General features: G+C 62.5%; 56 protein-coding genes, 1 tRNA gene and 2 pseudogenes (1 of these 59 cut by a window edge). 33 read left to right on the top strand and 26 right to left on the bottom strand.

What is annotated here, in order from left to right:
* On the bottom strand, positions 1–340 hold the beginning of the coding sequence (locus tag Q0O05_RS00635) for a hemolysin family protein (RefSeq protein ID WP_293659836.1). 962 nt of this gene lie to the left of the window's left edge; 340 of the gene's 1,302 nt are visible here — the first part of the coding sequence; the start codon lies at positions 338–340; its stop codon lies beyond the left edge, outside the window.
* A 23-nt stretch (positions 341–363) separates the two neighbouring features.
* Here Q0O05_RS00635 and Q0O05_RS00630 point away from each other — a divergent pair, with 23 nt between their 5' ends.
* Positions 364–1,218 (top strand): symmetrical bis(5'-nucleosyl)-tetraphosphatase, encoded by an 855-nt coding sequence (locus Q0O05_RS00630; protein WP_293659835.1) that lies wholly within the window; start codon positions 364–366, stop codon positions 1,216–1,218.
* Positions 1,219–1,233: 15 nt separating this feature from the next.
* Here Q0O05_RS00630 and Q0O05_RS00625 read toward each other — a convergent pair whose 3' ends face one another.
* Positions 1,234–2,655 carry a DEAD/DEAH box helicase gene (locus tag Q0O05_RS00625; RefSeq protein ID WP_293659834.1) on the bottom strand — a complete coding sequence of 474 codons (1,422 nt, stop codon included), beginning with the start codon at positions 2,653–2,655 and terminating at the stop codon, positions 1,234–1,236.
* Between the two features lie 166 nt (positions 2,656–2,821).
* Positions 2,822–3,394, bottom strand: coding sequence for a dCTP deaminase (gene dcd / locus Q0O05_RS00620; protein WP_293659833.1), 573 nt, complete (start codon positions 3,392–3,394; stop codon positions 2,822–2,824).
* A 175-nt stretch (positions 3,395–3,569) separates the two neighbouring features.
* Here dcd and Q0O05_RS00615 point away from each other — a divergent pair, with 175 nt between their 5' ends.
* Entirely contained in the window at positions 3,570–4,919 is a 1,350-nt protein-coding gene (locus Q0O05_RS00615) for an SBBP repeat-containing protein (protein WP_293659832.1), read from the top strand.
* Between the two features lie 16 nt (positions 4,920–4,935).
* Here the strand turns inward: Q0O05_RS00615 and guaD are convergent, their stop codons facing one another.
* From guaD to Q0O05_RS00575, 8 genes are all read right to left on the bottom strand, one after another.
* Complete coding sequence (guaD, locus tag Q0O05_RS00610) at positions 4,936–6,267, bottom strand: guanine deaminase (RefSeq protein WP_293659831.1); 1,332 nt, start codon at positions 6,265–6,267, stop codon at positions 4,936–4,938.
* A gap of 3 nt (positions 6,268–6,270) precedes the next feature.
* Complete coding sequence (locus Q0O05_RS00605) at positions 6,271–6,678, bottom strand: 6-carboxytetrahydropterin synthase (RefSeq protein WP_293659830.1); 408 nt, start codon at positions 6,676–6,678, stop codon at positions 6,271–6,273.
* Positions 6,675–7,310 carry a 7-carboxy-7-deazaguanine synthase gene (gene queE, locus Q0O05_RS00600; RefSeq protein ID WP_293659829.1) on the bottom strand — a complete coding sequence of 212 codons (636 nt, stop codon included), beginning with the start codon at positions 7,308–7,310 and terminating at the stop codon, positions 6,675–6,677. Before queE ends, Q0O05_RS00605 begins: the two co-directional genes overlap by 4 nt.
* A 135-nt stretch (positions 7,311–7,445) precedes the next feature.
* Positions 7,446–8,495, bottom strand: coding sequence for an adenosine deaminase (locus Q0O05_RS00595; protein ID WP_293659828.1), 1,050 nt, complete (start codon positions 8,493–8,495; stop codon positions 7,446–7,448).
* Positions 8,496–8,666: 171 nt separating this feature from the next.
* Positions 8,667–9,818: a BMP family ABC transporter substrate-binding protein gene (locus tag Q0O05_RS00590; RefSeq protein ID WP_293659827.1), complete on the bottom strand. Its 1,152-nt coding sequence runs from the start codon at positions 9,816–9,818 to the stop codon at positions 8,667–8,669.
* 48 nt (positions 9,819–9,866) lie between these two features.
* Positions 9,867–10,787 (bottom strand): ABC transporter permease, encoded by a 921-nt coding sequence (locus Q0O05_RS00585; RefSeq protein ID WP_293659826.1) that lies wholly within the window; start codon positions 10,785–10,787, stop codon positions 9,867–9,869.
* Positions 10,787–11,872: an ABC transporter permease gene (locus tag Q0O05_RS00580; RefSeq protein WP_293659825.1), complete on the bottom strand. Its 1,086-nt coding sequence runs from the start codon at positions 11,870–11,872 to the stop codon at positions 10,787–10,789. The genes Q0O05_RS00585 and Q0O05_RS00580 overlap by 1 nt, the downstream gene beginning before the upstream one ends.
* The gene (locus Q0O05_RS00575) at positions 11,865–13,436 is read right to left on the bottom strand and encodes an ABC transporter ATP-binding protein (protein WP_293659823.1); all 1,572 of its coding nucleotides are present in this window, start codon (positions 13,434–13,436) and stop codon (positions 11,865–11,867) included. The genes Q0O05_RS00580 and Q0O05_RS00575 overlap by 8 nt, the downstream gene beginning before the upstream one ends.
* 91 nt (positions 13,437–13,527) lie before the next feature.
* Between Q0O05_RS00575 and Q0O05_RS00570 the strand changes: the two genes are divergently transcribed.
* Together Q0O05_RS00570 and xdhB are read left to right on the top strand one after the other, a co-directional pair.
* Positions 13,528–15,105: an FAD binding domain-containing protein gene (locus Q0O05_RS00570; protein WP_293659821.1), complete on the top strand. Its 1,578-nt coding sequence runs from the start codon at positions 13,528–13,530 to the stop codon at positions 15,103–15,105.
* On the top strand, positions 15,102–17,396 hold the full coding sequence (gene xdhB, locus Q0O05_RS00565; RefSeq protein WP_293659820.1) for a xanthine dehydrogenase molybdopterin binding subunit: 2,295 nt from the start codon (positions 15,102–15,104) through the stop codon (positions 17,394–17,396). The genes Q0O05_RS00570 and xdhB overlap by 4 nt, the downstream gene beginning before the upstream one ends.
* 47 nt (positions 17,397–17,443) lie before the next feature.
* On the opposite strand, the gene Q0O05_RS00560 is transcribed toward xdhB, so the two are convergent.
* Together Q0O05_RS00560 and Q0O05_RS00555 are read right to left on the bottom strand one after the other, a co-directional pair.
* Positions 17,444–18,097, bottom strand: a complete 654-nt coding sequence (locus Q0O05_RS00560; RefSeq protein ID WP_293659818.1) for a Crp/Fnr family transcriptional regulator — start codon at positions 18,095–18,097, stop codon at positions 17,444–17,446.
* A gap of 57 nt (positions 18,098–18,154) precedes the next feature.
* Positions 18,155–19,543, bottom strand: coding sequence for a glycerate kinase (locus Q0O05_RS00555; protein WP_293659816.1), 1,389 nt, complete (start codon positions 19,541–19,543; stop codon positions 18,155–18,157).
* 70 nt (positions 19,544–19,613) lie between these two features.
* Here Q0O05_RS00555 and Q0O05_RS00550 point away from each other — a divergent pair, with 70 nt between their 5' ends.
* The gene (locus tag Q0O05_RS00550) at positions 19,614–21,077 is read left to right on the top strand and encodes an 8-oxoguanine deaminase (RefSeq protein ID WP_293659814.1); all 1,464 of its coding nucleotides are present in this window, start codon (positions 19,614–19,616) and stop codon (positions 21,075–21,077) included.
* Positions 21,078–21,175: 98 nt separating this feature from the next.
* Here the strand turns inward: Q0O05_RS00550 and gudD are convergent, their stop codons facing one another.
* Positions 21,176–22,528 (bottom strand): glucarate dehydratase, encoded by a 1,353-nt coding sequence (gudD, locus tag Q0O05_RS00545; protein ID WP_293659813.1) that lies wholly within the window; start codon positions 22,526–22,528, stop codon positions 21,176–21,178.
* 71 nt (positions 22,529–22,599) lie between these two features.
* Entirely contained in the window at positions 22,600–23,379 is a 780-nt protein-coding gene (locus Q0O05_RS00540) for a FadR/GntR family transcriptional regulator (protein WP_293659812.1), read from the bottom strand.
* Positions 23,380–23,464: 85 nt separating this feature from the next.
* On the opposite strand from Q0O05_RS00540, the gene Q0O05_RS00535 reads away from it, so the two are divergent.
* From Q0O05_RS00535 to Q0O05_RS11895, 15 genes and pseudogenes are all read left to right on the top strand, one after another.
* Positions 23,465–24,298, top strand: coding sequence for an NAD(P)-dependent oxidoreductase (locus tag Q0O05_RS00535; RefSeq protein ID WP_293659811.1), 834 nt, complete (start codon positions 23,465–23,467; stop codon positions 24,296–24,298).
* 14 nt (positions 24,299–24,312) lie between these two features.
* The gene (locus Q0O05_RS00530) at positions 24,313–25,227 is read left to right on the top strand and encodes an SMP-30/gluconolactonase/LRE family protein (RefSeq protein ID WP_293659810.1); all 915 of its coding nucleotides are present in this window, start codon (positions 24,313–24,315) and stop codon (positions 25,225–25,227) included.
* A gap of 29 nt (positions 25,228–25,256) precedes the next feature.
* Positions 25,257–26,225, top strand: coding sequence for a TRAP transporter substrate-binding protein (locus Q0O05_RS00525; RefSeq protein WP_293659809.1), 969 nt, complete (start codon positions 25,257–25,259; stop codon positions 26,223–26,225).
* A gap of 64 nt (positions 26,226–26,289) precedes the next feature.
* On the top strand, positions 26,290–26,778 hold the full coding sequence (locus Q0O05_RS00520; protein WP_293659808.1) for a TRAP transporter small permease: 489 nt from the start codon (positions 26,290–26,292) through the stop codon (positions 26,776–26,778).
* The gene (locus Q0O05_RS00515) at positions 26,769–28,064 is read left to right on the top strand and encodes a TRAP transporter large permease (RefSeq protein WP_293659807.1); all 1,296 of its coding nucleotides are present in this window, start codon (positions 26,769–26,771) and stop codon (positions 28,062–28,064) included. The genes Q0O05_RS00520 and Q0O05_RS00515 overlap by 10 nt, the downstream gene beginning before the upstream one ends.
* A 21-nt stretch (positions 28,065–28,085) precedes the next feature.
* Positions 28,086–29,060, top strand: coding sequence for a tripartite tricarboxylate transporter substrate binding protein (locus Q0O05_RS00510; protein WP_293659806.1), 975 nt, complete (start codon positions 28,086–28,088; stop codon positions 29,058–29,060).
* 7 nt (positions 29,061–29,067) lie between these two features.
* Entirely contained in the window at positions 29,068–30,633 is a 1,566-nt protein-coding gene (gene garD, locus Q0O05_RS00505) for a galactarate dehydratase (protein WP_293659805.1), read from the top strand.
* Between the two features lie 24 nt (positions 30,634–30,657).
* Positions 30,658–31,440: a 2-dehydro-3-deoxyglucarate aldolase gene (gene garL / locus Q0O05_RS00500; RefSeq protein WP_293659803.1), complete on the top strand. Its 783-nt coding sequence runs from the start codon at positions 30,658–30,660 to the stop codon at positions 31,438–31,440.
* A gap of 142 nt (positions 31,441–31,582) precedes the next feature.
* Positions 31,583–32,470: a 2-hydroxy-3-oxopropionate reductase gene (locus Q0O05_RS00495; protein ID WP_293659801.1), complete on the top strand. Its 888-nt coding sequence runs from the start codon at positions 31,583–31,585 to the stop codon at positions 32,468–32,470.
* Between the two features lie 4 nt (positions 32,471–32,474).
* Entirely contained in the window at positions 32,475–32,642 is a 168-nt protein-coding gene (locus Q0O05_RS00490) for a hypothetical protein (protein WP_293659800.1), read from the top strand.
* Between the two features lie 37 nt (positions 32,643–32,679).
* Positions 32,680–33,453: a TRAP transporter substrate-binding protein DctP gene (gene dctP, locus Q0O05_RS00485; protein ID WP_293659799.1), complete on the top strand. Its 774-nt coding sequence runs from the start codon at positions 32,680–32,682 to the stop codon at positions 33,451–33,453.
* Between the two features lie 134 nt (positions 33,454–33,587).
* A pseudogene (locus Q0O05_RS00480) lies at positions 33,588–33,764 on the top strand (8-oxoguanine deaminase); the annotation flags it as partial.
* A 139-nt stretch (positions 33,765–33,903) separates the two neighbouring features.
* The gene (locus Q0O05_RS00475) at positions 33,904–34,263 is read left to right on the top strand and encodes a nucleotidyltransferase domain-containing protein (protein ID WP_293659798.1); all 360 of its coding nucleotides are present in this window, start codon (positions 33,904–33,906) and stop codon (positions 34,261–34,263) included.
* Positions 34,260–34,409, top strand: coding sequence for a HEPN domain-containing protein (locus Q0O05_RS11900; protein WP_366519031.1), 150 nt, complete (start codon positions 34,260–34,262; stop codon positions 34,407–34,409). The genes Q0O05_RS00475 and Q0O05_RS11900 overlap by 4 nt, the downstream gene beginning before the upstream one ends.
* Positions 34,410–34,481: 72 nt before the next feature.
* Positions 34,482–34,652 (top strand): hypothetical protein, encoded by a 171-nt coding sequence (locus Q0O05_RS11895; RefSeq protein WP_366519030.1) that lies wholly within the window; start codon positions 34,482–34,484, stop codon positions 34,650–34,652.
* 71 nt (positions 34,653–34,723) lie between these two features.
* Here the strand turns inward: Q0O05_RS11895 and Q0O05_RS00465 are convergent, their stop codons facing one another.
* Both Q0O05_RS00465 and xdhC read right to left on the bottom strand, forming a co-directional pair.
* Positions 34,724–35,962: a urate hydroxylase PuuD gene (locus Q0O05_RS00465; protein ID WP_293659797.1), complete on the bottom strand. Its 1,239-nt coding sequence runs from the start codon at positions 35,960–35,962 to the stop codon at positions 34,724–34,726.
* A complete protein-coding gene (gene xdhC, locus Q0O05_RS00460) occupies positions 35,962–36,819 on the bottom strand; it encodes a xanthine dehydrogenase accessory protein XdhC (RefSeq protein ID WP_293659796.1) in 858 nt (285 codons plus the stop codon). The genes Q0O05_RS00465 and xdhC overlap by 1 nt, the downstream gene beginning before the upstream one ends.
* Before the next feature lie 104 nt (positions 36,820–36,923).
* Between xdhC and Q0O05_RS00455 the strand changes: the two genes are divergently transcribed.
* Positions 36,924–37,487 (top strand): hypothetical protein, encoded by a 564-nt coding sequence (locus Q0O05_RS00455; RefSeq protein WP_293659795.1) that lies wholly within the window; start codon positions 36,924–36,926, stop codon positions 37,485–37,487.
* Positions 37,488–37,512: 25 nt separating this feature from the next.
* Here the strand turns inward: Q0O05_RS00455 and uraH are convergent, their stop codons facing one another.
* Positions 37,513–37,878, bottom strand: coding sequence for a hydroxyisourate hydrolase (gene uraH / locus Q0O05_RS00450; RefSeq protein WP_293659794.1), 366 nt, complete (start codon positions 37,876–37,878; stop codon positions 37,513–37,515).
* A gap of 120 nt (positions 37,879–37,998) precedes the next feature.
* On the opposite strand from uraH, the gene puuE reads away from it, so the two are divergent.
* The 4 genes from puuE to Q0O05_RS00430 all read left to right on the top strand — a co-directional run bounded on the left by puuE (position 37,999) and on the right by Q0O05_RS00430 (position 43,885).
* The gene (puuE, locus tag Q0O05_RS00445; RefSeq protein ID WP_293659793.1) at positions 37,999–38,976 is read left to right on the top strand and encodes an allantoinase PuuE; all 978 of its coding nucleotides are present in this window, start codon (positions 37,999–38,001) and stop codon (positions 38,974–38,976) included.
* 3 nt (positions 38,977–38,979) lie between these two features.
* Positions 38,980–40,809: a 2-oxo-4-hydroxy-4-carboxy-5-ureidoimidazoline decarboxylase gene (gene uraD / locus Q0O05_RS00440; protein ID WP_293659791.1), complete on the top strand. Its 1,830-nt coding sequence runs from the start codon at positions 38,980–38,982 to the stop codon at positions 40,807–40,809.
* A gap of 25 nt (positions 40,810–40,834) precedes the next feature.
* The gene (locus Q0O05_RS00435; RefSeq protein WP_293659790.1) at positions 40,835–42,103 is read left to right on the top strand and encodes a M20/M25/M40 family metallo-hydrolase; all 1,269 of its coding nucleotides are present in this window, start codon (positions 40,835–40,837) and stop codon (positions 42,101–42,103) included.
* A gap of 81 nt (positions 42,104–42,184) precedes the next feature.
* A complete protein-coding gene (locus Q0O05_RS00430) occupies positions 42,185–43,885 on the top strand; it encodes a response regulator (protein ID WP_293659789.1) in 1,701 nt (566 codons plus the stop codon).
* Positions 43,886–43,887: 2 nt separating this feature from the next.
* On the opposite strand, the gene Q0O05_RS00425 is transcribed toward Q0O05_RS00430, so the two are convergent.
* Genes Q0O05_RS00425 through Q0O05_RS00415 form a run of 3 tightly spaced genes read right to left on the bottom strand, consistent with a single transcriptional unit; the run spans position 43,888 to position 45,717 of the window.
* Positions 43,888–44,460: a YceI family protein gene (locus tag Q0O05_RS00425; protein WP_293659788.1), complete on the bottom strand. Its 573-nt coding sequence runs from the start codon at positions 44,458–44,460 to the stop codon at positions 43,888–43,890.
* Positions 44,461–44,495: 35 nt separating this feature from the next.
* Complete coding sequence (locus Q0O05_RS00420; protein ID WP_293659787.1) at positions 44,496–45,080, bottom strand: YceI family protein; 585 nt, start codon at positions 45,078–45,080, stop codon at positions 44,496–44,498.
* 46 nt (positions 45,081–45,126) lie between these two features.
* Positions 45,127–45,717 (bottom strand): cytochrome b, encoded by a 591-nt coding sequence (locus tag Q0O05_RS00415; RefSeq protein WP_293659786.1) that lies wholly within the window; start codon positions 45,715–45,717, stop codon positions 45,127–45,129.
* A 236-nt stretch (positions 45,718–45,953) separates the two neighbouring features.
* Between Q0O05_RS00415 and Q0O05_RS00410 the strand changes: the two genes are divergently transcribed.
* The 4 genes from Q0O05_RS00410 (at position 45,954) to Q0O05_RS00395 (ending at position 47,999) form a co-directional block, all read left to right on the top strand.
* Positions 45,954–46,043, top strand: a tRNA-Ser gene (locus Q0O05_RS00410).
* A 217-nt stretch (positions 46,044–46,260) separates the two neighbouring features.
* Positions 46,261–46,548 carry a hypothetical protein gene (locus Q0O05_RS00405; protein ID WP_293659785.1) on the top strand — a complete coding sequence of 96 codons (288 nt, stop codon included), beginning with the start codon at positions 46,261–46,263 and terminating at the stop codon, positions 46,546–46,548.
* 46 nt (positions 46,549–46,594) lie between these two features.
* Complete coding sequence (locus Q0O05_RS00400; RefSeq protein WP_293659784.1) at positions 46,595–46,729, top strand: hypothetical protein; 135 nt, start codon at positions 46,595–46,597, stop codon at positions 46,727–46,729.
* Positions 46,730–46,763: 34 nt separating this feature from the next.
* Entirely contained in the window at positions 46,764–47,999 is a 1,236-nt protein-coding gene (locus Q0O05_RS00395; protein WP_293659783.1) for an MFS transporter, read from the top strand.
* A 12-nt stretch (positions 48,000–48,011) separates the two neighbouring features.
* Here Q0O05_RS00395 and hemW read toward each other — a convergent pair whose 3' ends face one another.
* The 5 genes and pseudogenes from hemW to Q0O05_RS00370 form a co-directional block, all read right to left on the bottom strand.
* Positions 48,012–49,247, bottom strand: coding sequence for a radical SAM family heme chaperone HemW (gene hemW / locus Q0O05_RS00390; RefSeq protein WP_293659782.1), 1,236 nt, complete (start codon positions 49,245–49,247; stop codon positions 48,012–48,014).
* On the bottom strand, positions 49,244–49,858 hold the full coding sequence (locus Q0O05_RS00385; protein ID WP_293659781.1) for a non-canonical purine NTP pyrophosphatase: 615 nt from the start codon (positions 49,856–49,858) through the stop codon (positions 49,244–49,246). Before Q0O05_RS00385 ends, hemW begins: the two co-directional genes overlap by 4 nt.
* A gap of 42 nt (positions 49,859–49,900) precedes the next feature.
* Positions 49,901–50,632, bottom strand: coding sequence for a ribonuclease PH (gene rph / locus Q0O05_RS00380; RefSeq protein ID WP_293659780.1), 732 nt, complete (start codon positions 50,630–50,632; stop codon positions 49,901–49,903).
* Between the two features lie 19 nt (positions 50,633–50,651).
* A pseudogene (locus tag Q0O05_RS00375) lies at positions 50,652–51,383 on the bottom strand (PP2C family serine/threonine-protein phosphatase); the annotation flags it as partial.
* Entirely contained in the window at positions 51,380–52,393 is a 1,014-nt protein-coding gene (locus tag Q0O05_RS00370; RefSeq protein ID WP_293659779.1) for a serine/threonine-protein kinase, read from the bottom strand. The gene Q0O05_RS00370 and the pseudogene Q0O05_RS00375, both read right to left, overlap by 4 nt.
* 78 nt (positions 52,394–52,471) lie before the next feature.
* On the opposite strand from Q0O05_RS00370, the gene Q0O05_RS00365 reads away from it, so the two are divergent.
* From Q0O05_RS00365 to Q0O05_RS00350, 4 genes are all read left to right on the top strand, one after another.
* Positions 52,472–53,401: a YicC/YloC family endoribonuclease gene (locus Q0O05_RS00365; RefSeq protein ID WP_293659778.1), complete on the top strand. Its 930-nt coding sequence runs from the start codon at positions 52,472–52,474 to the stop codon at positions 53,399–53,401.
* A 36-nt stretch (positions 53,402–53,437) separates the two neighbouring features.
* Positions 53,438–54,058: a guanylate kinase gene (gene gmk / locus Q0O05_RS00360; protein ID WP_293659851.1), complete on the top strand. Its 621-nt coding sequence runs from the start codon at positions 53,438–53,440 to the stop codon at positions 54,056–54,058.
* Positions 54,059–54,074: 16 nt separating this feature from the next.
* A complete protein-coding gene (rpoZ, locus tag Q0O05_RS00355) occupies positions 54,075–54,278 on the top strand; it encodes a DNA-directed RNA polymerase subunit omega (RefSeq protein ID WP_293659777.1) in 204 nt (67 codons plus the stop codon).
* An 87-nt stretch (positions 54,279–54,365) separates the two neighbouring features.
* A partial coding sequence (locus tag Q0O05_RS00350) for an HD domain-containing protein (protein WP_293659776.1) occupies positions 54,366–55,456 on the top strand: 1,091 nt, incomplete at its 3' end.

Genomic DNA, 55,456 nt, shown 5'->3' with positions numbered 1-55,456 from the left:
TCGTGATGAAGGTGATGGTGGTCACCACCAGCGCAGTGGCCGACAGCTCGGCTGCGCGGTGCGACAGGGTGAACTGAGACTCCAGCCAGCGGGCCACGTCCTGGCTAAAAGCCGCCTCGCCCACGATACCGTTGAGCATGCCGATGGAGGTAATACCCACCTGCACCACCGACAAAAACTGGGTCGGATTCTCCAGCAAGGCCAGCGCAGACTTGGCTCCCTTGTCACCCGCCTCGGCCATGGTTTGCAGCCGCACCTTGCGGCTGGCGGTGAGCGCCAGCTCCGACATGGCAAACACACCGTTCAATAAGGTCAAGACAAAGATGAGCAAAAAATCCATACAGCCAAGCGAAAATCAGGACCATGGCAATGTACCTTATCGGTGATGTGCAGGGCTGCGACAGCGCCCTCGAACGACTCACCCGAACCATCGACTTTTCCCCCAGCCGCGACACGATTTACCTTTTGGGCGATCTGGTCAACCGCGGCCCCGAATCAGCCGCCGTGCTGCGCCGCCTGATGGCCTACGGCGCGTCTGCCCGGTGCGTGCTGGGCAACCACGACCTGCACCTGCTGGCGCTTAGCTACGGCGTGCGCAAGCCCGGCCGCAAGGACACGGTGAACGAGCTGCTGCGCGGCAACGATGCCCCTGCCCTGCTCCACTGGCTGCGCCAGCAGCCCCTGGCACTCATGGAGACCATCGGAGAAAAGAAGCTCTTAATGGTTCACGCCGGCGTATTACCTGCGTGGACAGCTATCAAAACCATAGCGCTAGCCGGCGAGGTCGAGGCGGCCTTGCAAGCGCCGGAGGCGCGCAGCTTCTTTACCCAGATGTACGGAAACGGCCCCAACCGGTGGAGCGAAAGCCTGCAGGGTTCCGAGCGGCTGCGGGTCATCGTCAATGCCTTGACGCGCATGCGCTTCGTGTCGGCAGACGGCGAGATGGAGTTTGAGCATTCCGGCGGCCTGAGCAAGGCGCCGCAGGGCTACCTGCCCTGGTTTGCAGCACCAGATCGACAAACGGCGGAAGAGGTGGTGGCCTTCGGGCACTGGTCATCGCTGGGTTGGCTGGACCGCCCCGACGTGCTGTCACTCGACACCGGCTGCGTGTGGGGCGGCTGCCTGAGCGCCCTGCGCGTGACCGCCGCCATCGGGGGCGGCATGGACACCGAGTTGATTCAGGTGAAGTGCGAGGCCTCGCAGCAGATCGGGGAATGAGTTCCCCGGGCCCGTTCAGGCCGACTTGAAGAGGGCCGCCACCTTGCGCTTAGGCTTGATGTTGGCGGACATGCGGCCCGAGGCCGGCTTGCCAGAGGCTTCCCACGAGGGCACTGCGGTTGGGGCCACTGAATCGGTGGCTTCGTAGGGCTTGTCAAAGAAGGGGTCGCGTGCGGGGGCTGCGGGGCGACCGTAATCGCGGGGCGGGCGGTTGCTGCGGGGCGCCTCGTCGCCATCAGCGGCATACATACGCCGGCCGTCGTTGATGCGGCCCTGGCGGCGGATGTCGGGCTGGTCTTCATCGAACTCAATGGCTTCGAGCTCGATCTTGGTCTTGATCAGCTTTTCAATATCCGCGACCAGGCGCGCGTCGTTGTTACCGCCCACAAAACTCACCGCCAGACCGGAAGCGCCGGCGCGGCCGGTGCGGCCGATGCGGTGCACGTAGTCTTCCGCGTTGAAAGGGATGTCCATGTTGAACACGGCGGGCACATCTTTAATGTCCAAGCCGCGGGCCGCCACGTCGGTACACACCAGCAGGTCGACCTCGCCCTTTTTAAAGGCGTCCAGGGCCTTCAGGCGCTCGTCCTGGCTCTTGTCGCCATGCAGCGCCGTGGCACGGATGCCGTCGCGCTCGAGCATGCGGGTCAGCCGGGCACAGCCGAGCTTGCTATTCACAAACACAAAGGCCTGTTTGATTTCTTTGCGGCGCACGATTTGCAGCAGCGCGTGGCGCTTGTCGTCGTCGTTGACGCAGTAAAAGTGCTGCTCGACGGTGGAAGCGGTGGCGTTGGACCGCGCCACTTCAATGGTGACCGGATTTTGCAGGTAGCTATTGGCCAGGCGTTTGATTTCGGGGGAGAAGGTGGCGCTGAACAGCAGGGTGGTGCGGGTCTTGGGCAGGTAGCTCAGGATGCGCTGCAAATCGGGCAAAAAGCCGATGTCGAGCATGCGGTCGGCTTCGTCGAGCACCACATATTCCACCTGATTGAGCACCGCGTTTTTGGCTTCAATGTGGTCGAGCAAACGGCCGGGGGTCGCCACCAGCACTTCCACGCCGGCTTTGAGCTCCAGCGTCTGGGGCTTCATGTCCATGCCGCCGAACACCACCGCACTGCGCAGATTGGTGTATTTGGCGTACAGCTTGACCTGCTGGGCCACCTGGTCAGCCAGCTCGCGGGTGGGCAAGAGCACCAGCGCGCGCACGGGATGCCGGGCGGGCGAGGTGGAGGCGTTTTCGTGCTTCATCATGCGCTGCAGCAGGGGCAGCGCGAAGGCGGCAGTCTTGCCGGTGCCGGTCTGGGCGGCGCCCATCACGTCTTTGCCGCTCAGCACCACGGGAATGGCCTGTGCCTGAATCGGCGTCATCTTCTCGTAGCCCATTTCGGCCACCGCGCGGGCGATGGGGGCAGCCAGCTGCAGCTGGGCAAATGCCATGGGAGGGGTGTCCGCGGTGAGCTCGTTGGGGCTTGCGGGGGCGGGCGCTGAGGTTTGGGGGGTCGCGTCAGTATTCAAATCGGGTCTGGCATAGCCGGAAAAATTGCTATCCATCCGATAGCGGGGCGCCCAAGGGAAACAAGGACCAGCACGGATTATCGCCCACTCAGGCTTTGGGCAGCGTCACCCCGTGCTGGCCCTGGTATTTGCCGCCGCGGTCTTTGTAGCTGACTTCGCATACGTCGTCCTCGTCGCTCTCAAAGAAAAGCACCTGCGCGCAACCTTCGCCGGCGTAAATCCGGGCGGGCAGCGGGGTGGTGTTGCTGAACTCGAGCGTTACATAGCCTTCCCACTCGGGTTCAAAGGGTGTGACGTTGACGATGATGCCGCAGCGGGCATAGGTGCTCTTGCCCAAACAGATGGTCAAGACGTTGCGGGGAATGCGGAAGTACTCGACGGTGCGGGCCAGCGCAAAACTGTTGGGCGGGATGATGCAGCTGTCGCCATGGAAGTCGACAAAGCTCTTCTCATCGAAATTCTTGGGATCGACCACCGTGCTGTGGATGTTGGTGAACACCTTGAACTCGGGCGCGCAGCGGATGTCATAGCCGTAGCTGCTGGTACCGTACGAGATGACCTTCCTGCCATCGACCTGGCGCACCTGCGCGGGCTCGAAGGGTTCAATCATGCCGTGCTCTTGGGCCATGCGGCGGATCCAGCGGTCGCTCTTTATGCTCATGGGGTGTCAGCTCCTAGTGTGGCGGGCATTGTAGGTTGCGGCGTGTCGGGGAGTTTTGCGGCATGGGGCCAAAAGACTCAAACAAAACCGCAAAGGGAAGTCTTCTCGGGGGGCACAATTCATCGGCCCACTATAAACTTCTCAGAGTTGTCGAATGGCTAGGAAAGGCTCACCCATGCAAGCTCTATCAAAACTACGCTTCGCCTCACGGCGAGCAGCGTTGATCGCGATTGCCGCTCTCGCTCTGGCCGCTTGCGGGGGCGGTGATAGCGGTGGCGGAACCGCTGTCCGACCCTGGACGAAGCAGGTCGGTCTTACCGGAAAAGCCGTCGACGTGATGGCCATGGTCACAGACACAGGCGGAAACTTTTACATTGCTGGCAGCACAACGGGCGGACTGGACGGCAACGCGCAAAACGGTACAAAAGACGCGTTTATCAGCAAGTACAGCAGTGCCGGAATCCTGCAATTCACCAAGCATGTGGGTGTAAACAATGCCGTCACTACAGGAACCAGCATTGCGATTGATACGGGTGGAAACATTTACCTAGCCGGCAGCACAAAGGGCGTTCTAGACACCGCGCTTATCGGAACGCAAGATTATTTTTTGTCTAAGTTCAACAATATCGGGCAACTGCAATTCACCAAGCAGTTTGGCGCTGCGACGAAAGACACGGAAGGCAACTCGGTCGCCATCGACACCGGTGGCAATATCTACGTCGCTGGCACTACATACGGGAATCTGGGCGTCAACACCTTGGCCGGAAATCGCGACCTGTACTTTTCAAAGCACGATGTCAACGGAGCAAGGCTTTACACAACCCAGCTTGGTGTCGGGGGCGCAGCAGCCACCGAGGGGAACGGCATTGCCGTGGATTCAATTGGAAATGTTGTCTATCTGGTCGGTAATACATCGGGCAATTTGGGTGGTGTTACACGAACAGGAACATTCGATCTTTTCCTAACCAAGTTCAACAGCACCAATGGTCTACTGGTAGACACCAAACTAGCGGGGTCGGCGGGCAGTTTGTCGAATGCGATTGCTGTCACGATTGACCCCAGCAGAAATGTCTTCGTCACCGGATGGACCCAAGGGGCCATCGGTACCAACACGCAAACCGGTAGCCGAGATGTGGTGCTCTTGAAATACAACAGCACTGGTGTTTCGCAATACGTCAAGCAACTGGGCACAGCTGGCGCAGGGAGCGAGGGCTATTACATAGCCCTGGATGCCGCAGCAAACGTCTACGTTGCCGGCAAAACAGGGGGTGGATTGGGCGGGAACACTGTCACCGGCTCCGCCGACTACTTTTTCACCAAATTCCAGGCAAGTGACGGCACTGCACTGTACACACGCCAACTCGGCGCAACCGGTGTGGACACGATTGGCAGGGCGGTGGCGATTGACCCTTCGGGTAACACCTACGTGGCTGGCTATACCCTTGGGAACCTGGACAGCAACACGCTCACAGGTACCACTGACTACTTCATTGCCAAGTACAACAACGCAGGCGTGAAGCAATAAGGACTGCCCGCAAGCCCTACAGGGCCTGCGAAATCACCGTCTGCTCTACCGCGCGGTCATCGCCCAACACAATCAAGCTGAACAGCAATTCATCCAGGCTGTTGGCACGCGCGGTTTTGCGGGCCAGCAAGGGGGTAGCTTGGGGGTTGAGGACGATGAAATCCGCCTCGCAGCCGGGCAGGAGATTGCCCACCGAGGGGGCGCCGTTTTCGCCGGCCAAACCGAGGGCAGCGGCAGCACCTGCGGTGTGTTGCCACCAGAGGTGCTGCGGCGACAGGGAGAGGCCGGGCTTGGTCTGGCCTTCGCGGCCTACGTAATAGGTGGCAAGCATGGTGTGAAAGGGACTGAAGCTCGTTCCCCCGCCCACATCGCTCGCCAGCCCATACCGGTAGCCCACGCGGTCGGCGCCCTCATAGTCGAAGAATCCGCTTCCCAAAAACAAATTGCTGGTCGGGCTGACGGCAGCGGCCGCCCCCGTGTCGCGCATCAGGGCGCGGTCGTCGTCGTCAAAGTGGATGCAGTGGGCGTAGATGGCGCGCTGCCGCATGAGGCCAAAGTCGTCATAGGTGGCCAGGTACGAACGGGAACCCGGAAACAAATCGCGGGCCCAAGCGATTTCGTCCTTGTTTTCAGCCACATGGCTCTGAATCCACACGTCGGGGTAGCGCGCGGCCAGCTCGCCTGCTCCGCCCAGCTGCGCGTCGGTGCTGGTGGGGGCAAAGCGCGGGGTAATGGCGTATCCCAGGCGGTCTACGCCATGCCACCGCTGGATGAGCGATTCGGTGTCGCGCAGGCTTTGCTCGGTGCCGCTCAGGCTGCCCTGCCCTTGGTTGAGCAGGTATGTCGGTGCATGGCGGTCCATCAGAACAAGCCCGGTGATCATGCGCATGTGGCGCGCTTGCGCCTCGGCCAACAAGGCATTCACCGATTCGGTGTGCGAGGTGGCGAAGGTCAGCGCGGTGGTGACGCCGTTGCGCAAAAGCTCTGCTATAAAAAAAGTAGCTGCTTGCGCACTGTGGGTGGGCTCGGAGAAGCGATTTTCTTCCGGAAAAGTGTAATTCTCCAGCCACGGCAGCAATCCGCTGGCGGGCGAGCCGATTACATCGATCTGGGGGTAGTGGATGTGCATGTCCACAAACCCCGGCGCGATGATGCGGCCGGGAAAATGCTGCACCGGGACCTGCGGATACTGTGCCGCAACAGCACCAAAGGCGCCGATGGCCTGCACCACCTGCCGCCCCTGCGCGTCGGGCCCCACCACCAGCAGGCCGTCTTCTTCAAAGAGCGCGCGGGGCGCGCCCCCGTCGGGAGGCGCAAACCACAATAACGACGCGCGATAGCCTTGCATGGCTCAGGCGGCGCGCAGGGTGCAGCTGTCGCCGATGCCATCGCGCCAGACCCGCACCTGCGACAGGCCCGGAAACTCGGCGGCTACCGCCTGCCAGATAAACGCCGCGAGGTTCTCGAGCGTGGCCGGGCCCAGGCCCTCAACCTCGTCGAGCAAGTGGTGGTCCAGGCGGGGCCGCAGCACCTGAATCGCGTTGCGCAGGTGCCCGAGGTCGACCACCATGCCGGTATCGGCGTCGGCATTGCCGGCCACCGTGACTTCTGCGTGGTAGGTGTGGCCATGGATGCGGCGGCTGCCTGCAATCTCCTGCGCGTCGTCCACCGTGCGCTTGAGCGTATGCGCGGCATCAAAGAAAAACCGCTGGCTGACTTCGCAGCGGCGGGGAATCGGTTTAGCAGGGGCTTGGGTCATCGGACGCCTGTGATCTTGTGCGTTTGCAGGGAAAGGCGCCAGCCCGGGCGCTGCAGGCACTGGGTGATGCAAGCCTCGGTGTTGGCCGCGCGCGCTGCGTTGTCCATGGGCTGCAGGTAGCGGTGCGTGAAGGTGGCAGTCTCGCACTCATCGAGCGTGATACCCGCCTGCGGCCAGACCAGCTTGAGCTCGTGGCCGGTGCGCTGAATCCACTCCGAACCGGCTTTGGGGCTGACGCAAACCCAGTCAATGCCCTCGGGCGCCATCACCGTGCCATTGGTCTCCACCGCAATCACAAAGCCCTGCGCGTGCAGCGCGTCAATCAGGACGGCGTCAACCTGGAGCAGCGGCTCGCCGCCGGTCAGCACCACAAACCGGTGCGCCGAATCCGCGGCGGGCCACTGCGCGGCGATGTGCTGCGCCAGCAGCTGCGCAGTGCTGAACTTGCCACCCAGCGTGCCGTTGGTGCCGACAAAGTCGGTATCGCAAAACTTGCAGATGGCGGTGGCGCGGTCTTCCTCGCGGCCGGACCACAGGTTGCAACCCGCAAAACGGCAAAACACCGCGGGGCGCCCTGCGTGCGAACCTTCGCCCTGCAGGGTGTAAAAAATTTCTTTGACTTGGTAGGCCATGGCGGTCAATCAGCCAGGGCCAAAGCGATGGCGCGGGTGGCGAGGTTTTTGTACATGGTAGTCCTCTACATGGCTCCGGTATTGCGACAGACGGGCCCGCCGGAGCAGCGGGCTGCGAGCATTTTACTGTGCGCCCTACTGGAAGGTCTCAAACACCTCATCGAGCTGATCCACATACCGGGCACGCACGGATGCGTCGATGAAGCTGGCGTCAAAGCTGTTACGCGCCAGGGTGTAAGCGTGGCGGGCACTCAGGCCCAGCGCGTCAAAGGTCTGGGTGAAGTTCTGGTTGAGGTAACCACCAAAGTAGGCGGGGTCGTCGGAGTTCACCGTGGCCATGATGCCGGCGTCCAGCATGCGGCCCAGGTTGTGCTGCGCCAGCGTGGGGAATACGCACAGCTTGAGGTTGGAGAGCGGGCACACGGTGAGCGGCGTTCTGTCGTGTATGAGGCGCTGCATGAGCGCGGTGTCGTGAATGGCCTGCACGCCGTGGTCGATGCGCTCGACCCGCAGCACGTCGAGCGCGCTCCAGATATAGGCCGGCGGAGCCTCTTCGCCCGCATGGGCTACCAGCCGGAAACCGAGCTGGCGGGCGCGGGCATAGACCTTGGCAAACTTCTCAGGCGGGTGGCCGACTTCACTTGAGGCCAGGCCAATGCCCACGATCTTGTCGCGCAGCGGCAGGGCCTGCTCGAGGCACTCAAACGCTTCGTCTTCGCTGAGGTGGCGCAGGAAACAAAGAATGAGCGAGGCCGTCATGCCGAATTTTTCGGGCGCTTCGGCGCAGGCGCGGTGCAGCCCGTTGATGACTGTCTCGGCACTCAGCCCGTGGCCGGTGTGGGTTTGGGTGTCGAAGAAAATTTCGGCATGCAACACCCGGTCGGCCTGCGCCCGGGCGAGGTACGCGCAGGCCATGTCGTAGAAGTCCTGCTCGGTCTTGAGCACCATGGTGCCCTCGTGATAGATGTCCAGAAACTCCTGCAGGTTGTTGAACACATAGGCGTCGCGCAGCGCCTGTTCGTTGGCAAATCGCAGCGGCACCTGATTGCGCTGGGCCAGCGCGAACATCAGCTCGGGCTCCAAGGAACCTTCGATATGCATGTGCAGCTCGGCCTTAGGCATGGCGCGCAGCAGGTCGGGCAATCGATCAGCGGCAATGGGTTTGATAGCAGGGCGGGCGGTCATCAGCAGACTCCGGAAGTAATGTTTTCTTGCACCAGGAAGCGGAACCACACCCTACTCCGCACGGGTGACACAGGATCAATGCGCAGGGCGTTTTCTCATGCGGCGCTGCATAGGGGGCAGCGGCAAAAAAAAGGGCCGCACGCGGCGGCCCTTGATCTCACCAGCAGACCATTACTTGGCGCCGGGGACCTTGCCTTCCACGCCCTTGACGTAGAAGTTCACACCGGAGAGGAACTTGTCGTCTGCAACCTCACCGTCTTTCAGAACATCCTTGCCGGCGCTGTCCTTCAGAGGACCTTTCCAGATGGCAAAGGTGCCGTCGGCCAGACCCTTTTTGATTTCCTCAACGCGGGCCTTGGTGTCGGCAGGCACGTCTTCTGCAATAGAGACGATATCGATCGCGCCTTCCTTCACACCCCACCAGACTGCGCCATTACCGGCCCAGGTGCCGTCCAGAGCTTCTTTGGTGGCCTTGATGTAGTAGGGGCTCCAGTTGATGATGGCGGAAGCCAGGTGAGCCTTGGGGCCGTAGGCGGTCATGTCAGAGTCCCAGCCGAAGGCGCGCTTGCCCTTGGCTTCTGCAGTCTTCAGAACCGCGGGGGAGTCGGTGTTCTGGAACAGAACGTCGGCACCGCCATTGATCAGGGAGGTAGCGGCTTCGGTTTCCTTGGGTGGGTCGAACCAGCCGTTCACCCACACCACCTTGGTCTTGACCTTGGGGTTCACGCTTTGCGCGCCCAGGGTGAAGCTGTTGATGTTGCGGATGACTTCAGGAATTGGAATGGAAGCGACCACGCCCAATGTGTTGGACTTGGTCATCTTGCCGGCAATCACGCCGGCCATGTAGGCGCCTTCGTAGGTGCGGCTGTCGTAGGTGCGCATGTTGTCGGCTTGCTTGTAGCCGGTGGCGTGCTCGAACTTCACGTCCTTGAAGTCGGGAGCAACCTTCAACATGGGTTCCATGTAACCGAAGGTGGTACCGAAAATCAGCTTGTTGCCGCTGGTCGCCATGTCGCGGATCACGCGCTCGGCATCGGCAGACTCAGGCACGTTTTCCACGAAGGAGGTGACGATCTTGTCGCCGAATTCTTTCTCCAAGGCCTTGCGGGCGTTGTCGTGCGCAAATGTCCAACCACCGTCGCCCACCGGGCCGACATAGGCGAACGCGATCTTCAGGGGCTCGGGCTTGGGTGCGGGTGCCGCAGCGGCCGGGGCGGGGGCGGGAGCGGGCTCTTCCTTTTTGCCGCAGCCGACAAGCGCTGCTCCGGCAACGGCCGCAAGGGCCGCAACCTTCAGCAGGGAGCGTTTTTGAAAATCTGTCATGTCACTTCCTTTTGTGAGTTGGATGGATAGAAACGAAACATTCACGCATCATGAGCCTGGGTAAAACGGCTTTCCGATGGCAGCAGGCATATTAATCCGAATCCAGCGCGGATTCCGGGAAATCAGCGCCAGCACCACGATGGTGGCAAGGTAGGGCAGCATGGTCAGGAACTGGCTGGGCAGGTCCACCCCGGCGCCCTGCAAGTGAAACTGCAACATGGTCACACCACCAAACAGATAAGCACCAAGCAACACCCGTGCCGGGCGCCAGGTGGCAAAGGTGGTCAGGGCCAGCGCAATCCAGCCCTTGCCGGCCACCATGCCCTCGACCCACAGCGGGGTGTAGACGACCGAGATATAGGCCCCCGCCAGGCCGCACATGGCACCACCTGCCACCACCGCCATCAGGCGGATTCCGCGCACCGGGTAGCCTAGCGCATGGGCCGACTCGGGGCTCTCGCCCACGCTGCGCAAAATCAGGCCGGCACGTGTGCGGTAAAGAAACCAGATCAGGGCCAGCGCGAACGCAATCGCGAGGTACACCATCGGATGGTGCTGAAACAGTGCGGGCCCAAGCAGCGGAATATCGGCCAGGCCGGGAATCGCAAAGTGAGGCCGCTCGGGGATTTTTTCCTGCACGTAAGAGATGCCCGCAAAGGCCGAGAAGCCCGCGCCGAACAGGCTGAGGGCCAGTCCGGTGGCGTATTGGTTGGTGTTGAGCCAGATCACCAGCAGGCCGAACACCGCGGCCATCACAGCACCCGCCGCCACACCCGCCAGCAGGCCGGCGATGTCGCTGCCGGTATGCACCACCGCCGCAAAACCGGCAATGGCGGCGCACAGCATCATGCCCTCGGCGCCCAGGTTGACAATGCCGGCCTTCTCGTTAATTAAAAGGCCCAGCGAGGCTATCGCCAGCACGGTACCGGCATTGAGCGTGGCTGCAATCAGCAGGGCGTAAGCGTCCATTACTTTGTACCTCCGGCGGCAGAAACCCATTTCAGGCGATAGTTCACCAGCGTGTCGCAGGCCAGCAGGCTGAACAGCAGCAGGCCCTGAAACACGCCGGTAAGCGACTTGGGCAGGCCCAGGCGCGACTGCGCCAACTCACCACCGATATAGAACATGCTCATCAACAGCGCGGAAAACACCATGCCCACCGGATGCAGGCGCCCCACATAGGCCACGATGATGGCGGCAAATCCGTAGCCCGCGGGCACATACGGCGTGAGCTGCCCGATGGGCCCCGCCACCTCGAGCGCGCCGGCCAGGCCCGCCATACCGCCCGACACCAGCAGCGCCGTCCACAAGGCTTTGCGTGAAGAAAAACCCGCATAGCGCGCCGCAGCCGGGGCCAGCCCGCCCACCTGCTGGGCAAAGCCTGCGCGGGTGCGGAACAAAAACACCCACACCGCAGCCACACCGGCCAAGGCCAGCAGCACGCCGATGCTCATGCGCGAGCCCTCAAAAAGGCGCGGAATCCGTGTGGCGGCTTCAAAGGTTTTGGTTTGGGGAAAGTTGTAGCCCAGCGGGTCTTTCCAGGGGCCGTAGACCAGATAGCCCAGCACCTGCACCGCCACGTACACCAGCATCAGGCTCACCAGAATTTCGTTGGCATTGAACTTGTCGCGCAAAAAGGCGGTGAGCCCGCTCCACAGCATTCCGCCGGCAATACCCGCCAGCACCACCGGCACCACGATCCAGCCGCCGGTGGTTTTTTCGGCCAGGAGCGCGACACCGCTGGCGGCAATGGCACCGATGATGTATTGCCCTTCGGCGCCGATGTTCCACACGTTAGAGCGAAAGCACACCGCCAGCCCCAGCGCAATCACCAAAAGCGGCGTCGCCTTGACCACCAGCTCGCCCAATGCGTAGCCGCTCTTGATCGGCTCCCAGAAAAACACCAGCAGCCCGCGGACCGGGTCTTTGCCCAGCGCCATGAAAAGCGCAATACCGATCAGCACCGTCAGCACCAAAGCCAGCAAGGGCGAGCCGTAGCCCCAGGCCTTGGAGGGCTGGGGCCGCACCTCAAGTTTGAGAGACAGATTAGCCATGGGCCACCTCCGCATCCGAGTCGGCATCTGAATCGGCACCCTCAGGAGCCGCCTTCCAAAGTCCGCTCATCCACTCGCCGATCTTTTCCACCGTCGCCTGCGCCACGTCGATAGAGGGTGAGAGCCTGCCGCTGGCAATGACATGCAGCCGGTCGCTCAGCGCGAACAATTCATCCAACTCTTCGCTCACCACTAGCACGGCACAACCGGCATCGCGCAGGGCCAGAATGGCACCGCGAATCTGGGCCGCGGCGCCCACGTCCACCCCCCAGGTGGGCTGCGAGACGATGAACAGTGCGGGCGCCGCATCGATTTCGCGGCCCACAATGAACTTTTGCAAATTACCGCCGGAGAGCGAGCGCGCCGCCGCACCGGGGCCATTGGCTTTCACGTTAAAGGCCTGAATCACACGGGCCGCGTGCTGCGCGAGCTGCGGCACCTGAATCCAACCGCCCGCAAGACCGGGCCACGAAATCGCCTCGGTGCGGGTGAGCAGCATGTTCTGGGCCAGGCTCAGGGTGGGCACCGCGCCGCGGCCCAGGCGCTCTTCGGGCACAAAGTGCAAGCCCAGCGTGCGCCGCTCGCCGGGGTGCAAGCCCGACACATCGGCCTGTCCCATCACGATGCTGCCCTTGGGGGCCCGCACGTCTTCGCCCGAGAGGGCATACAGCAGCTCCTTTTGCCCGTTGCCCGAGACGCCGGCAATTCCCAGCACCTCGCCGGCATGCACGGTGAGCGACAGGCCGTGCAAGTCCACACCAAACTGGTCTTCCCGCGCCAGGCTTAAGTCGCGCACCCGCAAGACCGGCGCGCCGGCCTGCTGGGGGCGATGCTCCAGCTGCGGTGGCTCAGCGCCAATCATCAGCCGCGAGAGCGAGGCGTTGGACTCCTCGGCCGGATTGCAAACACCGGTCACCCGGCCGGCGCGCAGCACGGTGCAGGCGCTGCACAGCTCGCGGATTTCGTGCAACTTGTGCGAGATATACAAAATGCTGCAGCCCTCGGAGGCCAGCTTTTTGAGTACCACGAACAGCTTCTCCACCGCCTGCGGCGTGAGCACCGAGGTGGGCTCGTCCAGGATAAGCAGCTGCGGGTTGGTCAGCAGGGCGCGAATGATTTCGACCCGCTGCATCTCGCCCACGCTCAGGGTGTGCACCGGGCGCTCGGGGTCGATGTCCAGGCCATATTCGCCGGCCTTGGCGGTGATGCGCTGGCTGACCTGATCAAGGCTCAGCCCCTTGTCCAGCCCCAGCCACACGTTTTCGGCCACGGTGATGGTGTCGAACAAATTGAAATGCTGGAACACCATGCTGATACCCAGCGCCCGCGCCTCCTTGGGGTTGCGGATGTTGACCGGCTGGCCGTTAAAGAGCACCTGCCCCGCATCGGGCTTGACCGAGCCGTAAATGATCTTCATCAGGGTGGACTTGCCAGCGCCGTTTTCGCCCAGCACTGCGTGGGTCTGGCCGGGCAGCACGGTCAGCGACACATCGCTGTTGGCCACCACCCCGGGATAGGCCTTGGTAATGCCGCTCAGTTGCAGGCGGTTTGAAACAGATTGCATGCGGATGGCGTCTCCTTGCGATGCCCCTATGCTAATGCGTATGGACACGACATCGCATACCGGATTACCCTCCCGCAAGAGGACACACGCCATGCATAACCCACCCCCCAACCGCCCGCTGCAATTTGTGCGGCGCGGCGAGATCGTCACCCTGCACGACATCCCCCCCACCCGCACCTTGCTGGAAGTGCTGCGCGAAGACCTGCACTGCAACGGCACCAAAGAAGGCTGCAACGAGGGCGACTGCGGCGCCTGCACCGTAGTCATCGGAGAGGCGGTGGACGGAGCCTTGCGCACCAAGGCTGTGAACAGTTGCATCAAGATGGCCCACAGCCTGCAAGGGCGCGCACTCTGGACGGTGGAAGACATTGCCGCCGAGGACGGCCGGCTGCACCCCGCGCAAGAGGCCATGGTGCAGTGCCACGGCTCGCAATGCGGCTTTTGCACGCCGGGTTTTGTGATGAGCCTGTTTGCGCTCTACCGGCAGCACGCCCAAGACGGCACGCCGGTGCGCCGCGATGACGCGCTGCACGCCCTGAGCGGAAATTTATGCCGCTGCACCGGCTACCGCCCGATTCTGGACGCCGCGCAAACCATGCTCGGCTACCCCGCTGTGCTGCTGGACGAGGCAAAAACGCTATCAAAAATAGAGCAGCTGGCGCATATAGAGCGGGCGCTAGAGGCCGATTTGGCTCAGTTTTCGGATGTTGCGTATCTGCGCCCGACCACCCTGCCCGCACTGCTGCAGGCGCGCGCGCGCCACCCCGAGGCGCAGATCGTGGCCGGATGCACCGATGTGGGGCTCTGGGTCAACAAGATGCACCGCGAATTCCCCCGCGTGCTCGACGTCACCCGCGTGACCGAGTTGCGAAGGGTGGAGGACTACCCGCACCACATCGCCATCGGCGCGGCCGTGAGTCTGGCTGAGGCATTTGACGCGCTGACCGCCGACAGGCCGCAACTGACCGGTTTTGCCAGGCGCTTTGCCGGCCTGACGGTGCGCAACGCCGGCACGCTGGGCGGCAATGTGGCCAATGGCTCACCGATTGGCGACTCCATGCCGCTGCTGATTGCGCTGGGCGCCAGCGTGGTGCTCATGGCCTGGCGCGGGGCGGAAAAAGGCGCAGGAAATGGCGCAGGAAATGGCGATAAAAAAGGGACTGAAAAGCGCGAAGGCGAAGGCCACGCCGTGCACCGCGAATTGCGGTTGGAAGATATTTACACCGGCTACCGCCAGAACGTGTTGGCGCTGGACGAGGTACTGGCGTGGATCAAGGTGCCCAAGGCCAGCTCGGAGGAGTTTTCTCGGGTCTACAAAATCTCCAAGCGCTGGGAAGACGACATCTCCGCCGTCTGCCTGGCTATCAGCCTGCGCCTGGTGGATGGCCGGGTGGCGCGAGCCGGCATCGGGGTGGGCGGCGTGGCTGCGACACCGGTGCGCGCGGTGCGTACCGAGGCCGCGCTGCAAGGCCAGCCCTGGACCGAGGCCACCGTGCGGGCCGCACAGGCCGCGCTGCAAACCGAGTTCAGCCCGATTTCCGACATGCGCGCCAGCAGCGCCTACCGCACCGAGGTGCTGGGCGGCCTGTTAGAGCGTTATTGGCTGGAAAGCCAGGGGCACACCGACACCAGCCTGGACGGCTTCGCACTGGCAGGAGACGCCACATGAGCGCCGCAGGAAGCTCCCCGTTTCACGAAAGCGCGGCCGCCCAGGTGGCCGGCGCGGTGCATTACATCGACGACCTGCCCGAGCTGCGCGGCACGCTGCATGCCGCGCCCATCCTCTCAGGCCACGCACACGGCAAGCTGCTGGGCGTGGACTGTGCCGCTGCGCTTGCCATGCCCGGCGTGGTGGATGTGGTGCTGGCGCAGGACATTCCGGGCGACCCGATGCTGGCCGCTTTTGCCGGCGATGAGCCGGTGTTTGCCTTGGACACGGTGCAGTTTGTGGGCCAGGTGGTGGGCCTGGTGCTGGCGACCACCGTGATGCAAGCCCGCCGCGCCGCGCGCAAGGTGCAGCTGCAGATTGAGCCGCTGCCGGCTGTGCTGTCGGTGCACGACGCGCTGCGGGCGCAAAGCTTTGTGCTGCCGCCGGTGCAGGTGCGCCGGGGTGACGCCGATGCAGCACTCGCAGCCGCGCAGCACACCCTGCGCGGGCGACTCGAGGTGGGCGGGCAGGAACACTTTTATTTAGAGGGCCAGATTGCCTACGCGCTGCCGCAGGAGCAAAACCAGTGGGTGATCTACAGCAGCACGCAGCACCCCGGCGAGGTCCAGCACTGGGTGAGCCATGCGCTGGGCATTGACAACCACGCGGTGCGGGTGGAATGCCGGCGCATGGGCGGCGGCTTTGGCGGCAAAGAAACCCAGGCCGGCCACCTGGCGGTGTGGGCTGCGGTGGCGGCTGCAAAAATCCGCCGCCCCGTCAAGCTGCGGCTGGACCGCGACGACGACTTCATGGTCACCGGAAAGCGCCACCCCTTTGCCTATGACTACCGCGCCGGCTTTGACGACACCGGCCGCCTGACCGCGCTAAAGCTGCAGATGGCGGTGAACTGCGGGTTTAGCGCCGACCTGTCCGGCCCGGTGGCCGACCGCGCGATCTTCCACACCGACAACGCCTACTTCCTGCAGGATGTGGACATCGTCTCCTACCGCTGCAAAACCAACACCCAGAGCCACACCGCGTTTCGTGGCTTCGGCGGGCCGCAGGGTGTGGTGCTGATTGAGGCGCTCATGGGCGAAATAGCCCGCCGCCTCGCGCTGGACCCGCTGGATGTGCGCCTACGCAACCTCTACAGCGACGAGCCCATCGCCGGCACGGCGCTCAAGCGCGACACCACCCATTACCAGATGAAGGTGGAGGACAACATCCTCCTTCCTCTGCTATCTAAACTAGAGCAGTCTTCGCAATACCGGCGGCGGGTGGAGGCGATTTCGGCATGGAATGCGGGCAGCCCCGTGCTCAAGCGAGGCATCGCCATCACGCCGGTCAAGTTCGGCATCAGCTTCACCGCCACCTTGTTCAACCAGGCCGGCGCGCTGGTGCACGTTTACACCGACGGCAGCGTCCAGGTGAACCATGGTGGCACCGAAATGGGCCAGGGCCTGCACACCAAAATCGCGCAGATTGTGGCCGACGAGCTGGGCGTGCCGTTTGAGCGGGTGCTTTGCACCGCCAGCGATACGAGTAAGGTGCCCAACGCCTCGGCCACCGCCGCCAGCGCCGGCACCGACCTCAACGGCCGCGCCGCCCAATTCGCCGCCCGCAACATCCGCGACAACCTCGCCGCCTTCGTGGCGGGGCTGGACGGCTGCGGCGCCGGCGCGGTGCGGTTTGCCAGCGGCGCAGTGACTTCGCCCACCAGCACCCGGGCGTTTGATGATGTGGTGAAGCTCGCCTATGCCAACCGCATCCAGCTCTGGAGCGACGGCTTTTACCGCACACCCAAGATCCACTACGACAAAGCCACCCTCAGCGGGCGCCCGTTTTATTACTTTGCGTATGGCGCCGCCTGCTCCGAGGTGCTGATTGACACGCTGACGGGCGAGAACAAGGTGCTGAAAGTGGACATCCTCCACGACGTGGGCCGCAGCATCAACCCCGCCATCGATCTGGGGCAGATTGAAGGCGGTTTTGTGCAAGGCATGGGCTGGCTCACCACCGAGCAACTGGTCTGGAATGCGCAAGGCAAGCTCACTACCCACGCGCCCAGCACCTACAAAATCCCCACCGCCGCCGATGTGCCCGAGCATTTCAAGATCGAGCTCTGGCCCGAGCCTAACCGCGAGGACAACGTCTTCGGCAGCAAAGCCGTCGGCGAGCCGCCCTTCATGCTGGGCATCAGCGTGTTTGAAGCCCTGCGCGACGCTGTGGCCCAAGCCCGCGGGGCGGACGCTGCCGCGCAGCTGGAAGCTCCGGCTACGCCGGAGAACGTGTTGAGGGCTTTGCAGGGCTGAAGGGGCGGGGCCTCTCAACTGACCACTGACCACTGGCTCGGCGACCGCTACACCCCGGCCAATGCGCGCAGCGCGCCCGGGTCCACCAGATTTACCGTGCGGCCCGAGCCGCTGATGAGGCTGCGCTCGCGCAAGTGACTCAGAACGCGGGAGAGGGTTTCGGGCGCCATGCCAAGTTGCGCGGCAAGCAGGCGCTTGCGCTGATGAAGCTGCACAGAGTAGGCGCCTTTGTCGTTGGATTCGGAGTGCTCGAGCAGCCACTGGGCGCAGCGCGCCTCTGCGCCCTTGGAGAGCCGGCTTACCGCCAGCTCGGTTTGTTCGCGGTGGGCCTGCGCCACGCCGCTAAGCATGCTTCTGCTGAGGTGGCGGTTGGCGTCCAGTGCGGCCTGAAAGTCGACCATGGGTACCTGGCGCAGCAGCACATCGGTTTGGGCCACCGCGTCCATCGCAGAGGGCAGCTCCAGCACGGCGGCGGTGGGGTCTACCCAGCCGGGCCCCTGCATCTGGCCCAGCTGATGCTCCAGTCCCTCGTCTTTGCCCCCTGCTGCGCCACTGACGCCAAAGATGATCTGACCGCTCTCGAGGTAGAGCGCGGAGCGGGTGGCATCACCCCGGCGAAGCAGCACGCTGCCGGCCGCCCGCCACTCGGGGCTGCTGCGCGCCAGGAGCGGCTGGAATACGCTGGGAGGGAGTGCGGACATGGCTGCCACTGTGCCCGCGGGCAGGTGTGGCGGCCTTGCGACAGATCAAACTTAGGGCTACAGCACCAAAATCGCCCGGAAATCGTTCACGTTGGTGTGGGTGGGGCCGGTGGTAAACAGGTCGCCCAGGGGCTGAAAGAAGCCCGCCGCGTCGTTGCGGTCCAGGCAATCGGTCAGCGACACGCCCGCAGCGGCGGCGCGGGCCAAGGTATCAGGCCCGACCATGGCGCCTGCGTTGTCCTCCACGCCGTCAATGCCGTCGGTGTCGGCTGCCAGCGCCCAGACGCCGGCCTGCCCCTGCAGCCGCTGCGCCAGCCCCATGCAAAACTCTCCGGCCCGGCCGCCGCGCCCGCGGGTGGCACCCTCGCGGCGGGGCCGCACCGTCACCGTGGTTTCGCCCCCGCTCAAAATCACGCAGGGCTTGGCAAAGGGTTGCTGCGCGCCGGCACTGCGCATGGATGCTGTGCGGGCAAGAGCCGCGTGCACCTTGCCCACCTCGCGGGACTCGCCCTCGAGCTCGTCGCTCAGAATGTAGGCGTTCAGCCCCATAGACGCCGCCATGTCAGCCGCCGCTTGCAGTGACTGCTGCGGCGTGGCAATCAGGTGCACGGTGTTGCGGGCAAAGATGGCGTCGTCGGGTTTGGGCGTTTCCAGCACTCCGGATTCCAGCGCTTTGAGCACAAAATCGGCCTCTGGAGCTTGTGAATCCTGCGTGAGTCGCTTCAAAATTGATAGCGCATCGGCACAGGTCGTGGGGTCGGGCACGGTCGGGCCGCTGGCAATGACGCTGGGATCGTCGCCCGGCACGTCGCTGATCAGCAGCGTGACCACCTGCGCCGGATGGCAGGCCGCGGCCAGCCGGCCGCCTTTGATGGCCGAGAGGTGCTTGCGCACGCAGTTCATCTCCTGGATGTTGGCGCCACTCTCCAGCATGAGTTGATTGATGCGCTGCTTGAGCTCCAGGCTGATGGCAACGGGCGCGCCGGCGTCCTCCCACTGCGCGGGCAGCGTCAGGAGCGAGGAGCCGCCGCCGGAAATCAAGCAAATCACCAGGTCATCCGCAGTCAGGCCCTGGGTGAGTGCCAGGATGCGCTGCGCAGCAGCCAGCCCTGCAGCGTCGGGCACCGGGTGGGCGGCTTCCACCACCTCGATGCGCTGCGGCGCTGCGTCCGCGGGCAGGGGCGGCGTGTGGCCGTAGCGGGTGACGACCAGCCCTGACAGGGGCTTGTCCTGCGGCCAGAGCGCGTCCAGCGCGTGGGCCATGGCGCCGCCGGCTTTGCCCGCACCGAGCACGAGAGTGCGGCCTGTCGGGGCGGGCGGCAAAAAAGCACCCAGGGTGTGCGCCGGTAGGGCCTTCTGCACGGCAGCCCAGTACAGGCGGACAAGCAGGTCGCGCGGGGCGAGTTCGGAGAAATGCGGCTGTGATGGTGCGTTGGCGGGTGTCATAGTGGCTCCATCATGGCGCGAAATTGGGCGCAAAATCTGCGGGCGCTCGGCGCTGGAGAAAAATATTGTCATGGGCACATTGCTGATTCACAACGCGCGCGCGGTCGCCACCATGGACCACACCGATCCCACGCAGGCCACCGAACTGCGGGACGCCTCGGTCTATATCGAGGGCAACCGCATTGCGTATGTCGGCCCGACAACCGGCCTTGCGGCGCGGGCGCTGGAAGCGGATGAGGTGATTGACGCGCGGCGCCACCTGGTGATGCCTGGCATGGTCAACACCCACCACCACATGTACCAGAGTCTGACCCGCGCGATTCCGGCGGTGCAAAACGCAGAGCTGTTTGGCTGGCTGCGCGGGCTCTATCCCCTGTGGGCCGGGCTTACGCCCGAGATGGTGCAGGTGAGCACCCAGATCGCTATGGCCGAACTGCTGATGAGCGGCTGCACCACCAGCAGCGACCACCTCTACATCTACCCCAACGGCGTGCGGCTGGACGACAGCATTGGCGCGGCCGCCGAGATCGGCATGCGCTTCGTAGCCACCCGCGGCAGCATGAGCGTGGGCCAGAGCCAAGGCGGCCTGCCTCCGGACCGGGTGGTAGAACAAGAAGACTTCATTCTCAAAGAAAGCCAACGGCTGATCGAGCAGCACCACGATGCAAGCTGGGGCTCCATGCTGAATGTGGCGCTGGCGCCCTGCTCTCCTTTCAGCGTGAGCCGCGACCTGATGCGCGAAGCCGCCCTGCTGGCCCGCAGCTTCAAGGGGCAGGGCGTACGCCTTCACACCCACCTGGCCGAAAACGACCACGACATCGCCTACAGCCGCGAAAAATTCGGCTGCACCCCCGCCCAATACGCCCAAGACCTGGGCTGGCTCGGCGACGACGTGTGGCACGCCCACTGCGTCAAGCTGGACGACGAGGGCATCAGCCTGTTTGCAGCGAGTCGCACCGGCGTGGCGCACTGCCCCTGCAGCAATATGCGCCTGGCCAGCGGTATTGCGCCGATACGCAAAATGCTGAACGCCGGCGTGCCGGTAGGCCTGGGTGTGGACGGCAGCGCCAGCAGTGACGCGGCCCACATGGTGAACGAAGCCCGCCAAGCCCTGCTGCTGGCCCGCGTAGGCCGCGCCATGCAGCCGCCTGAGGAGCGTGTGTTGCCCACTGGCGAGCGTCGCACCTTCTTCGGTTGCGATTTGGGCCCGGCCGAAATGACCGCGCGGGATGCCCTGAGCGTGGCCACCCGGGGCGGCGCGCAGGTGCTGGGCCGCAAAGACATTGGCTACCTGGCAGTAGGCATGTGCGCCGACCTGGCACTGTTTGATTTGGACACACTGGCCTTCGCCGGTGGCGCGGTGCACGACCCTGTCGGCAGCCTGCTGCTGTGCGCCAGCCCGCAGGCGGACTACACGGTCGTCAACGGCAAAGTAGTGGTGCGCGAGGGCTATCTCGAAACCGTAGACCTTGGCCCGCTGATGGAGCGCCACAACCGGCTGGCGCTGCAGCTGGCTACGGCTGCCATCTACTGACCTCACCTGCGCAGTAGCTAAAGGCAATAGCGCGAATTTGCTCCTGAAATAGGAGCTACTCGCGCAATATCTACAGGCGCTAGAGGCCAATTCAAGCCTCAACGCACGAGGCAGGGGCGCTTGGGGTCGAACTTCCAACCGGGGATCAGGTACTGCATGGCCATCGCGTCGTTGCGCGCGCCCAGGCCGTGCTGCAAGTAGAGCTGGTGGGCTTTATCCACTTCGACCATGTCCAGCTCCACTCCCAAACCGGGTGTGGTGGGCACGGCAATTTGCCCGCCCACAATCTGTAGTGGGTCCGTGGTCAGGCGCTGGCCGTCTTGCCAGATCCAGTGCGTATCAATGGCCGTTACCTTGCCCGGTGCAGCGGCCGCCACATGGGTGAACATGGCCAGCGACACGTCAAAGTGGTTGTTGGAATGCGAACCCCAAGTCAGTCCCCATGTTTGGCAGACCTGCGCCACCCGCACCGAACCCTGCATGGTCCAGAAATGCGGGTCAGCCAGGGGAATGTCCACGGACTGCAAGGCCAGCGAATGCGCCAGCTCGCGCCAGTCGGTGGCAATCATGTTGGTGGCAGTGGGTAGGCCGGTGGCGCGGCGGAACTCGGCCACGACTTCACGGCCCGAAAACACACCTTCCGCACCACAGGGGTCTTCGGCATAGGCCATCACGCCATGCAAGTCGCGGCACAGGCGAACCGCGTCATTCAACAGCCATCCACCGTTCGGGTCCAGGGTGATGCGGGCTTGGGGGAAGCGGGCATGCAAAGCGCGGATGGCCTCCACCTCTTCTTCGCCGCGCAGCACACCGCCTTTGAGCTTGAAATCCTGAAAGCCGTAGCGCGCAAAAGCGGCCTCGGCCAGGCGCACCACGCCGTCTGCGTCCATGGCTTTTTCGTGGCGCAGGCGCTTCCAGTCGTCGGCCTCATCCGGCTCGCTGATGTAGGGCAAGTCAGTCTGCTGGCGGTCGCCCACATAGAACAGGTAGCCCAGCACCGCGACGCTGCTGCGCTGTTGGCCATCACCCAGCAAGGCCGCCACCGGAACGCCCAGAAATTTACCCAGCAAATCGAGCAAGGCACTTTCCACGGCGGTCACTGCGTGTATCGCCACGCGCAGGTCAAAGGTCTGCAGGCCACGACCCTCGCTATCGCGGGCTGCAAAGGCTTCCCGCATGCGGTTCAGGATGGCGTTGTAGTTGCCGATGGATTGACCCACTACCAAGGAGGCAGCATCTTCCAGCGTCTGGCGGATCTTCTCGCCGCCGGGCGCTTCGCCCACACCGGTGTTGCCACTGCTGTCGGTCAGGATGACGATGTTGCGGGTAAAAAAGGGCGCGTGGGCACCACTCAGGTTCATCAGCATGCCGTCATGGCCGGCAACCGGAATGACGCGTAGCGCAGTCACCACAGGGGCGCCGCGCACAGAGGGTTTTTCAGACGGGGGCATAGTCAATCTCCTTAGCGGGGCGCTCGAAATGGAAGGATGGACGGCGTCCTTACATATAGGACATCATACAACTAAACCGCATCGACCTGCGACTTTCTCAAGCGGTCCTTGCTGTTAGCAAGATGGGTTCGCATGGCGGCGCGGGCCGCATCCCCGTCATGATTGCGGATGGCATTGAAGATGTATTCGTGTTCGCCATGTACCCGCTTCAGGTAAGCCAAGCGCCCTTCCGGCGCACTGCTGGCGGTGTTGATGCGGGTGCGCGGAATGATCATGGTGCCCAGGTAGGTCATAAGGTCCGCAAAGTGGCGGTTACCCGTGGACTTGGCAACTTCCATGTGAAAGCTGAAGTCGGAAGGCACCGCATCCGAGTCTTCTTCGATCGACTTCTGGAACGCATCCAGCATAGCCTGCATGGCCTGCAAATTGGCTTCGGTACGGCGTTGTGCCGCCAGGCCCGCCGCTTCGGTTTCCAAAGAAATCCGCAGCTCCAGCAGGGCAATCACATCTGCGACGGTGGCGAAATCCACATCAGCGATCTGGAAATTCCCACTGCTTTGCGGTGCGAGTGCAAAGGTGCCTACACCGTGACGGGTCTCCACCAGACGGTTGGCTTGCAGGCGCGAAATGGCTTCACGCACCACGGTGCGACTGACCTCAAAACGGCCCATGATTTCCGACTCGGTGGGCAATTTGTCGCCGGGTTTGATGGCGCCTTCGCGGATGCTGGCAGCCAGACTTTCGACCACCTCATTCACCAGGCCCTTGGAGCGGCGCGGGCGCAATGCATCGGCCGACTCCGGTGTTGCGCTTGACGCTGCAATTGTTCTAGGGGTTTGCACTAGGTCCATGGAAAAATCCTTGACGCGGTCTGAGACGATGACCACAATTTAACACATCAGACAACACACAACTGACATTTCATCTCTCTATTTCATGACAATCAAAGTACACCACACTTTGCTGATGACCGGCGCCGCAGGCGGCTTGGGCACCGCAATGCGCGATCGTTTGAAGGCCAATTGCGAGGTCTTGCGGCTCTCCGACCGGAGCGATTTCGGCCCCGCTCGCGCTGGTGAAGAATTGATGCTGGCAGACCTGGCAGACGCCTCAGCCGTGGACGCCATGGTGAAGGGCGTGAACGCCATCGTGCATTTCGGCGGCATATCCGTGGAAGGCCCGTTCGAGCCCATTCTGCAAGCCAACATCCTCGGCGTTTACAACTTGTACGAAGCAGCACGCAAGCATGGAGTGAAGCGTGTGGTGTTCGCCAGCTCCAACCACGTGACCGGCTACTACAAGCAAAGTGAAACCATCACCCTGAACCACCCTGCCCGTCCGGACAGCCTGTATGGCGTGAGCAAGGCTTTTGGTGAAGACCTGTCACGCATGTACTTTGACCGCTACGGGATTGAGACAGCCTGCGTACGCATCGGCTCTTCGTTTGCAGAACCACGCGACCGCCGCATGCTGGCGAGCTGGCTGAGCTTTGACGACCTGCACCGCCTGGTAACTGCATGCCTGACCACCCCCGTACTGGGTCACACCGCGATTTTCGGCATGTCGGATAACGCGGTCACTTGGTACGACAACAGCGCGGCCCGCCACGTGGGCTACGTGCCGCAGGACAGCTCTGACCCGTTCCGCGAGGCTGTCTACGCCCGGACACCCGAACCCGATGTGACTGATCCGGCCGTGATCTACCAGGGCGGCGGCTTCTTGTTCCAGGGCGAGCCGATGACGACCCACTTGCCCGGAAAAAAACCCTGAGTCACTGGCCACACATGACAACTACCGTGAGCAAAGCTGCTCTTTTCAGTGATTCCCGCGACGCCGTGGGCGAGAGCCCTGTGTGGTCGGTGGCGGAACAGGCGCTCTATTGGGTAGACATCGAGGGACAGAGACTGCACCGACAGGATTGGCAAACGCGCAGCCGCCAGACCTGGCAGCTACAGGAGCGGGTAGGTTGTATTGCACTGAGCGACCGGGGCACCGTCATTGCAGCCATGGAGAGTGGCGTCTTCGAAGTGCGCTTGCTGACAGCGCCCGATGTCGCGGTCGAGCAACTGGCGTCGATCAATCACCCTGAGAGTGATATGCGCTTCAATGACGGGCGATGCGACGCTTCGGGCCGTTTCTGGATCAGCACCATGGTGCGCAACATGGGCCTCTCCAGCAAGGCTGGTGGGATTTATTGTCTGGATGAGCGCGGGCTCCAAGGCCCCGTGAAAAAGGGGTTCATTACCGCCAACGGCATGGCTTTCAGCCCGGACAACCGTACCGCCTACCTTTCCGACTCCCACCCGAGCGAGCAAAAAATCTACAAACACGACTTCGTGCTGGAAAGCGGCAACTGGGGCCCTGCCGAACTGCTGGTGGACATGAAGCCACTCCCCGGTCGGCCGGACGGTGCGGCCATGGATACGCAAGGCTGCTACTGGATCTGTGGAAATGACGCGGGCCAGGTGCACCGCTTCAGCCGCCATGGCGATTTGCTGGAATCGATCCATGTGCCCATGAGCAAGCCCTCCATGTGCTGCTTTGGCGGCCCCGAATTACGCCACCTTCTAGTGTCATCCATCCGCCCGCCGATACCCGTTGATGGCTTTGATGCCACTTTCGACGGCGCAGTCGTTGTGCTTGATCCCGGTGTACAGGGCTTGCCTGAACCTTTGTTTTCCCGTTTTCCCGTCCGTTAACCCCCAACCAATCCCATAGAGGAGACATCATGAAACTGGTACCTACCCTTCTGGCCGCTGCAGCGGCTGCCTTGAGCCTGACCGCCCAAGCCGTTGAATTCAAGTCCGCCGACATCCATAACTCGGACGACTACCCCACCGTCACCGCCGTCAAGTTCATGAGTGAAGAGCTCAAAAAAGCAACCGGCGGCAAGCACAGCATCAAGGTGTTCAACAAAGGTGCCTTGGGCACCGAAAAAGAAACCATTGACCAGGTGAAGATCGGCGCGCTGGACATGGTGCGCGTGAACATCAGTCCCATGAACTCGGTCTGCGCCAAGACCAACATTCCGGTGCTGCCCTTCTTGTTCCGCTCGGTCGACCACCTGCACAAAGTGCTGGACGGCCCTATCGGTGAAGAAATCGCCAAGGACTGCGAAGCACAAGGCTTTGTGCTGCTGGCCTACTACGATTCCGGCGCGCGCTCCATCTACAGCAAGAAGCCCATCAAGTCGGTGGCCGACACCAAGGGCCTGAAAATCCGCGTACAGCAGTCCGACCTGTGGGTGGCACTCACAGCTGCCATGGGCGCCAACCCTACCCCCATGCCTTTTGGTGAGGTAATGACTGCCCTGAAGACCGGCATCATTGACGCTGCTGAAAACAACTACCCTTCTTACGGCTCAGGCAGCCGCCACTTTGAAGTGGCCAAGTTCTATAACAAGACCGAACACTCCATGGCTCCCGAAGTACTCTTGTTCTCCAAGATTGCCTGGGATAAGTTGCCCAAAGCCGAGCAGGACCAAGTCCGTGCAGCGGCCAAGGCATCGGTCGCTTTCAACCGCACCGCCTGGGCGGCCTATGAGAAGAAAGAATTCGACATGGTGAAGGCTGCAGGTGTCGAGATCGTGGAAGTGGACAAAAAGTCCTTCCAGGACGTGATGGGTCCCGTCTACGACAAGTTCGCGAACACCCCTGACATGAAGCGTCTCGTGAAGGCCGTGCAAGACACGAAGTAATTCGCGTCTGTGCCACCTCCCGGCCTGAGGGCCGGGAGGTTTTCTTTCTTCACCGGAGCCCCCCATGTACACCCGCTTCTGTGCCACGCTATCCAAGCTTAGTCTGATGCTTGCGGTAGTGGGCCTCATCGTGCTCATCGCCTGCGTGCAATACCAGGTTATCGGGCGCTATGTTTTTAACGACACCCCCACCTGGGCAGAGGCATTGGCCTTGCTGCTCGTGCTCTACATCACCGCGCTGGGCGTGGCCGTCGGCGTGCGAGATGCCGGCCATATCGGCATGGATTCCATCATCAGCCTGCTGCCAGAGCGCCTGCGCCTGAAGCTGGAAATCCTGATCCACATCCTGGTGGGCACTTTCGGCGCACTGATGGCCTACAACGGCTACATCTGGGCAGCCCTCAAATGGAACGACCAGAAGCCTATGCTCCCCATCCCCTCCAGCATGGACTACGTGCCACTCATCATCGCCGGCGTGCTGGTGGTGCTTTTTACGATTGAACATGTGATCGCCCTCATTCAGGGCAAGGAAGTGGTGCCGGCATGGAACTGACTGTTTTGGGTGTGAGCTTCGGCTTGCTGTTGATCATTGGGGTGCCCGTAGGATTCGCGGTCGGACTCGCGTCTGTCGCCACCATCATCACCGCCGGATTGCCGGTAGCCGTGGTGTTCCAGAAGATGGTGGGAGGCATGCAGGTGTTCTCCTTCCTGGCGATTCCGTTTTTCATCTTTGCCGGTGAGTTGATGCTGCACGGCGGCATCGCACACCGCATCGTGCGCTTTGCCAACAGCTTGGTTGGCCATGTGCGCGGCGGTTTGGGTATGTCCAACGTGGTAGGTTGCACCTTGTTCGGCGGGGTCGCGGGATCACCAGTGGCAGACGTGTCCGCCATGGGCTCTGTGATGATTCCGCTCATGAAGAAGGAAGGCTACGACACCGACTACGCGGTGAACGTGACGACCCACGCCTCGCTGGTCGGTGCCCTGATGCCTACCAGCCACAACCTGATTTTGTACACCTTGGCCACAGCAGGCATCGCGTCAGTGAGCGTGCTGAACATGATGCTCGCCTGCGTAGTGCCAGCCCTGTTGCTGACCGCCCTGAACTTGCTGGCTGCCTACGGTGTGGCCATCAAGCGCGGTTACCCCACCCGCGGTGTCTTCCCAGGCTGGGGTGAAGTGTTCAATAGCTTCATCGCTGCACTGCCGGGCTTGCTGATCGTGGTCATCATTCTGGTGGGGATCTTGTCAGGCGTTTTCACTGCCACCGAGTCCGCTGCCACTGCTGTACTTTGGGCGCTTCTGATCACTGCGGTCGCTTACCGGTCCTTATCGTGGAACGACTTCATCAAGTCCTGCGCTAAGGCGAGCAAGACCACCGGTGTGGTGCTGTTCCTGATCGGAATTTCCAGCGCTTTCGGTTACTTCCTGGCGATGTATGACGTGCCCGAGCGCACCGGCGAGTTGATGGGAACCATTACCCAAAGCCCCTGGATGATTTTCCTGATGATCAACATCGCGTTGTTCGTACTGGGTACTTTTCTGGACATGGCGCCCACGCTGCTGATCTGCACGCCCATCTTCCTGCCGATTGCCCAGAAATTCGGCATGGACCCGACCCAATTCGGTGTGGTGATTTTGCTCAACTGCGCACTCGGTCTGAACACCCCTCCCGTGGGGACAACCCAGGCGGTGGGCTGCGCCATCGGTGGCATTTCGATAGGGCAGGTCATGCGATCCATCCTGCCGTTTTACGGCGCCCTGCTGGCTTGCATGATGCTGGTCACCTACGTCCCGGCGTTCTCCTTGTGGCTCCCCAACTTCGTGTTGGGCCGCTGAACACACCACTGAAAGCACACCATGCAACGTCGACAAATTCTGCAAGCGGGGCTGGCAGTGGCCGCCACGTCTCCTACCTGGAGTCGGGCCGACACCTGGCCCGCCAAACCCATCGCTCTGGTGGTTCCATTCCCTCCTGGCGGATCTACCGACCTGATTGCGCGGGCATTGTCGACCAAGCTGCCCGAGAAGATGGGCCCGGGCTTTACCTTCATCGTGGACAACAAGGCAGGGGCCACCGGCACCATAGGCGCAGCACAGGTCGCGCGCGCGCCGTCGGATGGCTACACCTTTCTGGTGTCGTCTCTCGGGCCATTCGTGATTGCCCCGCATCTGATCAAAGCGAACTACGACGCCCTCAAAGACCTGGACCCCATCACCATCGTGGCGCAAGCACCCAATGTGCTGGTAGTGCCTGCGGCCTCCGCGCGCAAGTCGGTGCCGGAAGTCATCAATTACCTGAAGGCCAACCCGGACAAGATGAGCTTTGCCTCTTCCGGCAACGGCAGCAGCGACCACCTGACCGCCGAATTGTTCTGGCAACAGACCGGTACCACTGGGGTGCATGTCCCCTACAAAGGCGGCGGCCCGGTGATGACCGACCTGCTGGGCAATCAGGTGGATTGTTCGTTCATGAACATCAACACAGCGCTACCCCAGATCAGGGCCGGCAAACTGCGCGCACTGGCCATCACAAGTGCCAAACGCTCCCCGTTGTTGCCCGACGTTCCTACCCTGGAAGAAAGCGGTGTCAAGGAAGCCAACGTTAACTCCTGGCAAGCGGTGGCGGCACCCAAAGGCCTGCCCGCTGATATCAAGAAGCGAATGTTCGATGCCATTGTGGCCTCTATCAAAGACCCTGTCGTAGCTCCCAAGTTGCTGGAGCTGGGCTTTGAACTGGTACTCAACACCCCCGAGCAATTTGCCAGCTACCAGGCTGCCGAATATGTCCGTTGGCAGAAGCTGATCAGCGCTCGCAACATCAAAGCCGACTGAAGCCTTCATGAGTTCGAACCCTTCTTCTCCACCGGATTCACCACGCAGCATTCGCATGCACATTGCGGACAACGTGGCCATCGTAGTCAACGACGGCGGCCTGCCGGCCGGCTCCATTCTGCCCGACGGCGTGACTCTGGTGGACCGCGTGCCCCAGGGCCACAAAGTGGCTTTAACCGCGATTGCCAAAGACGCCGTGGTGCTGCGCTACGACGTACCTATCGGATACGCACTCAAGGACATACCTGCCGGTGCTTGGGTGCATGAGCGTTTGCTCCAGATGCCCGAAGCGCGGGCGCTCGATAACCTGCCCAAGGCGACTGCGCCGGCATGGAATGCCGAGCCGCTCACCGGCTTCACCTTCGAGGGTTACCGCAATGCGGATGGTTCCGTGGGAACCCGGAACATTCTGGCCATCACGACTACCGTGCAATGCGTGGCTGGCGTGGTGGACTTTGCAGTGCAGCGCATCAAAGAGCAGCTGCTCCCGCGCTACCCGAATGTGGACGATGTCATTGGCCTGGAGCACAGCTATGGATGCGGTGTGGCCATTGATGCACCGGATGCCATCATTCCCATACGGACCCTGCGCAACATTTCGAAGAACCCCAACTTCGGTGGTGAAGTGATGGTGGTCAGTCTGGGCTGCGAAAAGCTGCAACCCGAGCGCTTGTTGCCGCCAGGCTCCATCCCCCTGCAAGCAAACGAAGCGCTGGATGTGGTGTGCTTGCAAGCTGACAAGCACGTCGGCTTCATGAGCATGATTGATTCGGTCCTGGCCTCTGCGGTGCCGCACTTGGAGCGGCTGAACGCGCGTCGCCGCGAAACCGTTCCTGCCAGCGAGCTGGTGGTAGGCGTGCAGTGCGGAGGCAGCGACGCCTTCTCGGGTGTGACTGCCAACCCCGCCGTGGGCTATTGCACCGACTTGCTGATACGCGCCGGTGCCACGGTGATGTTCTCCGAAACCACCGAGGTGCGAGACGCCATCGAGCAAATGACGGTCCGCGCCACCAGCCCTGAAATCGCTGACGCTATGGCCCGCGAGATGGCTTGGTACGACGCCTATCTGGGCCGCGGCCAGGCCGACCGCAGTGCCAACACCACCCCGGGCAACAAAGCCGGCGGCCTTTCCAATATCGTGGAAAAAGCCATGGGCTCCATCATCAAGTCCGGCACCGCGCCTATCAGCGGTGTGTTGTCGCCAGGCGAGAGGCTGCAGCACAAGGGCTTGCACTACGCAGCCACTCCGGCCAGCGACTTTATCTGCGGTACGTTGCAATTGGCGGCCGGCATGAACCTGCATGTGTTCACCACTGGCCGTGGTACTCCCTATGGTTTGGCCGAGGTACCGGTTATCAAAGTGGCCACCCGCACTGACCTGGCACGCCGCTGGCACGACCTGATGGATGTGAACGCAGGCCGCATTGCCGATGGCGAAGCCACGATTGAAGACATGGGCTGGGAACTCTTCCGCCTGATGTTGGAGGTCGCCAGCGGCCGCAAAAAAACCTGGGCTGAACACTGGAAGTTGCACAACTCCCTCGTGCTGTTCAATCCGGCCCCCATTACTTGACCCCCGAATCCACCGAGGCCTGCCATGAGCTACCCCACCCCTTACCGCCCTTTCCCCAACCAGTTCAAAAAAGACCTGCTGGCCGGCAAACGCCTGATCGGGTGCTGGGCATCCCTGGCCAGCGCCATCAGCACCGAAGTGCTGGGTGTTGCCGGGTTTGACTGGATCCTGCTGGACGGCGAACACTCGCCCAACGATGTCATTACTTTTGTGCCTCAACTCATGGCGCTCAAGGACAGCGTGAGTGCTCCGTTCGTGCGTCCTACCAGCAACAACGCCATCGAGATCAAGCGTCTGCTGGATGCCGGCTTCTACAACTTTCTCGTGCCTTTCGTGGAGACCGCCGAAGAAGCGCGCCAGGCCGTCGCCGCCACACGCTACCCGCCTGAGGGCATGCGGGGCGTATCTGTCGTGCAGCGCAGCAACCGATACGGCACAGTGGCCAATTACTTTCAGGAAGCCAACCAGCACATGTGTGTGGCGGTCCAAATTGAGAGCCGGCAAGCCGTGATGGCCACTGCTGAGATTGCCGCTGTATCTGGTGTGGATTGCATTTTTGTAGGTCCATCAGACTTAGCTGCCGGCTACGGTCATCTGGGCAACGCCAACCACCCCGAGGTGCAAGAGGCCATTGCCAGCGTGTTTGCCCAGGCCAAAGCCCAAGGCAAGCCCACCGGCATCCTCGCTCCGGTGGAAGCTGACGCGCGCCGCTACATGGAAATGGGCGCGACCTTTGTGGCGGTGGGTAGCGATCTGGGGCTGTTCCGTAACGCAACGCAGGCTTTGCGGGACCGGTACCTCAGCTAATTTTTCTCCGGACATCGAGGCTGGGTGGTAGCGCGTTCTGCTGCGTGTCCCCTGCCCTTCGGACTCCTCCTTGACCTCCGCAGAACACGCGGTCTCCCAGCCCACTCTGATCGACGATTTCTTACTCCATCGCTTTAACACTATGACAACTCTCGGATTTATCGGTCTCGGCATCATGGGCAACCCTATGGCGGGCCATTTGCTTGCTGCGGGACACACCGTGTACCTGAACACCCGTGGCAGTGTCCAGCAAAATCTGCTGGAAGCAGGCGGCAAGCCCTGCGCGAGCGCGAAAGAAGTGGCGCAGAGGGCAGACATTCTCTTTCTGATGCTGCCGGACACGCCGGACGTCGAGCAGGTGCTGTTCGGCGCCAACGGCGTGGCCGAAGGCCTGAGCCTGGGCAAGACGGTGGTCGACATGAGCTCTATCTCGCCCATCGATACCAAGGTGTTTGCGCAAAAAATCAATGCACTGGGCTGCCAGTACATGGATGCCCCGGTCTCCGGAGGCGAAGTCGGCGCCAAGGCGGCCAGCTTGACCATCATGGTGGGCGCCGAAGAAGCTACCTTCAACGCCGTGTTGCCATTGCTGCAGCTCATGGGCAAAAACATCACGCTGGTGGGCGGCAACGGCGATGGCCAGACCACCAAGGTGGCCAACCAGATCATTGTCGCGCTCAACATCGCTGCTGTGGGCGAGGCCCTGCTGTTTGCCAGCAAAGCCGGTGCGGACCCTGCCAAAGTGCGCCATGCGCTGATGGGCGGATTTGCCGCCTCGCGCATTCTGGAAGTGCATGGCGAGCGCATGGTCAAGCGCACCTTCAACCCCGGCTTCCGCATCAGCCTGCACCAGAAAGACTTGAACCTGGCCCTAAGTGGTGCCAAAGCCATGGGCCTGGCATTGCCCCAGACCGCAGGGGCCGCGCAACTGATGCAGGTGTGTGCCGCTAACGACATGGCTGGCCTGGACCACTCTGCCTTGGTGCGCGCCCTGGAAATCATGGGTGCACACGAAGTCGCCACGGGCTGATGCGATGAAGCCACGTACGCCATGGCGATGCCTTGCCCTCGCCAGCCTGTTGCTGGTGAGCACCACCAGCCATGCGCAGACCAAATTGCGTGCGTGGAATATTCACCCTGACGGCTACCCGGTCACTGAGGCGCTCAAGCGCTTTGCCAGTCTGGTGGCCCAGGGAACCTAAGGCCGCTACCAGATGGAAATTTTTTTCCAACGCCACCTTGGGCGACCAGCCCAAGGCAGTGCAGATGCTCAAGTCCGGCGAGATTGACCGGGCCGAATTCAGCTCCGGGCCCTTGTCGGATTCAGCACCGGGTCTCAAGGCGCTGAACCTGCCTTTTTTGTTTACCGATTCCGCCCACATGTTCAAACATCTGGACGGCAAGCTGGGTGAGCGCTTCGCCGCCAAACTGCAGGCAGCCGGTTTTGTAGTGCTGGGCTGGTACGACGGCGGAGGCCGCTCGTTCTACTGTGTGAACCGGCCGCTCAACAGCTTCAAGGACCTCGCCGGTGCACGGATCCGGGTTCAGCAATCCGAGGTGTATCTGGAGATGGTGAAGCTGCTGGACGCAACACCCGTAGCGCTACCCTTCAAAGAAGTGATGGCTGCGCTCGAAAAACGCGAAGTGGACTGCGCAGAGAACAACATGCCCTCCTTCGAGTCGACCTGGCACTACAAGGTGGCCAAGTCGGTGTATGTGACCAACCATGTGATCTCGCCCGAAGCCTTGGTGGTGTCCACCAAGCTGTGGGACAGTCTCAGTGCTGCCGACAAAACCGCCTTCAGCAAGGCCGGAGCGGAGTCAGCTGCACTCATGCGCGAACTGTGGAACAAGCGCGTGGCCTCTGCGATTGAGACGGCCTCCAAACAGGTCGTGCAATTTGTGCGGCTCAAGGATCCGGCGCCCATGGTTCGTCGCATGTCCCCCCTGTACGGCAAGTACATGAACGATCCGAGCACTCGGGAAGAGTTGCTGAGCATCATCAGCAATTGAGAGCAGCAGGGCGTTAGGATGGCAGGCAGTTCACTTGCCCGCCGCACTGACCTCTTTCGCAGCCTCTGTGCTGCTTGCCCTTTAGCGTGAGCCGGGACCTGATGCGTGAGACCGCCCTGCTGGGCTATGCCGGTGGCGCGGTGCACGACCCTGCCGGCAGCCTGCTGCTGTGTGCCAGCCCGCAGGCGGACTACACGGTCGTCAACGGCAAAGTAGTGGTGCGCGAGGGCCATTTGGACACGGTAGACCTTGGCCCGCTGATGGAGCGCCACAACCGGCTGGCGCTGCAGCTGGCGCAGGCGGGGCGCTAAGCCCAAGTTCCACAAGTAGCTTAAAAACTCGCGGGTTCCGCTACCAGAAACTACTGAAACTGGGGGATCTCGCCTGTTGCAGGCGCAGGGGGCGAGATCCTAACGACCGTAAAATTGCAACTACAAAGGCTGCCGCAATATGTCTGACTCGCCCACTTCAAAACCACAACTCGATGCACATACCGAGCGGGCTGTTCGTCGCTTTTTGGAGGTCGCACAAGCGCAATTTCATCCCAAAGGGGCGATAGTGTTTGGCAGCCGCGCAAGGGGTACTCATCGGGTTGACAGTGATGCCGATGTCGCATTGTTGCTGGAGGGAGCACACGCTCGAATGGTGCCAACCAAGATGGCCATGGCGAATCTGGCATTTGACGTGCTCATGGAAACGGGCCTCAATATTTCTCCCTTGCCCGTATGGATGGATCAATGGGAACATCCGGAACTTTTCTCGAACCCTTCCTTGTTGGCGAATATTGCCCGCGAAGGTATTTGGCTGTGACGGATAAACGGGCCGCTGAAGCGTTGATGGCCAAAGCGCAGCAGGCACTGCGATCGGCGCAGGGCCTGATTGAATTGAATGACGCGAATGGCGCGTGCAATAGGGCTTACTACGCCATGTTTGATGCGGCCCGCGCCGCACTATGAATCAAGCTGAGCCGTTCTGAAGCGGATTTCGCCAAGACCCATCGCGGACTGATCAAAGCCTTCAGTGAGCACTTGATCAAAGATGGAACCATTTCAAAAGATTTGGGGCGGTCGCTCAAAAGAGCAGAAGAAATGCGCCTTCTGGCAGATTACGATGGTGATTCGGTGGAGATGCCAGACGCGTCGACCATGGTCGCTGATGCAAAAATTTTCGTCCTTGCCATCGAAAGCATGATGCCTTAATTTGGCGTCCGGGATAGTTTCCACGAGGGTGGCCCGGCGTCGGAGAAGCCGGAGAGACACCGGGGCCAGGCCTAGTCGGTCTTCGCCCCGCCCTCAAACCAGCGCCCGATCACCGCGCGCTCAGCGTCGGTAATCTGCGTGGCGTTGTTCATCGGCATGATTTTGCTGACCACGACCTGCTGGTAAATCGCCTGCGCGTGGCGGGCCGCTTCTTGCGGGCTGTCCACGCGCACATTTTTCATTTGCAGGTTTTCGCCGTGGCAGCTGTAGCAGCGCTGGGCCAGCACGGCCTGCACTTCCTGGAAGCTTTTGGGGCCGTTTTGGCTATTTTCGCCCGCCATCATTGCGCCGGCAGCTTCATTTTTGATAGCAACCGGCTGTGCGGAAGGGGCCAGCCACACCACAGCGCCCACGATGGCCACCACACCAACCGCGGCGTAGCGCCAGGGGTGCGGGTTGCGGCCCAGGTGGTAGCCATGGCGCAGCACAAAGAATTGGCGGATGGCCGCGCCCGCGCCCATCATCACGATCAAGACCAGCCAGTTCTGCGGGTGGCTGTAGGTGAAGCTGTAGTGGTTGCTCAGCATGGCAAACAACACCGGCAGGGTGAAGTAGGTGTTGTGCACGCTGCGTTGCTTGCCGCGCTTGCCGTGGATGGGGTCTACCGCGCGGCCGGCGGCAATGTCTGCCACCATGCTGCGCTGGCCGGGAATGATCCAGAAGAAAACGTTGGCGCTCATGGCGGTAGCCATCATCGCGCCCACCAGCAAGAACGCAGCGCGCCCTGCAAACCAGTGGCAGGCCAGGTACGACGCCACACACACCAGCAAAGCCACCAGCGCGCCAACAATCGCCTCGCCGTTCTTGCGCGCGCCAAAGGCCCGGCAAATGCTGTCGTACGCCAGCCAGAACACCACCAAGAACGACAGCGCCACTCCAATCGCCGCGTACGGCTGCCAGGCCATGACCGATTTATCAATCAGGTAGGTTCCTGCGCTCCAGAGGTAGGACACGGTGAACAGCGCAAACCCGCTCAACCAGGTGCTGTAGCTCTCCCAATAAAACCAGTGCAGCTTGGCGGGCAGCTGGGGTGGCGCGCCGGCAAACTTGACCGGGTGATAGAACCCGCCGCCATGCACCGCCCACAGCTCGCCGCTCACGCCCTGCCTTTTCAGATCATCGTCCTGCGGTGGCGTGAGGCTGCTGTCGAGAAACACAAAATAAAACGACGAGCCAATCCATGCAATCGCGGTGATGACGTGCACCCAGCGCAGCAGCAGGTTGGCCCAGTCGAGCAGGTAGCTTTCCATCAGGGATTCTCCTCAGTCTGCCGGCGGGCGGCTGTCGGTTGGCTGTCTGGCACTTGCAGGATCTGGGCTGCCACAGCCACGGCGATGATTTCCGGGCGCTTGTCTTTGACCACCGGCACGCCGATGGGGCACGTCACCTGCGCCAGCTCGTCGGGCGTAAATCCGCGCTCCGCCAGGCGGCGCTGAAAGGTGGCCCACTTGGTGTGGCTGCCAATCAGGCCGATATAGGGCAGGTCGCCGCGTTCGCGCTGGCGCTTCAGGCAGGCGGCCACGATGTCGAGGTCTTCCGCGTGGCTGAAGCTCATCACCAGCACGCGGCTGGCGGGCGCCAACGCAGCCACCGCAGCCTGCACCGGTTCGGAGTGTTCGCACTGCACGTTGTCCGGCAGCTGCGCGGGGAACATTCCGTCGCGGCTGTCCACCCAGCGCACATCAAACGGCAGATGTGCCAGCACCTGCACCATGGCCTGCCCCACATGCCCGCCGCCAAAAAGGCCCAGCGGCCAGCGCTTGTCTGTCAGACGCTGCCGCAGAGCCGGCTCGTCAGCCAGCGTGACCAGCTCCAACTGCAAATGCACCTCGCCACCACAGCACTGCCCCAGGCTCGGGCCCAGGGCGAAGCGGCGGTTTAGCGTCGGGGTGGGCTCTGCGGCGGCGTGCGCCTGCAGCATTCCGCGCGCCAGCGCCAGGGCGTCCAGCTCCAGATGACCGCCGCCCACCGTGCCGATGAACTGCGCCCCGAGCACCGCCATCCAGGTTCCGGCCTCGCGGGGCACCGATCCGCGGGTGGCAGTCACCGTCACCAGCACTGCCGGCCCCTGCACCAAAGCGGCAATCAATGGATTCAAAGCATTCATAGACGATAGAAAGAATAAGACCGGTGAAGCGGGCAAGCCCCACTTGCCAGCGCCCCCCGACTTGCGGCACAGTGGGTCCAAAGACACGGATCAGGAGACACGCCATGACCCTCGTTCGCCCCGCACAGGCTGCGGCTCTGCAGCGCGCCCGGCTGCTCAATCGCCTTGCCGTGCTCGGTGTGGTGTGCGCCTTGGGCGCATGCAGCATGACCAAGCCCACCCCGCCGGCGCAGCCCCCGGTGGTGCAAGCGCCCGCCCCGGTGCAACCCCCGGCTCCGGTGGCCATCATTGAGCCCGTGCCAGCCCAGGAGCCTGCACCAGCGTTTTTCTCTAAGGCTGCTACCCCGCGCGACTATCGCCGCGACGCTGCAAACCACCTCTACGCCCGCAACGCCAACCGTATCTACGCCGGCAAGCTGCCACCGCTGCTGTACGCGGTGGGCGTGCTGGATGTGGATATCGACCCGCGTGGGCAGGTGACCGATGTGCGCTGGCTGCGCGCCCCGCGCCATGCGCCGGAGGTGATGGCCGACATCGAGCGCTCGGTGCGCGCCGCAGCGCCCTACCCCGCGCCGGTACGCATGGGCCGCGTCACTTACACCGAGACCTGGTTGTGGCACAAGAGCGGGCGGTTTCAACTCGACACCCTCACCGAAGGCCAGATGTAAACCCTTGCCGGCGCTGCAGCCATGCTCATGAGCCCCGGTAGGTGGAGTAGCTCCAGGGGCTGACCAGCAAGGGCACGTGGTAATGCTGCTCGGGTTGGGCCACGCCAAAGTCCAGTGTCACCCGATTCAAAAAGTGGGGCTCCGGCAGTGCCACGCCGCGGGCCTTGAAATACGCCGCCACCTCAAACACCAGCCGGTACGTGCCTTTGTGCAGGCCCGCGTTGTCCAGCAAGGGGCCGTCGGGGTTGCGCCCGTCGGTGTTCAACACCAGCTGCTTGACCAGGGTGGCCACCTCGCCCTGCGGGGTGGCCTCGGTGGTGTAGAGCGCCACCGCCATGCCCGCCGCAGGCGTGCCGTGCATGGTGTCCAGTACGTGCGTGCTCAAGCCCATGGCGCATCCTCTTTAATCAAAAATGAAAGTGTATACACTCGATTTCGTGCCCAATATCATGCCCCATGATCGCCCACGGACAGTGCTTGCATTGGGCGATCACGGGACGTTTTCTTCGCCATGAATTCCACCTACGACACCACCCGCCCGTACCCCCGCGACCTGGTCGGCTACGGGGAACACGTTCCCCACGCCCGCTGGCCGGGCCAGGCCCGGGTGGTGGTGCAGTTTGTGCTGAACTATGAGGAAGGCGGCGAAAACAGCGTGCTGCATGGCGACGCAGGCTCAGAGCAATTCCTGTCCGAGATGTTCAACCCCGCCGCCTACCCCGACCGCCATATCAGCATGGAAGGCATTTACGAATACGGCTCGCGGGCCGGCGTCTGGCGCATCCTGCGGGAGTTCGAACAGCGCGGCCTGCCGCTCACCGTGTTTGGCGTGGGCATGGCGCTGGAGCGCCACCCCGAACTGACGCGCCGATTGGTTGAGCTCGGCCACGAAATTGCCTGCCACGGCCACCGCTGGATTCATTACCAGAACATCGACGAGGCCGTGGAGCGCGAACACATGCAGAGCGGGCTGGCTGCGATTGAAAAACTCACCGGCCAAGACCGCACCGCGCCCGACGCCATCCACGGCGTGGGCTGGTACACCGGCCGCGACAGCCCGCGCACCCGCCGTCTGGTGGCCGACTACGGCGGATTTGAGTACGACAGCGACTACTACGGCGACGACCTGCCCTTCTGGATGAAGGTGCAAAAGACCGACGGCAGCGTGGTGCCCCAGCTCATAGTGCCCTACACCCTGGACTGCAACGACATGCGCTTGGCCCTGCCCCAGGGCTATTCGCACGCCGACCCGTTCTTTCAATACATGAAAGACACCTTCGACGCGCTCTATGCCGAGGGCGACCCCGACGGCCTGAACGCGCCCAAGATGATGAGTATCGGCATGCACTGCCGGCTCTTGGGCCGGCCCGGGCGCATTACCGCCTTGCAGCGCCTTCTGGACCACATCGGTCAGCACCAGCATGTCTGGGTGGCGCGGCGCATTGATATTGCGCGACACTGGAAATCCACCCACCCCTACCCCGGCTGAGATATGTCTCACACAGTACCCGCCCTCACCCTGGAGCAGCTCAACACCCTGCCGCCGGCAGACGTCGCCCACCGGCTGGACGGGCTGTACGAGCACTCGCCCTGGATTGTGGAATCCGCCCTGCAGCAGCGGCCCTTTGTGTCGCTGGCGCAGTTCAAGCACCGCATGGTGCTGGTGGTGGTAGAGGCTGGCCGCGCGGCGCAGCTAGCCTTGCTGCGCGCCCACCCCGAGCTGGCCGGCAAAGCCATGGTCGACCACAGCCTCACCGCCGAGAGCAGCAATGAGCAAAGCAAGGCCGGCCTCACCCGCTGCACGCCCGCCGAGTTCGAAACGATTCAGGCGCTCAACGCGCAGTACAACGCGCGCTTCGGCCACCCCTTCATTCTGGCGGTGCGCGGGCCGCGGGGTACGGGACTCTCCAAAGCCGAAATCATTGCCACGCTGGAGCGCCGTGTGCAAGGCCACCCCGGCTTTGAGCTGGCAGAGTGCCTGCGCCATGTGCATCGCATCGCTGAAATCCGGCTGAACGACAAGTTGGGCTACACGCCAGCGCAAGGCCATCAGGTGTGGGACTGGCAGGAGTCCCTGGCCCGGCACACCGACGCCGCCTATGCCGGAACCGGACAGCTCACCGTGACCTACCTGACTGACGCGCACCGCGCCTGCGCCCGCCAGATTCAGGCCGACATGCTGGCCGCCGGCTGCGACAGCGCCACCATCGACGCGGTGGGCAATGTCGTAGGGCGCTACGAAAGTGATAGCTGCTCGCGCAATAATGACGGGCTCCAGAGCCCTATTTCATCTAAAAATTTGCTGACCGGCAGCCATTTTGATACCGTGCGCAACGGCGGCAAATACGACGGCCGGCTCGGCATTTATGTGCCGCTGGCCTGCGTGCAAGCGCTGAAGGCGGCGGGCCAACGCCTGCCCTTCGGGCTGGAAGTAGTGGCATTTGCCGAAGAAGAAGGCCAGCGCTACAAAGCCACCTTTCTGGGCTCGGGCGCACTCACCGGCGACTTTGACCCCGCCTGGCTGGACCAGACGGACGCAGACGGTATCAGCATGCGCGACGCAATGGCGAAAGCGGGGTTGGACGTGAACGCTATTGGCGCCATCCGCCGCAACCCTGCCGACTATCTGGGCTTTGTAGAGGTGCATATAGAGCAGGGTCCGGTGCTCAACGCGCTGGATATTCCGCTGGGCGTGGTCACCTCGATCAACGCCAGCGTGCGCTATGTGGGCGAGATGGTGGGCATGGCCAGCCACGCCGGCACCACGCCCATGGGCCAGCGCCGTGACGCGGCCGCAGCCGTGGCCGAACTCGTGCTGCTGGTCGAACACCTGGCCACCCAAGACGGCGACTCGGTGGGCACGGTGGGGCAGCTGCAGGTGCCCAACGGCTCGATCAATGTGGTGCCCGGGCGCTGCCAGTTTTCGCTGGACCTTCGGGCACCTTCTGACGCGCAGCGCGACGCACTCGAGGACAAGGTACTCACCGGCTTGCGACTTATTTGTGAGCGCCGCGGGCTGCATCACACCCTGACCCGCACCGTACAAGCCAGCGCCGCTCCCAGCGACCCGGCCTGGCAACGGCGCTGGGAGGCCGCGGTAACCGCCTTGGGCGTGCCGCTGCACCGCATGCCCAGCGGCGCAGGGCATGACGCGATGAAGCTGCACACCCTGCTGCCCCAGGCCATGCTGTTTGTGCGCGGGCTCAACGCCGGCATCAGCCACAACCCGCTGGAATCCACCACCAGCGACGACATGCAACTCGCCGTCGATGCGTTCAGCCACCTGCTGCATCAACTGTCCCTCGAGCACAACGCTCCATGACCACGCCCCCCCCCCAAGACTCCCCATGAGCACCCACGAACACCGCCACCACCGCTCTTACCAAGACCTCGACGCCTGGATTGACGCGCACTTCGAAGAAGAGCTGCGGTTTCTGCAAGAGCTGGTGCGCGTGCCCACCGACACACCGCCGGGCAACAACGCACCCCACGCCGAGCGCACCGCAGAGCTGCTGGCCGCCATGGGCCTGCAGGCCGAAAAGCACAGCGTGCCCGCCTCCGAGGTGCTGGCCGCCGGCATGCAAAGCATCACCAACCTGGTGGTGCGCCGCCCCTACGCGGAGGGCGGCCCCACCATCGGGCTCAATGCCCACGGCGATGTGGTGCCGCCCGGCGAAGGCTGGACGCATGATCCCTACGGCGGCGAGATTGCCAACGGACATTTATTCGGCCGCGCCAGCGCGGTGAGCAAGAGCGACTTTGCCAGCTACACCTTTGCGGTGCGGGCGCTCGAATCACTGGGCCTGCCGCTGCGCGGCGCAGTGGAGTTGCTGTTTACCTACGACGAAGAGTTTGGCGGCGAGCTCGGCCCCGGCTGGTTGCTGGACAAGGGCCTCACCCGGCCCGACCTGCTGCTGGCGGCGGGGTTCTCGTACCAGGTCATCACAGCGCACAACGGCTGCCTGCAGATGGAAGTCACGGTGCATGGAAAAATGGCCCACGCCGCCATCCCCGAGAGCGGTGTGGACGCGCTCCAAGGCACGCTGCACATCCTTGGCGCGCTGTATGCGCAAAACACGCTCTACAAACAAGTGCGATCGCGGGTCGAGGGCATCAACCACCCCTACCTGAACGTCGGCCGCATCGAGGGTGGCACCAACACCAACGTGGTCCCCGGCAAGGTCGTCTTCAAGCTCGACCGCCGCATGATTCCCGAAGAAAACCCCACCGAGGTCGAAGCCTCCATACGCGGGGTGATTGCGGACGCCGCCACGCAGCTGCCCGGCATCACGGTGGACATCAAGCGCCTGCTCCTGGCCCGCTCCATGCGGCCGCTAGAAGGCAACAAGCCTCTGGTGGACGCTTTGCAACACCACGGCGAAGCGCTGTTTGGCGAACCCATTCCCGCCATGGGAACACCGCTCTATACCGATGTGCGCCTGTTTGCCGAGCGCGGCATTCCGGGGGTAATTTACGGCGCCGGCCCGCGCACCGTCCTGGAGTCGCATGCCAAGCGCGCCGATGAGCGGCTGAGCCTGGACGACCTGCGCAAAGCCACCAAGGTGGTGGCGCGCACGCTGCTGGATTTGCTGGGCCCGAGAGAAGCCCCCCTCTAGTGCGGAATCGGCGCGCTTTTGCGCGTTCGCCCTTCACAGCACGGGTGGCGAATGCCTGTCCTGCCGGCGAATGTGTCGCACTTGCCCAACATAATGAGGGCGATGATTGTTCCTGAGTCGGACTTCTCCGAATGCACTTCGCTGGTGGTGGATGGCAACCCCACATCGCGCTCCATCCTGGTCTCGCAGCTGCGCGATTTCGGCATGGGCTCGGTGGTGCAATCTGCCCGCGCGGTCGATGCGCGGCGCCACCTCGAGTACCGTAACTTTGACTTTGTGCTCTGCGAGCAGCACTTCGCCACCGACACCATGTCGGGGCAGGACCTGCTGGATGACCTGCGCCGCAACCAGCTGCTGCCCTTCTCTACCGTCTTCATCATGATCACCGGCGAGGCAACCTACACCCAGGTCTCAGAGGCCGCGGAGTCTGCGTTGGACGGCTATTTGCTCAAACCCCACAAGGCCAGCCAACTTGGCGACAGGCTGGTGGCGGCGCGAGTTCGCAAGGTGGCGCTGCAAGGCATCTTCAGCGCCATCGAGGCAGAAAAATATGCGCTCGCGGCGCAGCTGTGCCTGGACCGCTTTCGCAATAAGGGGCCGTTCTGGTTGTATGCAGCGCGAGTGGGCGCGGAACTGCTCTTGCGCATGGGGCAAGCCGCCGAAGCGCAAACGCTTTACAAAGCGGTGGTAGACGCCAAGACCCTGCCCTGGGCCAAACTGGGTATTGCCCGCGCGCAACTCGACGCGGGCCAGGTCAACCAGGCCACCAGCACCCTCGAGCGACTCATCGGCGAGGACTCGTCGTACGCCGACGCCTACGACGTCATGGGCCGCGCCCAGTTTGAGCTGGGGCGTTTCGACAAGGCCTTAGACACCTACAGAATGGCCGCCACCCTCACGCCAGCCTCGGTCAGCCGGCTGCAGAACTTCGCGATGATGACCTTTTATTCGGGCGACTACGCGGAGGCTGAGAAGCTGCTCGACCGCACGACCCGCCTCGGACTCGATTCCAAAATGTTCGACCCGCAGACGCTGGTGCTGCTGGCGTTTTGCCGCCTGTACATCGTGGACCGCAAGGGACTGCAGCGCTGCGAAGACGACTTGCTACGCCTGATTGAGCGGGACGAATCCAATGCGCGCATCCCCCGCCTGCTGGGCATTGTGCGGGCCCTGAATCTGATTCAGCAGAGCGAGTTTGTGCCGGCGATTGATGCGGTGCGCGCACTGGCAGCCACCGTGCGCGACCCGCTGTTTGATTTTGAATCCGCGAGCAATCTGGTGGCACTGTTGTCGCAGCTCTCGGCCCGCACCATCCAGCTCAACGAGCTGGAGGAAACTATCGACGTCATCGGCCGGCGCTTTTGCAGTAATCGCCCGCTTACCGAGCTGCTGGCCGCCAGCGCGCTGGCGTATCCGGCCTACGCCGAACGGCTGCGGGCGGCGCAGGGCCAAGTGCTGAACTATGCCGAGACCGCCATGGCACTCAGCCTGGCCGGCGACCCGACCAATGCGGTTAAAAACCTGATCCTGCATGGCCGCGACACCCTGAACGCGCGCCTGATTGACAACGCCTACCAGCTGCTGCAAAAACACAGCAACAAGGTGGAAGGCGCGGCTGAGCTGTCACACGCAGTGCAGCAGCTCAAAAACAGTTGCGGCCCGACCTTGCAGCTCGCCACATTGGGCGAACCCAAGCGGCAGGCCGGCGGCTTGGCCCTGCGCACCGGCAAACTCCCCGCGGGCAGCGCCAGCGGGGAAGCATTGCCTGCAGCAGGGAGCTGAACTTATTGCTTGACGGCTTCAAGGGCGATGGTGATGGTCACCTCGTCACCCACGAAAGGCGCGTACTTGCCGGCGTTGAACTCGGTGCGCTTGATGGTGGTGCTGGCCTCGGCGCCGATGGCTTCCTTCTTGTTCATCGGGTGCTGCGTGGCCACAAAGTTCGCAATCTTCAGGGTCACCGGCTTGGTCACGCCCTTGATGGTGAGGTTGCCTTCAACGGCCGCGAGCTTGTCGCCTTCAAAAATCACCTTGGTCGACTTGAAGGTCGCGGTGGGGAACTTGGCGGTATCGAGAAAGTCTTCGCCCTGAATGTGGGAGTTGAAGGCGACCGAGCCGGTGTCCACGGCCTTCATGTCAATCACCACATCCACCGAACCGGTCTTGGCGGCCTTGTCGTACGAAACGGTGCCGGTGGTGTTGTTAAAGCGGCTTTGTTGGGTGGAGAGCCCAAGGTGGTTGTACGAAAAACGGGGGAAGGTGTGGCTGGGGTCCAGGGTGTAGGTCACCGACTGTGCGCCGGCAGCACCAGCGAGAGCAGACAGAGCCAAAGCGGCAGCGATAAAGGAAGTACGCATAGAAAAACTCCTGTTGAAAAAACGGGTTGAGAAAATCACCATTTGCCCACGCCGGTGAGCGCGAGCTTGAACTTGACCTGCACATCGTCAGCGACCATGGACGTGTCAGCCCATTCGTTTTCGCCGATCTTGAACTCCAGGCGCTTGACCGCAAAGGCACCTGTCACCACCGTGTTGGCGCCACTCTGGGCCAACACCACCGGGGCCACCACGTCGCGGGTGGCGCCCTTGATGCTGAGCTTGCCGCTGACCTCGAACTTGCCGCCGCCCAGGCCCTTGATGGTGGTGGACTGGAAGGTGGCTTGCGGGAACTTCGGGGTGTTGAACCAGGTGCTGCGGGGCAGTTCGGCATCGGTATCGGGCACGCCCAAGGTGGCGCTGGCCATGTCGACAGTGAATGCAATCTTGCCGGCCTCAGGTTTGGCGGGATCAAAAGCAATTTGCGCATCAAACTTCTTAAACCGCCCCTCCACCGGCACGCCCATTTGCTTGGTCACAAAAACAATCTCGCTTTGCGCGGGCAGCAGTTTCTGCTGAGCAAACGCAGGAGCGCTGAGCGCCGCAGCGGCCACTCCGACACAGACACCGGCACCTGCCACAAACACACGAATGGACAACATAAAAGCTCCAGTAGAAAAAGGTGAGGCGGACATAAAAAATGAACCGTCAGGTCGCGCCATTGCCGCGCCCGGGCCACATGCGTTGCAGCAAGCCGTCACGGTCCACCCAATGGTGCTTAAGAGCAGCCGCCACATGCACACCGGCCAAACCCATGAGCGCAAACGCAGTGAGTTCGTGCCACGGCTTGATCAGTTCGGCCAGCGCCTTATCCACCGGCACAAAGTCCGGCAAGGGCAGCACGCCGAACACCACGATCGGGAAACCAGCCGCCGAGCTGTAGGCCCAGCCGACCAGGGGCACTACAAAAAAGAGAGCGTACATCGCATACTGGACGCCGCTATGGACCCACTTTTGCCACTGTGGCATGGCCAGCTCAATGGCCTGGGGCAGCTCCGGCGGCCGGTGGCTCAAGCGCCAGCCCAGTCGCACCAGCGAGAGCGCCAGAATGCAGACCCCGGCCCACTTGTGCCAGTTGTAGAGCTTCACCCGCTGGGGGGAAAAAGGCAGGTCTGCCATGTAGAGCCCCACCCCAAAAATCGCAAGCAACGCCAGCGCCAGAACCCAGTGCAAACCGATGGCTGTCAGGCTGTAGCGACGCTGTGGAACCACAAAATTCGGGGACTTGCTGGATGTCATGCGGGCAAGTCTAGGCCTGCGATGGTTGATGAATTTTGAATTGAATTGTTGACTTGATTCAAATATTCTGTACTGCGTAGGCTTTAATCCAATGCTCGAGCAACCCAGTGGGAGTCGCAAACGTCCCGCCCCGTTGGATGAGACATAGTCCGCAAATTCCTGCTTGGCGGCCTGAAGACATCCGTCGTTGGCATGGATGCCGGTCATAGAAGGCCGCACGGTAGAATCCTGTCCATGGAAGCTTGGCCGAGCGGTTTAAGGCACCGGTCTTGAAAACCGGCGATGTTTTGCGACATCCGTGAGTTCGAATCTCACAGCTTCCGCCAGATATTCATTGAACCAGCGCCCTTCAGGGCGCTTTTTAGTTTTCAGCTATCCAATTCAAAAAGGAATTGCGACGCTGCCCACAGCATGGGCGCCACTCAAACTCTGGCCCTCCCTCCCGGTACCACATCCCCAGGCCTCAGGGTTTTTCTGAATGACCGCTACAAACCGCGGGGGTAGCATGAATGACAGCACGCGTTTGTTATTGGAGTACACCCCATGGAGCAGATTGATTTCATGCCAGCGGTCAAGCAGGGCTATTGGTTCTATGGCGGTTTAACGCTCTGCCCGGTGCGCATCGTTCAGCACCACACACTCTACGGAACACACAATCCCGAAGACCCAACCGAGATTGCCGTCGACAGAGAGGCCGATTGTTTTTATGTTCGCTATCACCCTCCTGGCGGACATGAGAGTTGGCACGACGGCGGCACCGCTCTGAGCTTGCGCGAGGCGGTTTTTCTGGCGCAGCGCAAGCTCGGGCCGGTTGTGCAGTGGAATGATTGAGCAGCCCCGAGCACTTAAATAAATAGCCCCCCCGCAAGCCCCGCTGATGTCCAAGGTGCTGCTAGCCCTGCTGGCGGCATGTTTGGGCAGCCTTGCCCGGGCGGGCGCGTATGAGGATGCCATGACCGCATGGGTGGCGCGCGACGGCCGCAACGGCCTGGACAGCCATGCGGTAACCTGAGCCGCCCACTCCCGACGGCCCCCGGGCCCCATACATGACGCAAGACGCCTCCCATCCGCCGCTTTCCGCATTGCTGCAGCACAAAGCCTATGTGCGGTTTTGGTTCGCCCGTGTGGCGGGAATCATGGGCAACCAGATGCTTATGGTGGCGGTGGCGTGGCACATGTACGACCTCACCTCCAGCGCATGGGACCTGGGACTGGTGGGGCTGTTTCAGTTCGTGCCGGCTTTGCTGATGACGCTGCCGGCCGGTCAGGCGGCAGACCGCTGGCACCGTGGCCGCATTTTTGCGGTGTGTATGTCGCTGCAGGCCTTGGTGGCGCTTGTGCTGTTGATGGCCACGCTGGGCGACTTCGCTTCGCGCGAACTGATTCTTCTGATATCGGTGGTGCTGGGGGCGGGGCGCGCCTTTCAGCTGCCGGCGCAGCAGGCGCTGGTGCCGCTGCTAGTGCCGCCCGCCCTTCTCAGCCGCGCGCTGGCGCTCAGCGCCACCGCCATGGAAATTGCCATCATCGGCGGCCCGGCGCTGGGCGGGCTGCTGTATGTCACCGGTGCTGCGAATGTGTATATCGCCTGCACCGCGCTGCTCTCGTTGTCGACCGTTCTGATCCTGCTGGTGCGCTACGACCATAAGCCCTCGCGCCTGGCTGCGAGCTGGGAGAGTCTGTTTGCGGGGGTGCGCTTTGTAATGCAGCACAAGCTGATTCTGGGCGCCAGCTCGCTGGACTTGTTTGCCGTGTTGCTCGGGGGAGCTACCGCCCTGCTGCCGATTTATGCACGCGACATCTTGCAAACCGGCCCCGAGGGCTTGGGCCTTCTGCGGGCGGCGCCTGCGGTGGGTGCGGTCACCATGTCGCTGGTGATTTCGCGCTGGCCGCTGCGCCGCCATGTGGGCCCGCGGATGCTGGGCGCGGTAGCAGTTTTCGGGATGGCGACGGTGGTGTTCGGAGTGTCGGAATCGTTCTGGTTATCGATGGCGGCGCTGGCGGTGGCGGGTGCGGCCGACTGCATCAGCGTGGTCACCCGCAGCACGCTGGTGCAGCTGGAAACCCCGGACCACATGCGCGGCCGCGTCTCGGCGGTGAACTCGATCTTTATCGGCGCATCCAACCAGCTCGGTGAGTTTGAGTCGGGCGCCACGGCAACCCTGTGGGGCCCGGTCGGCTCGGTGGTGGTGGGCGGCGTGGGCACCATTCTGGTGGCGGGGCTGTGGTTCAAGCTCTTCCCTGCGCTGGCCCGGCGCGACCACATGGAGCTCCCTGCGCGCTAGCCGGCCAACGGCTCAAGCGGCATGGGACAGGAAGATTTCCTGCAGGTCGCTCAAAAAGTCAAAGCCGCGCGCAGTGGGCCGCACCCGGGCAAAGTCGCGCTCAATCAGGCCTTTGCGTTCGGCCTCCTCCAGCCCCTTTTGAATGGCGGTGATGGCCAGCCCGGTGCGCTCGGTAAAGTCTCGCAGCCCGAAACCGTGCCTCAGGCGCAGCGCGTTGAGCATGTACTCAAAAGGAAGGTCGGCCCGGGCGACATCTTCGTCTTGCGCAACGGCTTGGCCTTGCAGCGCCTGCGCCATGTAGCGCGCGGGGTCGCGAAACCGCACCTGCCGCACCACCCGGTGGGCAAAGCTGATTTTGCTGTGCGCCCCGGCGCCGATGCCAAGGTAATCGCCAAACTGCCAGTAATTCAGGTTGTGCGCGCAGCGGTGGCCCGCTCGGGCGTAGGCAGACACCTCGTAGCGGTCGAGCCCGCCCGCGGCTGTGGCTTCGGTGATGCGGTCCAGCATGGCGTAGGCGGTGTCGTCTTCGGGGATTTGCGGCGGGAACTTGGCGAAGTAGGTGTTGGGCTCGATGGTGAGGTGATAGACCGAGATATGCGGCGGCGCAAACTGCAGCGCGGTGGCCAAGTCCTCGTCAAGCTGGGCCAGGGTCTGCCCGGGAAGGGCATACATGATGTCGAGGTTGAAGGTGTCAAACGAGGCTGCGGCCTCTTCTACCGCGGCCAGCGCCTGCGCGCGGTCGTGCACCCGGCCCAGAGCCTGAAGGTGCGCATCGTTAAAGCTCTGCACCCCGATGGAGAGCCGCGTGATGCCGGCTGAGCGAAAGGCCTTGAAGCGGTCGCGCTCAAAGGTGCCGGGGTTGGCCTCGAGGGTGATTTCGAGGTCGGCGTCCAGCCGCGGGCGGGCGCGGATGTCGCCCAGCAGCCGGTCTATCGCCTCGGGGGAAAACAGGCTGGGCGTGCCCCCGCCGATAAAAATGCTGTGGATGCTGCGCCCCCAGATGAGGGGGAGTGCTGCCTCGAGGTCGGCCACCAGGGCATCGATGTAGCGCTGCTCCGGCACGCCGGCGGCGGCCTGCTCATGCGAGTTGAAATCGCAGTAGGGGCACTTTTTGATGCACCAGGGCAAATGCACATAGAGCGACAACGGCGGCAGCGCGCTGAACTGCAGGCTACCCGGGCGCATGTAGTGCTGAATGTCGCGCTGCACTGCGGCAGCCTCCTGAGCAGCGGGCGCAATAGGAATCATGCGGCTCCAGCCCCCAGCCAGTTGGCACGTATGAGCCCGGCCATGGCGGCGGCGGCGCGGCCGCGGTGGCTGTGGGCGTTTTTAACCTCGACCGGCAGCTGCGCAAAGGTCTTTCCGAACTCGGGAATCCACATCACCGGATCAAACCCGAATCCGTTGGTACCCACCGGCTCAGGCGCGATCTGGCACACCACGCGGCCCACAGCGATCAGGGGCTCGGGGTCGTCAGCGTCGCGCACCGCCACCAGCGTGCTCACCATCGCGGCGCGGCGGTTGCTCTGGCCCTTCATCTGCTCAATCAGCGCCAGGACATTGTTGTCATCGCTCTTGGCATAGCCAAACTTGGTGGCGTAGTACGCGGTGTCGACGCCCGGCAGCCCGCCAAAAGCATCAACGCACAGGCCAGCATCGTCGGCCAGCGCTGGCAGGCCGGTGTGCTGCGCGGCATTGCGCGCCTTGGCTAAGGCATTTTCAACAAAGGTGCGGTACGGCTCGGGTGACTCGGGCACTCCGAGCTCCCCCTGGCGCACCAGCACGCAGCCCAGCGGGGCAAACATGGCGTCAAGCTCGGCGAGTTTGCCCTGGTTATTGGATGCGAGAACGATTTTCATAAGGAAATAGGGCGCTAGCCCCCGTGGTGTATGCGCGAGCAGCTATTGAATTGATAGTGCGTCCAGCTGCAGCGCCATCAGCTCGCCCACGCCTTTTTCGGCAAGCGCCAGCAGTTGGTCCATCTCGGCGCGGGTAAACGCCACGCCTTCTGCGGTGCCCTGCACTTCCACAAAGTGGCCGGCTCCAGTCATCACCACATTCATGTCGGTGTCGCAGGCGGAGTCTTCGGTGTATTCCAGATCCAGCATCGGCGTGCCCTGCACAATGCCTACGCTGATGGCCGCCACCTGCGCCACGATGGGCGACTCGGCCAGCTTGCCGGCGGCAAGCAGCCCGTTCACCGCGTCTTGCGCAGCGACGAAGGCTCCGGTGATGGCGGCGGTGCGGGTGCCGCCGTCGGCCTGGATCACGTCGCAATCGAGCTGAATGGTGCGCTCGCCGAGCTTTTTCAGGTCGAACACGGCGCGCAACGAGCGGCCGATCAGGCGCTGAATCTCCTGGGTGCGACCACTTTGCTTGCCGCGGGCGGCTTCGCGGTCGCTGCGGCTGTGGGTGGCGCGGGGAAGCATGCCGTATTCAGCGGTCACCCAGCCCTGCCCTGTGCCTCGCTGGTGGGGCGGCACTTTGTCTTCCACCGACGCGGTGCAAAGCACCCGCGTATTGCCGAACTCGATCAACACCGAGCCTTCGGCGTGCATGGTGTAGCGGCGGGTGATGCGCACCGGGCGCAAGGCGTCAAAAGCGCGGTCTGCGCTGCGGATAAATGGGGACATGAAAACTCCTCTAGATCGGGTCTGGCGTTTCCCACTCGAGCGCGACGACGGTGGCGTTGTCGCTGCGCGGGCCGCCTTTGCACAAGGCGTCGTCGACCAACGCCGGCGCCGAGACATCCACCGGCGCCCGCGCGAGCTGAAGAACGATATCTTCCTCTTGCAGCGGAGCCCACAGGCCATCGGAGCACAGCAGTAGCCGGTCGCCTTGTTGCAAGGGCACCGGGCCGCTCACATCAAAAACCGGTCGAGTGGGGGAGCCCAGGCAGGTGAAAAGCACATTGCGGTTGGGTGGGAGATGCTCGTCCCCCGGGCGCACCATGCGCCGCTGCTCGGCGTAGGAATGGTCGCGGGTGCGGGCCAGCAGCTCGCCCCGGCGCACAAAGTACAGCCGCGAATCGCCGCAATGCACCCAGTAGGCCGACCCGCCCTGCAGCACCACCGCCACCAGGGTGGTGCGCGGGGTGTCGGTAATTCCGCGCTCCGCGGCGTAGCGCAGGATCTCGCGGTGCGCGGCAAGCACCGCCTTGTTGAAAAAGGCCCGCACATCGGGCAGCTCGGGCGTGGCCTGTTGCTGAAACAGGCCCGCCATCACCTGCAGGGTCATTTGGGACGCAATTTCGCCTTGGGGATGCCCGCCCATGCCATCGGCCAGGAAAAAAAGGCTGGACTCCGCGGTGTAGCAGTAGCCCATGCGGTCTTCGTTCTTGACGCGCCCGCCCTTGCGGCTAACCTGAAAAACGGAAAACTTCATTTCGGCTTGGCAGCAGACGAACGAGCGAGTCCACCCATCACGGTTTTTCTGGCATCAACAACCATCGCATCCAACTGCATGCGCATTCTTTCGGCGACAGTGAGCTTGGTATAGCGGCGCTCGCCTTCGCGGGCGAGTTCTTTTTGCAGGGCAAACACCGACTGCGGGCGCGAGAGCGGGTCCAAAGACATGCACCACTCCACCACCTCAATCAGATTGTCGGAATACACGCCGCGCAGGCGGGCCAGCGCGATGGTGATGCGGTCTTTCTCGATGCGCTGGGGCGCCTCGTTGGGCGGGTAGCCCTGCATGCAGGCGTAGATACAAGCGCCAATGGCGTAAATGTCGGTCCAGGGGCCCATGGACGCGTCGCGGCGGTACATCTCCGGCGCGGCAAAACCCGGCGTGTACATGGGGCGGACGAAGTTGCCTTCTTTGCTCAGCACCTCGCGCGCGGCACCGAAATCGATGAGCACGGCGCGGTTGTCATCTGTCACAAAAACATTGGCCGGCTTGATATCGAGATGGAGCATCTTGTGCTGGTGCACGATGCGCAGCCCGCGCAGCACTTCGTCATACAAAGAGCGGATGGTGGATTCGCGAAACACCTTGCTCTTTTTCTGGTCGCGCGCGGTGATGATGAAGTCCTGCAAAGACGCGCCTTCCAGGTAGTTCATCACCATATAAACGGTTTCGTTTTCGCGGAAGAAATTCAGCACGCTCACCACCGAGGGGTGAGAGATTTGCGCCAGCGAGCGGCCCTCTTCAAAAAAGCTTTTAAGGCCCAGCCGGTAGAGCGACTGTTTGTCGGGCTGCACCTTGGGCAGCAGTTCACCGGGCTCGCGCGTGGCGAGTGATGCGGGGAGGTATTCTTTGATGGCGACTTGTTGGCCGGCGGGGTCCAAAGCCAGGTAGACCACGCCAAAACCGCCAGCTGCGACTTTGCGGATGACGCGGTAGCCGCCGACGATGGATTCCGGGGGGAGCGGGGCGGGCTTGACCTTTGACATGCGTGCGTTGGGTCTGGTCTGGAGTTCTGGTGAAACGGGTTATTCTCGGGACCGTTTCCATCGCCGCGAAAGCCCTGAATGCCAGTTTACAGCATGACCGGTTATGCCAGTGCCCAGCACAGCACCGTCATTTCCAGCCCCGAAGGCGAGCCCCGCGCCGCGTCAACTTACCACCCCATCACCCAGCTCGGGCTGGAGGTGCGCTCTGTCAACAGCCGCTTTCTGGACCTCACATTCCGCCTGCCGGAAGACCTGCGCCAGTTTGAGCCGGCCCTGCGCGAACTGCTGGGCAGCAAGCTCAAGCGCGGCAAGGTGGAGGTGCGCGCCTCGGTTGAGACCAGCAGCGCCAGCAGCATTGCCGAGCCAAGCCCCAAGTTGCTACAAAAGCTCAATACCGCACAAGACACGATTCGTGCCTGGCTGCCGGCTGCCGCACCCTTGAGCGTGGCCGATGTCATTCGGCTTAGCGCCGCAGAGCAAGGAAGCAGCCCCGACTGGAGCGCTGAGGTCATGCCGCTGGCAGAGCGCGTTCTCAAAGACCTCCTTGCCGCACGCCAGCGCGAGGGCGCGCGACTGGCCACCATGCTGCTAGGGCACATCGAGCAGCTGCGCGCCTTGGCGGCTCAAGCCGGTCCGCTGGTGCCGCAACTGGTGGCGCAACACCGCGCGCGATTCATGGAGCGCTGGAAAGAGGCCATGGCCCTCACCGAAGGCACGACCCTGCCGGAAGCCGCGCAAGACCGCGCACTGACAGAGGCCACCGCGTTTGCCATCCGGATTGACGTAGCCGAAGAAATCACACGCCTGGACTCGCACCTCGACGAGCTGGCGCGGCTGATTACCAAGGGAGGAGAAATCGGCAAGCGACTGGATTTTCTGATCCAGGAGCTGCACCGCGAGGCCAATACGATGGGCTCCAAGTCTGCGGCGCTGGAGCTCACGCATATTTCGGTGGACATGAAAGTCTTGATCGAGCAGATGCGCGAGCAGGTACAGAACATAGAATAAGGCGACTTAAGACACCGTATGACGGAGCCTCAGTCCATGGACTACCCCGGAAATCTCTTTGTCGTGGCGGCCCCGAGCGGAGCCGGAAAGTCCAGTCTGGTCAAGGCGCTACTGGAGCTCGATTCCCGCCTGCAACCCTCGGTGTCGCACACCACACGCCCACCCCGCGGGCAGGAAAAGCACGGCCGGGAGTACTTCTTTGTCTCGCAACAGGAATTCGACGCGATGGTCGACTCGAACGCCTTCGTCGAGTGGGCGCATGTGCACAGCCAGCGCTACGGCACCTCCAAGAAAGCGATCGAAGACCGGATGGCCATGGGCGCCGATGTGATTCTGGAAATCGACTTTCAGGGGGCGGTGCAAATCAAAAATATCTTTGCCAATGCGGTCTGCATCTTCATCCTGCCACCCAGTTGGGAAGAGCTTCGTTCGCGCCTGGAGCGCCGCGGCGAGGACTCGCCGGAGATCATCGATATGCGCATGAAGAACGCGCAGCTCGAGGTGTCTCAGGTCGAAAAATTCGACTTCGTTATAATTAATGAGTTGTTTGACCGTGCGCTTTTCGACCTGAAAACCATAGTCCACTCCCAGCGACTCAAGATTTCTGCCCAACGCCGTGCGCGTGCCGAAACATTCCAAGCGCTGAACATCCCCTAGCTTTCCGGAGAACTCCATGGCCCGCATCACTGTAGAAGACTGCCTCGTGCAGATCCCTAACCGTTTCCAATTGGTTCTGGCTGCCACCTACCGTGCGCGCATGCTCAGCCAAGGCCACACGCCGAAAATTGAGAGCAAGAACAAGCCAGGCGTCACTGCCCTGCGCGAAATTGCCGCCGGCAAAGTTGGCGTCGAGATGCTGAAAAAAGTGCCGCTGTAATTCCAGTCCACCTGTCAAAAAAGCACCGCTTGCGGTGCTTTTTGCATTGTGGGCGCGCCAAGCGCTCAGCCGCGCTACATTTGCATCATGGGAAGCCTCCTCCAAACTCCTTTAAATCAAGCCAAAGCGGGCAAGAGCCATAAACCGGGCTCGGCGGTAGCCGCAGTGAACGCGGCGGCGGCCAGCTTTGCCGGCCTGACTGCCAAGCTGGATTACCTCAGCAGCAGCGACGTGGAGCATGTTCGGCTGGCCTACCGGTTTGCCGACGAGGCGCATTTGGGCCAATTGCGCAACAACGGCGAGCCCTACATCACCCACCCCATTGCGGTGGCGGCCCAATGCGCAGAATGGAAGCTCGACGCGCAGGCTTTAATGGCCGCTTTGTTGCACGATGCGCTCGAAGATTGCGGCATCACCAAAATCGAGTTGATTGAGAAATTCGGCTCACCGGTGGCGGAGCTGGTTGACGGGCTGACCAAGCTCGACAAGCTGCAATTCAACACCCGGGAAGAAAACCAGGCAGAGTCATTCCGCAAGATGCTCTTGGCCATGGCGCGCGATGTGCGGGTCATTTTGATTAAGCTGGCAGACCGTTCGCACAATATGCGCACGCTGTCGGACATGCCGCGCAGCAAGTGGGGACGCATTGCCTCGGAAACCATCGATATATACGCCCCGATTGCCCACCGGTTGGGGCTGAATCAGACCTACCGCGAGTTGCAGGACCTGTCGTTCCAGCATTTGCGCCCCTGGCGTTACGCGATATTGGCCAAGGCAGTATCGAAAGCGCGCAGCCGACGCCGGGACCTCATTCAAAAAGTACAAAAAGAGGTGGAAGAGGTGTTTGCCAACGCGCACATGCCTGTTCGCATTGCGGGGCGGGAGAAAACGCTGCACTCCATCTATACCAAGATGGAAGCTAAACACCTGAGCTTTGCACAGGTCACCGACATTTATGGCTTCAGGGTTTTGGTGCCTAGCACCACCGACTGCTACACCGCCCTGGGCTTGCTGCATCAGCTCTACAAGCCGGTGCCAGGCAAGTTCAAAGACCACATCGCCATTGCCAAGGTCAACGGCTATCAATCGCTGCACACCACGCTGGTCGGCCCCTCGGGTATCAATGTGGAATTCCAGATGCGTACCGAGGCGATGCACGTGGTGGCCGAATCAGGCGT

This window comes from Rhodoferax sp. OV413, from assembly GCF_945881795.1.
In the GTDB taxonomy this organism is placed as follows: Bacteria; Pseudomonadota; Gammaproteobacteria; order Burkholderiales; family Burkholderiaceae_C; genus Allorhodoferax.
Note: the sequence above shows the minus strand (reverse complement) of the source record. Positions and strands in the feature narration are given on the sequence as shown.

Bases quoted from the DNA above. Each gene is read 5' to 3' on its own strand.
- Q0O05_RS00515 (WP_293659807.1), top strand. From the start codon at position 26,769: ATGGAACTGACTGTTTTGGGTGTGAGCTTCGGCTTGCTGTTGATCATT.
- Q0O05_RS00625 (WP_293659834.1), bottom strand. From the start codon at position 2,655: ATGGCATTTGCCCAGCTGCAGCTGGCTGCCCCCATCGCCCGCGCGGTG.
- Q0O05_RS00530 (WP_293659810.1), top strand. From the start codon at position 24,313: ATGACAACTACCGTGAGCAAAGCTGCTCTTTTCAGTGATTCCCGCGAC.
- Q0O05_RS00550 (WP_293659814.1), top strand. From the start codon at position 19,614: ATGGGCACATTGCTGATTCACAACGCGCGCGCGGTCGCCACCATGGAC.
- xdhC (WP_293659796.1), bottom strand. From the start codon at position 36,819: ATGAATGCTTTGAATCCATTGATTGCCGCTTTGGTGCAGGGGCCGGCA.
- Q0O05_RS00385 (WP_293659781.1), bottom strand. From the start codon at position 49,858: ATGAAAATCGTTCTCGCATCCAATAACCAGGGCAAACTCGCCGAGCTT.
- Q0O05_RS00475 (WP_293659798.1), top strand. From the start codon at position 33,904: ATGTCTGACTCGCCCACTTCAAAACCACAACTCGATGCACATACCGAG.
- Q0O05_RS00520 (WP_293659808.1), top strand. From the start codon at position 26,290: ATGTACACCCGCTTCTGTGCCACGCTATCCAAGCTTAGTCTGATGCTT.
- garL (WP_293659803.1), top strand. From the start codon at position 30,658: ATGAGCTACCCCACCCCTTACCGCCCTTTCCCCAACCAGTTCAAAAAA.
- Q0O05_RS00555 (WP_293659816.1), bottom strand. From the start codon at position 19,543: ATGACACCCGCCAACGCACCATCACAGCCGCATTTCTCCGAACTCGCC.
- Q0O05_RS00570 (WP_293659821.1), top strand. From the start codon at position 13,528: ATGCATAACCCACCCCCCAACCGCCCGCTGCAATTTGTGCGGCGCGGC.
- gudD (WP_293659813.1), bottom strand. From the start codon at position 22,528: ATGCCCCCGTCTGAAAAACCCTCTGTGCGCGGCGCCCCTGTGGTGACT.
- Q0O05_RS00370 (WP_293659779.1), bottom strand. From the start codon at position 52,393: ATGTCAAAGGTCAAGCCCGCCCCGCTCCCCCCGGAATCCATCGTCGGC.
- Q0O05_RS00630 (WP_293659835.1), top strand. From the start codon at position 364: ATGGCAATGTACCTTATCGGTGATGTGCAGGGCTGCGACAGCGCCCTC.
- xdhB (WP_293659820.1), top strand. From the start codon at position 15,102: ATGAGCGCCGCAGGAAGCTCCCCGTTTCACGAAAGCGCGGCCGCCCAG.
- Q0O05_RS00465 (WP_293659797.1), bottom strand. From the start codon at position 35,962: ATGGAAAGCTACCTGCTCGACTGGGCCAACCTGCTGCTGCGCTGGGTG.
- Q0O05_RS00615 (WP_293659832.1), top strand. From the start codon at position 3,570: ATGCAAGCTCTATCAAAACTACGCTTCGCCTCACGGCGAGCAGCGTTG.
- garD (WP_293659805.1), top strand. From the start codon at position 29,068: ATGAGTTCGAACCCTTCTTCTCCACCGGATTCACCACGCAGCATTCGC.
- Q0O05_RS00535 (WP_293659811.1), top strand. From the start codon at position 23,465: ATGACAATCAAAGTACACCACACTTTGCTGATGACCGGCGCCGCAGGC.
- Q0O05_RS00405 (WP_293659785.1), top strand. From the start codon at position 46,261: ATGGAGCAGATTGATTTCATGCCAGCGGTCAAGCAGGGCTATTGGTTC.
- Q0O05_RS00400 (WP_293659784.1), top strand. From the start codon at position 46,595: ATGTCCAAGGTGCTGCTAGCCCTGCTGGCGGCATGTTTGGGCAGCCTT.
- Q0O05_RS00540 (WP_293659812.1), bottom strand. From the start codon at position 23,379: ATGGACCTAGTGCAAACCCCTAGAACAATTGCAGCGTCAAGCGCAACA.
- Q0O05_RS00495 (WP_293659801.1), top strand. From the start codon at position 31,583: ATGACAACTCTCGGATTTATCGGTCTCGGCATCATGGGCAACCCTATG.
- Q0O05_RS00560 (WP_293659818.1), bottom strand. From the start codon at position 18,097: ATGTCCGCACTCCCTCCCAGCGTATTCCAGCCGCTCCTGGCGCGCAGC.
- uraD (WP_293659791.1), top strand. From the start codon at position 38,980: ATGTCTCACACAGTACCCGCCCTCACCCTGGAGCAGCTCAACACCCTG.
- Q0O05_RS00595 (WP_293659828.1), bottom strand. From the start codon at position 8,495: ATGACCGCCCGCCCTGCTATCAAACCCATTGCCGCTGATCGATTGCCC.
- Q0O05_RS00585 (WP_293659826.1), bottom strand. From the start codon at position 10,787: ATGGACGCTTACGCCCTGCTGATTGCAGCCACGCTCAATGCCGGTACC.
- Q0O05_RS00510 (WP_293659806.1), top strand. From the start codon at position 28,086: ATGCAACGTCGACAAATTCTGCAAGCGGGGCTGGCAGTGGCCGCCACG.
- Q0O05_RS00575 (WP_293659823.1), bottom strand. From the start codon at position 13,436: ATGCAATCTGTTTCAAACCGCCTGCAACTGAGCGGCATTACCAAGGCC.
- Q0O05_RS00425 (WP_293659788.1), bottom strand. From the start codon at position 44,460: ATGCGTACTTCCTTTATCGCTGCCGCTTTGGCTCTGTCTGCTCTCGCT.
- Q0O05_RS00415 (WP_293659786.1), bottom strand. From the start codon at position 45,717: ATGACATCCAGCAAGTCCCCGAATTTTGTGGTTCCACAGCGTCGCTAC.
- Q0O05_RS00455 (WP_293659795.1), top strand. From the start codon at position 36,924: ATGACCCTCGTTCGCCCCGCACAGGCTGCGGCTCTGCAGCGCGCCCGG.
- dcd (WP_293659833.1), bottom strand. From the start codon at position 3,394: ATGAGCATAAAGAGCGACCGCTGGATCCGCCGCATGGCCCAAGAGCAC.
- rph (WP_293659780.1), bottom strand. From the start codon at position 50,632: ATGTCCCCATTTATCCGCAGCGCAGACCGCGCTTTTGACGCCTTGCGC.
- Q0O05_RS00590 (WP_293659827.1), bottom strand. From the start codon at position 9,818: ATGACAGATTTTCAAAAACGCTCCCTGCTGAAGGTTGCGGCCCTTGCG.
- Q0O05_RS00605 (WP_293659830.1), bottom strand. From the start codon at position 6,678: ATGACCCAAGCCCCTGCTAAACCGATTCCCCGCCGCTGCGAAGTCAGC.
- puuE (WP_293659793.1), top strand. From the start codon at position 37,999: ATGAATTCCACCTACGACACCACCCGCCCGTACCCCCGCGACCTGGTC.
- rpoZ (WP_293659777.1), top strand. From the start codon at position 54,075: ATGGCCCGCATCACTGTAGAAGACTGCCTCGTGCAGATCCCTAACCGT.
- Q0O05_RS00580 (WP_293659825.1), bottom strand. From the start codon at position 11,872: ATGGCTAATCTGTCTCTCAAACTTGAGGTGCGGCCCCAGCCCTCCAAG.
- hemW (WP_293659782.1), bottom strand. From the start codon at position 49,247: ATGATTCCTATTGCGCCCGCTGCTCAGGAGGCTGCCGCAGTGCAGCGC.
- queE (WP_293659829.1), bottom strand. From the start codon at position 7,310: ATGGCCTACCAAGTCAAAGAAATTTTTTACACCCTGCAGGGCGAAGGT.
- Q0O05_RS00420 (WP_293659787.1), bottom strand. From the start codon at position 45,080: ATGTTGTCCATTCGTGTGTTTGTGGCAGGTGCCGGTGTCTGTGTCGGA.
- Q0O05_RS00490 (WP_293659800.1), top strand. From the start codon at position 32,475: ATGAAGCCACGTACGCCATGGCGATGCCTTGCCCTCGCCAGCCTGTTG.
- gmk (WP_293659851.1), top strand. From the start codon at position 53,438: ATGGACTACCCCGGAAATCTCTTTGTCGTGGCGGCCCCGAGCGGAGCC.
- guaD (WP_293659831.1), bottom strand. From the start codon at position 6,267: ATGCAAGGCTATCGCGCGTCGTTATTGTGGTTTGCGCCTCCCGACGGG.
- Q0O05_RS00435 (WP_293659790.1), top strand. From the start codon at position 40,835: ATGAGCACCCACGAACACCGCCACCACCGCTCTTACCAAGACCTCGAC.
- Q0O05_RS00365 (WP_293659778.1), top strand. From the start codon at position 52,472: ATGCCAGTTTACAGCATGACCGGTTATGCCAGTGCCCAGCACAGCACC.
- uraH (WP_293659794.1), bottom strand. From the start codon at position 37,878: ATGGGCTTGAGCACGCACGTACTGGACACCATGCACGGCACGCCTGCG.
- Q0O05_RS00525 (WP_293659809.1), top strand. From the start codon at position 25,257: ATGAAACTGGTACCTACCCTTCTGGCCGCTGCAGCGGCTGCCTTGAGC.
- Q0O05_RS00395 (WP_293659783.1), top strand. From the start codon at position 46,764: ATGACGCAAGACGCCTCCCATCCGCCGCTTTCCGCATTGCTGCAGCAC.